A 57671-nucleotide genomic window follows, 5' to 3' on the forward strand; every position below is an offset into this window, starting at 1 on the left:
GGGCGCAGGCGCACCAGCACCCGGCGTTCGCGGCCCACCGGAGCGGACGGCTGCCGCTGGGGACGTCGGCCGCGCTGACCGACCTGGCGGACCTGCGCACACTGCGCGGTCTGCCGCTGTACACGGACTTCTACCGCCCGCGGGGCACCATCGACCAGCTGCTGTGCGTCGTCCAGGTCGACGACCGGCACGGACGCGTCCTCACGCTCAGCCGGTCCCGGCCCGGCTTCTCGCGACGGGACCGGGAGCTGGCCGACCTGCTGGCACCGCACCTGGCCCAGGCGTTCGCCAGGGAGGAGCGCCCACCGGTCCGGCCGGTCACCGCGACGACGTCGGTCCTGCTGACCGCCCGCGAACGGGAGGTGGCCGGCTCGGTGGCGCGGGCTTCGACGGACCGGGAGATCGCGCGCCATCTCGGCATCAGCCCGCGGACGGTGCAGAAGCACCTCCAGCAGATCTACCGGAAACTCGGGCTGACCAGCCGGGCGGAGCTGATCGTGCACCTCTCCGGCCGAGACGGGAGTGCGTAACCTGGCCGGTGCGGGAGCGACGGTTCGGGAGGACGCGATGGCTGCGAGCGAAGGGCCGGTCGTGCGGAACGCCGGGCCCGGCGACGTGGCGGCGATCCGCCGGTTCGGCGAGGCGCACATCCGGCCGCACTACACCCCGCTGATCGGTGCGGCGGCGGCGGACGAGCAGGTCCGCCGGTGGTGGACCGAGACGCACGTCGGCGCGGCCGTGGCCGGCGGCCTGGTGGTCGTCGCCGAGGCCGGCGGGGATCTCGTCGGCGTCGGACAGCGCGGCCGCAACGGCGCCGACCACGTGGTCTACAAGCTTTACGTCCACCCCCGGCACCGCGGCGGCGGGCTGGGCTCCCGGCTGCTCGGCGCCCTCGCCGCACAGTTGCCGGCCGACGCAGATCGGTTGTACATAGAGCACTTCGCGGCCAATGCGCGGGCGGGAGTGTTCTACGAGCGTGAAGGCTTCACCGTGGTGAAGACCGAGCCGAGCCCCACCGGTGACCCCGCGCTCGCGGTGGTGTGGCGCGTCCGGGCACGGCGCTAGGCGAACGCCTCCGGCGGCGGGCACGAGCACACGAGGTTGCGGTCGCCCGCCGCGCCGTCGATGCGGCGGACCGGGGGCCAGATCTTCGGCGCGCCCGTCCCGGCGGGGAACACCGCAGTTTCGCGGCTGTACGGCCGGTCCCATTCGCCCGTGACGCACCGCGCCGTGTGCGGCGCCTGCCGCAGCGGGGAGTTCTCGAGGGGCCACTCCCCCGCCGCCACGCGGTCGATCTCGCCGCGGATCGCGATCATCGCGGCGCAGAAGCGGTCGAGCTCGGCGAGGTCTTCGCTCTCGGTCGGCTCCACCATCAGCGTGCCCGCGACCGGGAACGACATCGTCGGCGCATGGAGCCCGTAGTCCGCCAGCCGCTTCGCGACGTCGTCTACCGTGACGCCCGTGGCCTTCGTCAGCGGCCGCAGGTCGAGGACGCATTCGTGCGCGACGAGCCCTTCGTGCCCGGCGTACAGCACCGGGTAGTGCTCGCCGAGGCGGCGGGCGACGTAGTTGGCGTTCGCCACCGCCACCAGCGTCGCGCGCCGCAGGCCGGAAGCGCCCATCATCCGGACGTAGGCCCACGAGATCGGCAGGATCGACGCGCTGCCCCAGGGCGCCGCGCTGACCGGGCCGACGCCGGTGGCCGGGCCGGCGGCCGGCTGCAGCGGGTGGTTCGGCAGGAACGGCGCCAGGTGCGCGCGGACCCCGATGGGGCCGACGCCCGGCCCGCCGCCGCCGTGCGGGATGCAGAAGGTCTTGTGCAGGTTCAGGTGTGAGACGTCGGCGCCGAACCGGCCGTACTGCGCGACGCCGATCAGCGCGTTCAGGTTGGCGCCGTCGACGTACACCTGCCCACCCGCGTCGTGCACCGCCGCGCACACCTCGCCGACGGTGTCCTCGTAGACCCCGTGCGTCGACGGGTAGGTGAGCATGATCGCGGCCAGGTCGTCGCGATGGGAGTCCACAGTGGACTTCAGGTGGGCCAGGTCGATGTTTCCCCGCTCGTCGCAGCGGACGACGACCACCCGCATGCCCGCCATCACGGCGCTTGCCGCGTTCGTGCCGTGCGCGCTGGCCGGGATGAGGCAGACGTCGCGCCCGGCCTCGCCGCGGGAGCGGTGGTAGGCGCGGATGGCCAGCAGCCCGGCGAACTCGCCCTGGCTGCCGGCGTTGGGCTGCAGGGAAACCGTGTCGTAGCCGGTGATCCGCGCCAGCCAGGCGCCGAGGTCGGCCACCACCGCCAGCAGGCCGGCGGCGTCTTCGGCCGGCGCGAACGGGTGCAGCCCGGCGAACTCCGGCCAGGTGACCGGCTCCATCTCGGCGGTGGCGTTGAGCTTCATGGTGCACGAGCCGAGCGGGATCATGCTGCGGTCGAGCGCGACGTCGGAGTCCGACAACGCGCGCAGGTACCGCAGCAGCGCGGTCTCCGACCGGTGCGCGTGGAACACCGGATGGGTGAGGAACGCGCTCGTCCGCCGCAGCGGGGCCGGGAGCGCGTCCGCGGTGTCCGCGTCGAGTCCGTCCACATCGGACACCGAGACGCCGAACGCCTTCCACACGCACGAAAGCCGTTCGCGCGTGGTGGTCTCGTCACAGGCGATGCCGACGTGGTCGTCGTCGATGCGGCGCAGGTTGACGCCGAGGTCGCGGGCCACTGTGACGATTGCGGCCGCCCGACCCGGCACCGCCGCGACGACCGTGTCGAAGAACTCGCCGTGCACGACGTCGACCCCACCCTCGGCGAGGCCGGCGGCCAGCACGGTGGCCATCCGGTGGGCGCGCAGCGCGATTCCGCGCAACCCGTCGGGCCCGTGGTACACGGCGTACATCGACGCCATCACCGCCAGCAGGACCTGGGCGGTGCAGATGTTCGACGTCGCCTTCTCGCGGCGGATGTGCTGTTCCCTCGTCTGCAGGGCGAGCCGGTAGGCGGGGGCGCCGTCGGCGTCCTTCGAGACGCCGACGAGCCGCCCCGGCAACTGCCGCTCCAGGCCCTCGCGCACCGCGAGGTAGGCGGCGTGCGGTCCGCCGAAGCCGAGGGGGACGCCGAACCGCTGGGTCGATCCGACGGCGACGTCGGCGCCGAGTTCGCCCGGCGACCGCAGCAGGGTCAGGGCCAGCGGGTCCGCGGCGACGATCACCGCCGCGCCGTGCTTCTTCGCCTCGGCGATGGTCAGGTCGAGTTCGCGCACCGCGCCCGACGCGCCCGGGTACGACAGCAGCACCCCGAAGAAGTCACCGCCGAGCCCGAGCCCGGTGAGTCCCTGGGACAGGTCTTCGACGACCAGTTCGATGCCGAGGGGTTCGGCCCGGGTCCGGAGCACGGCGAGGGTCTGCGGCAGGGTGTCCTCGTCGACGACGAAGCGGGGCGACGACGACTTGCCCGCCCGGCGGACCAGCGTCATCGCCTCGGCGGCCGCGGTGGCTTCGTCGAGCAGGGAGGCGTTCGCGACGGGCAGCCCGGTCAGGTCCGCGACCATCGTCTGGAAGTTGAGCAGCGCTTCGAGCCGCCCTTGGGAGATCTCCGGCTGGTAGGGCGTGTACGCGGTGTACCAGGCCGGGTTCTCGAGGACGTTCCGCCGGATCACGGGCGGGGTCACGGTGTCGTGGTACCCGAGGCCGATCATCTGCGCCATCGGCCGGTTCCGCGCGGCCAGTTCCCGCAGTTCGGCGAGTGCCTGGGCCTCGCTGGCCGCCGGAGGCAATTCGAGGGGCTCAGCCGACCGGCGAAGCGACTCAGGCACGGCCCGCTCGGCAAGTTCGTCGAGGGAGGCGACGCCAATGACGTCGAGGATGCGCCGAAGTTCCTCCGGACCAGGCCCGATGTGCCGATCGGCGAAGGGAATGCCCTGTTCCAGCGAGGCGAGTGACAGTTCCACGATGGCCTCCTGCGAACGGCGGTGTCTTGACCCACTTAACCGGACCCGACAACCAAAGGCGACCACGGCGGGGGTCCGGGGGCGGAGCCCCCGGGCGGGGTGTGGGGGTCGCACCCCCACAAGACACGCCGGAGCGAGCCTGGCGAGCGCGTAGCGCGAGCAGGGCTCGCCCACTCGCGAGGCGAGGATCCTCCCCACTCTGTCCGTACCCGGTGAAAGGCGCCTGAGAGTTTCGCCCGAGGTTGAGCCGGGCTTGCACCGTCGGCGGGGCCGTCAGGTGGTGTCCTGACGGCCCGCTTTCCAGAGGCGTCTCATCCGCGCGGTCCAGGGTGCCTGAGAGGTTCCGGGGAGGACTTGCTCCTTCGGCGCCGAGCTCAAGGTGTGGCTCGGACTCTCCCGCGCGGGTTCGTCGACCGCGAAGAAAACCTTACCCGGTCGGCCGCGGTGGTGATCACCCGGTCCGGCGGGCGTTGCGGCGCTGGGTCAGCTCGTCCGGCTGGTGGCTCTCGACGATGCCGCCGTCGGCCCGTTCGGCCGGGAACTCGTGGATGGTGCCACTGATTTCCTGCATCGCGCCGCTGACCGCGATGCCGAAGACACCTTGACCGCCCTGGAGCAGATCGACGATCTCCTCCGGCGAGGTGCACTCGTAGACCGTGGTGCCGTCGGAGAACAGCGTCACCCTGGCCAGGTCGCGGACCCCGCGGACCCGCAGGTGGTCGACGGCGACGCGGATGTTCTGCAGGGAGACCCCGGTGTCGAGCAGCCGTTTGACGACCTTGAGCACCAGGATGTCCTTGAACGAGTACAGCCGCTGCGAGCCGGAGCCGTGTGCGGTGCGGATGCTGGGCGCGACCAGCTTCGTCCGGGCCCAGTAGTCGAGCTGGCGGTAGGTGATCCCGGCGATCTGGCACGCGGCCGGCCCCCGGTAGCCCACCAGCTCGTCGGGCAGCGAGTTGTCGGGGAACAGCTCACCCTGCTCGCCGCCCGCGACCTCAACAGGCTGCTTCTCTGAACCAGCCTCGACCACGCAAGCCTCCCCTCGCCCGACCTGATGGCCGGCGAATGACAGCCGGACGGTCCCAGGAGCGGGACCCGCCGGAGATCAACCGCCACGGTCCGGCCCCAGACCGTGAATCACACCGTGACGATTTACCTCCTCCGACGGTAAGCGCCCGGACAGGACCGGTCAACGCGACGCGCGGCAACTGTCAACGGACGGATGAGCCTTCGAGCCGTTCGTCATACCCGGCACGGCCCGGATCCAAACCCGCTGGACGGATTTACTCAGCCGTGTTAATTTTTACTCATGCAGGTAAACACCGAACTCATGGCCGAAATGGGCCTCAGCGTCACCGAGGCCGCGCGGCGCGCGCAGATCATCGGCGCGACCATCGGCGTCATCGCCGACCTCGGGTACCGCAAGGCGACGTTCGCCAAGATCAAGGAGCGCGCCGGGCTCAGCAGCACCCGCCTCATCTCGTACCACTTCACGAACAAGGCCGGCTTGATGCAGGGCGTGCTGAGCACGGTCGTCGAGACGAAGCGGGAGTTCCTCGCCGAGCGGACCGGGGGCGAACTCGACCCCGCGGACCGCCCCGGCTACCTGCGGGCGCACATCGAGACGTCGATCGCGTTCCTGCGCGCGTACCCGGAATGCGTCCGGGTGCTGACGGAGCTGGCCGCGAACACCGACGACGCCGACAACTGGGTGATGACGAAGGTGCTTGTCGACGACCTGCGCGTGCACGGCCTGGCCCGCCAGCTCAAGCAGGGCCAGGCCGAGGGCGCGTTCGGCGCGTTCACGCCCGAGGTGATGGCGATGTCGATCGCCCAGGCCATCGACGGCGTCGCCGCGGCCTACGCGGCCGACCCGTCGCTGGACCTCGAGAAGTACGGGCGCGAGGTCGCCGACGCCTTCGTCAAAGCGACGGCACCTTGAGGGCCCGGTCGAGCCGCTCTTCGATGCGGGCCTTCGGGAACGCGCCGACGATCGTCTCGACCGGCTCGCCGCCGCGGAAGAGGATCATCGTCGGCAGTGACATGACCTGGTAGGCCCTCGTCGTCTCGGAGTTCTCGTCCGCGTTGATCTTCCGGACGGCGAGGGTCCCGGCGCGCTCGGCGGCCAGTCGCTCCAGCACCGGGCCGACCATCCGGCACGGGCCACACCAGGTGGCCCAGAACTCGACCAGCACGGGGACGTCACTGCCGAGCACCTCGGCGAAGGTCGCATCGGTGACTTCGGTGACCTTGGCGTTTTCGGGCATGGCGGGCTTCCTTCACGGGCGCGGGGATTCGGGCACGACACACGGATCGGGCGCCTGCCGGGCCAGCGCACCGGCGAGCTTCACGGCCAGTTCGGCGCGGATGCCGCCGAGCCGCGCGAGGAGGGCGTCCGCTTCTTCGAGCTTGCGGCGGTACACCTCGATCGAGCTCGCGCACGCGTCGCCGGTCTCGTGGCCGCTGCGCAGGCACTCGACGAACGGGCGGGTCTCCTCGAGGGTCAGGCCGACCGTCTGGAGGGTCTGGATCTCCTTGACCAGCTGGAGGTCGTCCTCGTCGTACTCGCGGTAGCCGTTCGCCGAGCGACGGGCCGCGAGGAGGCCCTGGTCCTCGTAAAACCGCAGCGCACGGGTGGTGACACCCGTGCGCTGCGCCAATTCTCCGATCCGCATACCCCGACGCTAGACGTTGACGTCCGCGTCAAGGCAAGTGAAACCACTTCGTGCGGTAGGGCTGCGGGGGTCCGGGGGCGGAGCCCCCGGGCGGGGTCTGGCGGTTGCACCCCCAGAAAACACGGCGAGGGGCTCCAGCGAGCGCTCTCCGCGAGCACGCTCCACCCAAGCCCCGAGCGCTCTCCGCGAGCACGCTCCACCCAAGCCCCAAGCCCCAAGCCCCAAGCGCCCCGAGCCCTCAGGTGTCGGCTCCGCGGAAGTCTTCGGGGGACACGGAGTCGAGGAACTCGCGGAACTTCTCGACCTCGTCCTCCTGCTCGTCCGGGATGATCAGGCCGGCCTCTTCCAGCACCGCGTCCACGGCGTGGATGGGGACGCCGATCCGCAGGGCCAGCGCGACCGAGTCGCTCGGCCGGGCGGACACCCGGATGTCACCGTCGAAGACGAGTTCCGCGAAGAACGTGCCCTCCTTCAGGTCGGTGATGACGACCTGCTCCAGCTCCCGGCCGAGCGCTCCGATGACCTCTTTCAGGAGGTCATGCGTGAGCGGACGGGCGGGGCGGACCCCCTGTTGCTCCAAGGCGATGGCGGTGGCTTCGACCGAGCCGATCCAGATCGGCAGATACCGTTCACCTTCGGTCTCCCGCAGCAACAAGATCGGCTGATTCGCGGGCAGCTCGACCCGCACACCGACGACGCGCATTTCGCTCATCGGGCTTCGCCTCCCTCTCGTGCACACGGGCGTCAGCGCTGAAACGGCTTCACGCCGCCACTGTCGACGCTACCCGTCATCCGTGCGCTGTGCTCGCTGTCCGGACTCTCTCGGTTCGCCTGCCGCAAACCCTGCCTTCACGGTACGGCATGCGGTGCCGAACATTCAGTCATTGACATGTGACCGCAAAGAGGATCTCACTGCTCCGTTGCGGTCAACATCGCGGTCAACACCCGGAGACGTTGCGGATTCCGGCCTTGACAAGGAGCGTATGCAGGGTCACGGACAGTGCCGCGAGCTCCCGGACCACCTCGTCGGCCCTCGCTTTGGCCTCCGGATCACGGTGCCGATACACCGGCGTCACGATCTGCTCCAGCAACCCGACCTCGCGGTCGGCCGCGGCGCGGAAGGCACGCAGATGTCTCGGCTCGATACCGAATTCGGTCATCGCCTTCACCGTCCGCGCGATCAGCACGGCGTCGGGGTCGAAGAATCCCGCCGGACCAGGCCGGACCAGGCCGTACTGCTGCAGCTCGGCCAGCACGGCCGCGTCGATGCCGGCCTGCTCCAGAAGCTCCTCCTGGGTCAGGCGCAGCTCCTTGCCCGCGGTGAAGTCGTCCGCCACGGGCAGGCCGACGTTCTCCGCCGGCGCGTCGATCGGCACCAGCCGGCGCGGCGGGCGGGGCCCGGCCTCGACGGGCCCGGCACCCGAGTCCGCCGCGTCCAGCTGTTCCTTGATGACCTTCAACGGGAGGTAGTGGTCCCGCTGGGCGGCCAGGACGAACCGGAGACGCTCCACGTCCGCCGCGGCGAACTGCCGGTATCCCGAAGGCGTCCGGCCCGGCTGGACCAGGCCTTCCGCTTCGAGAAACCGGATCTTGGAGATGGTGACATCGGGGAAGTCCGAGCGCAGCTGCGCCAGAACGGCCCCGATGCTCAGTCCGTGGTTCTGTGGCCGCCCGGCCGCCGTCACTGCGCCCCCTGGCCCCCGTGCCCCGGGCCGGTCAGGAAGACCAGGCGGAACTTCCCGATCTGGACCTCGTCGCCACCGGCGAGGACGGCCTGGTCGACCGGCTCGCGGTTGACGTAGGTGCCGTTGAGGCTGCCGACGTCGATGACGACGAACTCGCCGCCCTCACGCCGGAACTCGGCGTGCCGCCGGGAGACCGTGACGTCGTCCAGGAAGATGTCGCTGTCCGGGTGCCGTCCCGCGCTGGTCGTGTCGCGGTCGAGCAGGAACCGCGACCCCGCGTTCGGGCCGCGCTTCACGACCAGCAACGCCGAACCCGCGGGCAGCGCGTCCACACCCTGGACCGGGGCCTCGGCGGCCGGGGCGGGCTCGTGGCCTTCGACTTCGGCCAGGAAGTCGGCCCGGAAGACAGAGGTCCGCTCCGGAGACTGCTCCGGGGGAACGCCGCCGGGCCCGTCGTTCGTGCTCACCTGAGCTCTCCTCCACACATGCTGTGTTGCCAGTACTCAAGAACGTGTAGCTGCCAACGTACCGTGCCTGATCGATTCTCCGAGCCCCGGCTCCCCGAACAGGCGCAGTGCGTCTCCGGCGGGGTTCAGCCCTTGGTCAGCGCGTCGTACGCCTCGGCTTCGAGCAGGGCTTCGAGCTCCGCCGGGTCGTCGAGGCGGATCTCGATCAGCCAGCCCTCGCCGTAGGGGTCGCTGTTGATCAGCTCGGGCGCGTCGGCGACCGCGTCGTTGACCGCGACGACCTCGCCGTCGACCGGCGCGAACAGCTCGGAGACGCTCTTGGTCGACTCGACCTCGCCGAAGGCGTCGCCCGCGCTCACCTGGCGGCCGACCTCGGGCAAGTCGACGAACACGACGTCACCGAGCTGGTCCTGCGCATACTCGGTGATGCCCACCCGGACGAGGGTCTCCTCCCTGGTGGCGACCCACTCGTGTTCCTCGGTGTAGCGAAGCTCTTCAGGAGCGGACACCGCCGGTCCCCTTTCATGCCCTCACTGGCGAAACGTGCTGGGCGAAGTCTTACACCCACACGCCGCAGCCGCGCCCCACGACCCGGGGAAAGACGCCCTCAGTCGTCGGCGGCGCCGCGTAGTGCGTTGCGCGCCTGGACGACGTAGAGCACGCCGGACCAGAGGTAGAGGACGCCGCCCCAGATGGTGAAGGCGTAGCCGATCGGCCGGGCGACCGCCGCGACGTCCGAGCCGCCCTGGGTGAGCAGCAGGAGCGGGAACGCATACATCAGCACGAAGGTCGCGCCCTTGCCGATGTAGGTCACCTCCGGCGGGGCGAAGCCGCGGCGGCGCAACGTCAGGACGCACACGCCGAGCACGGCTTCGCGCACCAGCAGCGGGACCACGACCCACCACGGGATGATCTCGCGGAGCAGAAACGCGACCAGCGTCGCGAGGATGTACAGCCGGTCAGCCGCCGGGTCGAGCAGCTGACCGAGCCGGGACATCTGGTTGAGCCAGCGGGCCAGCTTGCCGTCGAGCCAGTCGGTCAGCGCGCTGAACACGAGCACCGCGAGCGCCCAGCCGTCCTCCTTCGGCCCGAGCAGCAACCACAGGAACACCGGCACCCCGGCCAGCCGCACCAGCGACAGCATGTTCGGGACGTTGAAGGCCTGCCGGAGCAGGGACGGCTCGACGGGCGCCGGAGCGGCGGGGTCGGGGGCGGCTGTGCTCACGACTCGAATCTAGACAGCGGAGCACGGCTCCACCATCGAGGGTGGCGGCGAGGGCGTGGACGGACCGGAGCCGGACTCAACACGCGCGGCGGTGGCTCCAGCCGCGTCGCTGCAGCTCGGCGCTGCTCAGCGCCACCGGGCGGCCGCGGTAGTCGGTGCCCATCCAGCGGGCGCGGCCCGGGAGCGCCTCGAGGACGTACGGGCGGCCGCCGCACCAGACGACGCTGCTCAGGACGGTCGGCGGGCTGGACGGGTCGTGGGTGCTGCTGGCTTCGGGGCTGGTCGCTGCTTCGGCGTTCATCGCTCTCACGTGCTCGGTACAGGGTGTGGGGACAGGGAAACCTTTCGGCCTCCACCAAGATCTTCGTCTCGCGGGGCCCGGATGTTAACCGTCGCGGCGGGAATTAGACCGATCGATTCTTGATGACAGCCTGAAGTTTCGGAACGTGAACGGAATGTTAATCGTCCATTATGGACGGTATTGCGGCGGCCACCGGACCCGGCCGCCGCCCGGCCGGAGTAATCTCCGGCACACCCGTGGGCGAGCCGGTCCCGGGGCTCCGGCCCGGATGGGCCAGAATGACCGGGCTCAGCCGAGGCGGCCAGGAAGGATCGCGGTGTCCCACCCGACCACCACGAGGACGTGGCGGCCGTTGCTCGCGGCCTGCATCGCCGTGCCCGCGCTCGCGGCCTGCGCCGGCAGCCCGGCCGCGCCGCCGCCGCCCGCGCCGCCGTCCACGACAACCCCGGCGGCCGCGACGACCTCGACGGGCACCGCCACGCCGCCACCCACCACCGACGGCCCGGCCGCGCCGGCCCCGGTGTCGAAGCCGTCCGGGCCGCCACCTTCGGTGCCCGGGTCGTGCGGCACGGTGACCGCCGCCAGCGGGCTGACGCTGTACGTGTTCGACAGCGGCGCCGCCGGCGTCAGCTGCGCCGCGGCGACGAAGCTGGTCGGCGACTTCCACCGCAAGATCGCCGGGCGCCAGGGCGCCGGCTCGAACGACGCGGTGAACGAGTCCGTCGACGGCTGGCTGTGCGCGTCCGGGCCGCCGGCCGCGCAGGGCGGCACCACCTGCACCAAGGGCGAGCAGACGGTCTTCGCGGCCGTCGTGCCGTCCGAGTGAGTTCGTTCCGATCCGCCGCGCTCCTGAAGGGCCCATGAAGACACTCGCGTATCCCCTGCTGCTCGTCGCCGCGACCGCCGCACTGGCCGGCTGCGGCGGCGACCCGGCGCCCGCCGCGCCTCCGTCCGCAGCTCCCGCGGTGGCCGCCGCGGAGTCGACGGCACCGGGTGTGCCCTGCGGCGACGTCACCGGAACGGGCGGCGCGAAGACGACGGTCGTGACCCACGGCGCGGTGGACTGCGCGGCCGCGACGAAGCTGCTGAAGGACTACTTCGCGAAGCTGACCCCGGCCGAGGCGAAGTCACCGGACGGCCCGGGCCCGGTCGCCCTCGACGAGTGGACGTGCGGCAGCGGCGCGAACGACCCGGTGACGGCGTGCTCCACCGAGGACGGCCGCCAGGTCGAGGCCACCCGCGCCTGACGGGTTCCCAGCGCCCCATGTGGCGTTGGTTGCGCTCAACGCACCCAATGTGGCGTTCGGTGCGTCAGATGCACCCAACGCCACATTGGGGCGTTTGGGGCGGCCGGTCAGGACTTGAGGTCCGGGAAGTCCTCCTCGCGGTACTCGGTGCCCTCGGCCCGCTTCGGGTCGTTCTCGCGGCCGCGCAGCTCGACCCGGCGGATCTTGCCCGAGATCGTCTTCGGCAGGTCCGCGAACTCGAGCCGCCGGATGCGCTTGTACGGCGCGAGGTGCTCGCGGCAGTGGGCGAGGATCGACCGCGCGGTCTCGGCATCCGGTGCGAAGCCCGCCGCCAGCACGACGTACGCCTTCGGCACCGCGAGCCGGATCGGATCGGGGGCCGGGACCACCGCCGCCTCCGCCACCGCCTCGTGCTCGATCAGGACGCTCTCCAGCTCGAACGGCGAGATCCGGTAGTCCGACGCCTTGAAGACGTCGTCCGTGCGCCCGACGTACGTGATGTAGCCGCGCTCGTCGATCGAACCGACGTCGCCGGTGTGGTAGAAACCGCCGGCGAACGCCGCCGAGGTGCGCTCGTCGTCGTCCGCGTAGCCCGTCATCAGGCCCACCGGGCGGTGCCGCAGGTCGAGGCAGATCTCGCCTTCCGGCGCCCGCTTGCCGCTGACCGGGTCGACCAGCGCCACGACGAAGCCGGGTAGCGGGCGGCCCATCGAGCCGGGCACGACGTCCTGGCCCGGCGTGTTCGCGATCTGGACGCTGCTTTCCGTCTGGCCGAAACCGTCCCGGATGGTGACGCCCCACGCCTTCTCGACCTGGTCGATCACCTCGGGGTTGAGCGGCTCCCCCGCCCCGACGACCTTGCGGGGCGGGTTGGCCAGCGCCGTCAGGTCGGCCTGGATGAGCATCCGCCACACCGTCGGCGGCGCGCAGAAGCTGGTGACCCCGCACCGGTCCATCTGAGCCATCAGCGCGCCCGCGTCGAACCGGCTGTAGTTGTGGAGGAACACCGTGGCCTCGGCGTTCCAGGGCGCGAAGACGTTGCTCCACGCGTGCTTCGCCCAGCCCGGCGAGGAGATGTTCAGGTGGACGTCGCCCGGCTCCAGCCCGATCCAGTACATCGTGGACAGATGCCCCACCGGGTACGACACGTGCGTGTGCTGCACCAGCTTCGGCTTCGCCGTCGTGCCGGAGGTGAAGTACAGCAGCAGCGGGTCGGCGGCCTTCGTCGGGCCGTCCGGGGCGAACTCCGGCGACTCGGCGAACGCGGCCGAGTACGGGTGCCAGCCCTCGACCGGCTCCCCCACCGCGATCCGCGTGTAGCCGCCGCCGACGCCGTCGAACTTCGGCGCGTCCACCGAGCGGACCACGACGTGCTTCGCCGCGCCGCGCTCCACGCGGTCGGTCAGGTCGGCCGGCCCGAGCAGGGTGGACGCCGGGATGATCACCGCGCCGAGCTTGATCGCGGCGAGGATGGTCTCCCACAGCTCGCCCTGGTTGCCCAGCATCAGGATCAACCGGTCGCCGCGGCGGACGCCGAGGCGGCGCAGCCAGTTCGCCACCTGGTTGGACCGGCCCGACATCTCCGGGTAGGTCCAGCGGTTCTCGGTGCCGTCCTCCTCGACGATCCACAGCGCGAGCCGCTCCGCGTTGTCGGGATCGTGCGCGACCACGTCGAACCAGTCGATCGCCCAGTTGAACTCGTCGAACTGCGGCCAGGCGAAGTCCCGGTACGCCGTTTCGTAGTCCTCGCGATGGGTCTGCAGGTAGTCCCGTGCCACGCGGAACGCGTGGTGGACTGCCGAAGCGCCGTTGCTCACCCTGCCTCCTCGATCGTGCTCTATTCGCCCGTGAACTCCGGCTTGCGGCGTTCCATGAACGCCTGGACCGCCTCGCCGAGGTCCTTGCTGGGCAGGAACGCCGAGTTCCACGCCGCGACGTACCGGAGGCCGTCGGCGACCTGGCGCTCGGTGTTCGTCGCCAGCACCTGCTTCGTACCCTGGACCACGAGCGGCGGGTTCGCGGCGATCTCGCCGGCGAGTTCCCGCGCGGCCGCCAGCAGCGTCTCCTGGTCCGCGTAGACGTCGTTGACCAGGCCGATCTTCTCGGCGCGGGCGGCGCCGATGTCCTTGCCGGTCAGCGCGAGCTCCCGCAGGTGCCCTTCGCCGACGATGGAGGCGAGCCGCTGGAGGCTGCCGAGGTCCGCGACGATGGCGACGCGCACCTCGCGGACGCTGAACTTGGCGTCGGCGCTGGCCAGGCGGACGTCCGCGGCGGCGATCACGTCCACCCCGCCGCCGATGCACCAGCCGGACACGGCCGCGACGACCGGTTTGCGGCATTCCGCGATCGAGCTGACCGCCGCCTGCAGCGACCGGACGTGGTCGAGGAACGCCGTCCGCGGCCCAGCCAGGTTGTCGGCGCCCAGCATCGGCGCCCAGTCGCCCATCATCGCCGGCAGGTCGAGGCCGTAGGAGAAGTTCGCCCCGCTGCCGGTCAGCACCACGGCCCTGACCTGCGGGTCGGCGTCCAGCGCGCGGAACACCAGCGGCAGCTCGCGCCAGAAGTCCGGGCCCATCGCGTTGCCCTTCGACGGGCCGAGAAGCGTCACTTCGGCCACGTGGCCGTCGACGTCGACCTTCAGGGAGACGAGGTCGGGCAGACTGTCAGCAGTAGCGGTCATGGGGTCATCTTGACCCATGCCGGCGGCGAGCCTCCATTGGCACGTTGTCAATTGATGCCATGGTCACTCTCGGGAGTCGCCGTGCCAACCTGGTCACGGGATGCTTTCCTGAAAGAAGACGCCACGACGCGGGGAAGGACGGTGGGACATGAGCCCGGCCAGCAGCGCGACCGTGATCGATCCGGAGCCCACGCCCGCGCCGGTCCCGCGCTCGTCCCGCCCGATCGAGCTGACCGGCTCGTTCGACCACGAAGGCCACCGGCTCTGGTACACCGAGTTCGGCAGCGGCGACCGGGTCGTCGTGCTCACCCACGGCATCATGCTGACCCGCCGGATGCACGCCCCGCTCGCGCGCCGGCTCGCCGGCGCCGGGTTCCGCGTGATCACCCTCGACCTGCTCGGCCACGGCGACTCGGACCGCCCGACCGAGTCCTGGCTGTACTCGATGCCGTCGTTCGCCGAGCAGACCCTCGCCCTGCTGGACCACCTCGAGGTGGACTCGGCGGTGATCGGCGGGACGTCGCTTGGCGCGAACGTCTCGCTCGAAGTCGCCGTGCTGGCACCCGAGCGGGCGCGCGGGCTGGTCGTCGAGATGCCGGTGCTGGACAACGCGATCGTCTCCGGGCTGGTCACGTTCGCCCCGCTGCTGATGGCGGCCCGGTTCCTGCCGTTCACGGTGCGGGCGGTGGCGCTCGTGGCGTCGCTGGTACCGCACGGCAGCCAGTGGGTCGACGTCGTCACGGACACGCTCTCGCAGCGCCCGGCCCCGATGGCGGCGCTGCTGCACGGCGTGCTGTTCGGCCGGATCGCGCCCCCGAAGTCGGTGCGGCGCAAGATCACGACGCGCACGCTGGTGATCGGCCACCAGGGCGACCCGATCCACCCCTTCGGCGACGCGGACAGCCTCGCCGTCGACATGCCGGACGCGGAGTTCGTCCAGGCCCGCAGCCCGGTCGAGCTCCGCCTGGACCCGACCCGGCTGTCGGACGCGATCCGCGACTTCGCGGCGAGCTGCTACGAGGACTGAACGGGCATCACCCGTGATGCCCGCCGGATCACGCGTGATGCCCGCCGGATCACGCGTGCGGCCCCTCGACCGGGACCAAGCCGGCCACCGGGCCGATCACGATCACCGCCGGCGGGCGGACTCCCGAGGCCGCCGCGTCGGCGACCACCGTGTCCAGTGTGGACCGCAGGGTGCGCTGGGTGCGCATCGTGCCGTCCTCGACGATCGCCACCGGGGTGGTGGGCGGGCGGCCGCCGTCCAGCAGGGCCTTCGCGAACTGCGGGAGCCGCTCCACGCCCATCATCAGCACGATCGTGCCGCGCAGCCGGGCCAGCGCCGCCCAGTCGACCAGCGACCGGTCGTCGCCGGGGGCGACGTGGCCGGAGACCACCACCACCTCGTGGGCCACGCCGCGGTGGGTCACCGGGACGTCGGCGACGGCGGGCACCGCGAAGGCGCTGGTGATGCCCGGGACCATGGTCACCGGGACGCCCGCCTCGGCGCAGGCCAGAACCTCCTCGAAGCCGCGGCCGAACACGTACGGGTCGCCGCCCTTGAGCCGGACGACGAACTTGCCCTCCTTGGCCCGCTCGATCAGCGTGCTGTTGATGACGTCCTGGCTGGCCGCGCGCCCGTACGGGATCTTCGCCGCGTCGACGATCTCCACCTCGGGCGCGAGTTCGTCGAGCAGTTCGCGGGGCGCCAGCCGGTCGACGACCACGACGTCCGCGCGCGAGAGCAGCCGTCGGCCGCGGACCGTGATCAGCTCCGGGTCGCCGGGGCCGCCGCCGACCAGCGCCACCCCGGGCAGGCTGCCCTCCGGGTGCGGCTGACGGCCCTCTTCGATCACCCCGGCGTGCAGGCCGTCGAGGATCGAATCGCGCACCGCCGCCGAGCGCAGCGGCTCGCCGCCGGAGAGCACGCCGAACAGCAGGCCGCCGTGCCGCCCGGACGCCGGGGTCACCGCGCTGCCCGACTCGCCTTCGTCGGCGCGGACGCAGAACACCCGCTCGCGCTCGGCCTCGGCGCAGACGGCGGCGTTGACCGACGGATCGTTCGTGCAGGCCAGGGCGTACCAAGCGTCCTTCAGGTCGCCTTCGGTGTACCGGCGTTCGTGCCAGACCAGCTCGCCCGCGTCCACCATCCCCTGCACCGACGGCGTCGTGTGCGGCGAAACCAGTTCGACGCGGGCACCGGCGCTGATGAGCCGGGGCAGCCTGCGTTGGGCGACCGTGCCGCCGCCGATCATCACGACGCGGCGGCCGGAGAGCTGGAGGCCGGAGAGGTAGTGCGGGTCGTCCATGGCCGGGAGTTTATTGGTGACCGAAGCCCGCGACAGCCCAGCGTGGGTCACGCCACCCGGAACACCGGCCCGCGGGCCACGAAGGGCAGCCGCGCACCCTGCGGCACCAGGTACGCGTGCTCGCGCCGCGGCCGGACGTGGTCGCATTGCGCGTCGGTGATGATCAGGATCGGCCCGTCGTCCGGGAAGTCGGAAGCGCGCTGCAGCAGGTCGACGCCGGGCTGGAGCACCGTGCCGCCCCGGCCGCGCACCTTGACGCGGCCCGCGATGTCCTCCACCGCGAGGTACCCGGCGTCGTAGGCGACGGCGTCGCAGAACACCACACGCGCCGCCGGGACGTCCCTGGCCAGCGCGTACGACGCGATCGCGCCCAGTGCCTTGCCGAGCAGCTCGGCGTTCATCGACCCCGAGGTGTCGAGCACGACGCCGAAGGTGACGCGCCGGTCGAGCCGCTCCGGGCGGACGCGGCCCGGGCGCGGGATGTCCGGGGTCGCCGACTGGCGACGCGACGCCCGCGCGTAGCTGCGCACCGGCAGCTCGACGCGGACGTGCTCGTCGAACCAGCGCGCGAGCTGGGCGTCCCACGGCAGCGGCGGGTGGTCCAGGGCCCGGATCTCCTGCTCCAGCCCGGCAGGCAGCAGCCCGCGGCCCTGGGCGTGGTGGTACTCGAGCCCCTGGGTGAGCGACCGGCGGTAGAACTCGTCGAGGTCGACGGCGCCGATCCGGTCGCCGTCGCGCCACGGCAGCGGCTTCGCGGCCGCCCGCCGCGACGACCGGCGCTGCACCGCGTCCGGTTCGGACAGCCAGTCGCCCAGCACGTCCCCGGCCTCGCGCGAGCCCAGGGTCAGCAGTTTGCGCGCCCGGCGGAGGTCCGTGGTCAGCGTGTCGTACACCGACTCCGCGGACATCCCGGTGAGCTGCTGGTCGTGCAGGCCGCCCTCGGGCAGTTCGCCGACCCCCATGGCCACCAGCCAGCCGTTGATCACGTAGTCGCAGGCGACGTTCCACAGGTAGGGGTCGCGGCCGAGGGCACGGCGGTCGTGGCGCAGCGCGGCGTGCAGCATTTCGTGGGCCAGCACGAACCGCCACTCCTCGGCGGTCAGGGCCGCGCTCGGGTTGACGTAGATCTCGCCGTGCTCGGCGTCGACCGCGGCCAGGGCGATGTCCCAGGTGCGGACGACCTCGGCGTCGACGACCAGGGTGAACCCGGCGGCGACCGCGCCGAGCAGCGGGAACGACGAGACGAACCAGGACAGCGCGTGGTCCCACTCCCCCATCGCCCGCCGGTGGCGGGTCTGGCCGCGCGCGTCGGCGGCGCGTTCCATCGCCTCGGTGGCCGAAGCGATCAGCCCGCGGGCGAACCGTTCGGTCCACGGCTTCGGCTTCCCGTGGTACTGCAGCTGCCAGTGGGACATCGGCTCCGCGAGCGCCAGGCACGGCCGCGGGCCGCCGGTCCCGAGCCCCCGGAACGGCTCGGGCACGCCGGTTTCGCGCCACATGCGGGTGAGCGTGGATTCGTCGGTGCCCGGCAGTTCCGGCAGGCTCACGACCGGCGACCCGGCGTGGACCGCCTCGGCGAACCGGTGGACGGCCACGCAGCACGCGGCGCCGTAGACCGCGTCGACCTCCCGGCCGGGCGTGACGGCGGCCGCGTCGGCCAGCGCCTCTTCGTCGAGGTGCCCGAGGCCGAGGTGCAGCAGCAGGTGCGCGAAGACCCACGCCCATTCGGCCGGTTCGGCGTCACGGACCCGGTTCGGCGTGATGAGGCCGCGGTCGGTGACGACGGCCCAGCTGTCCACCCCGGTCAGGCTCTCCGGGCTCAGGCTCGCGCCGCGCGTGAGGTGGTCCAGGACGGTGTTCGACCGCACCTGGACCCAGCCGTTTTCGATCGCCTTGTTCCGGCGCTCGCGGCGCTGCGCTTCGGTGCGGGCGTTGCTCATGCGCGCGCGGCCACCAGCCGCGGCAGGTCGCGGGCGGCTTCGACGAGGAACCACGACGGCAGCCGGGGGTTGCCCGCTTCGTCGTCGGCAATGACCAGCTGCGCCATCTCCAGGGAGATTTCGGCCAGCTCCACGAGCAGGCTCTTCGCCCGGAAGGCGAACTGGCGCACGGCCGCCGACGCGTGCCGCTTGTCGGCGGGCAGATCCTTGACCAGCCGCGCGCGGAACGTCTCGGCGAGGAAGTAGAGCAGGTCGCGATCGGCCGGCTCGGCGGGCCAGCGCGCGTCGCCCTTGAGGATCGCCTCCAGGTCGAAGGCGTGCCGGGCGACCTTGAGGTACGCACGGAAGGCGCCGGCGTGCGCCGGCGTCAGCGTGGCGTAGGCCAGCAGCGCGACCGTCTCGTCCTCGGCCGGGTCGCCGGCGGAGTGCAGGAGGTCCGAGAGCATGTGCCAGGATCGCGGCGTCGAGAACGGCTCCTCGGTCTTCGGCGGCGGGCTCCACAGGTGGTCCGGGCGCTGGGTGAGGTACTCGATCACCCACGGGTGGATGTCGTTCCCGGCCGCCCAGGCGAGCCAGTCGCCCGGCGCGGCACGCAGGTGGACGTGCACCAGGCGGTTCACCAGGGCCGAGGCCATCGGCCGGGCCAGCGCCTGGTCGGTGGCGCGGTTGCCGGCGCCGATCACGACCGAGCCCGCCGGCAGCTCGTACGAGCCGATGCGGCGGTCGAGGATGAGGGAGTAGAACGCCTTCTGGACGTCGGGCGCCGCGGCGTTCAGCTCGTCGAGGAACAGGCAGTACGGCTCGTCGCGGGCGATCTGCTCCGGCGGGCAGAACCGGCTGCGGCCGTCGACGATCTGCGGCACGCCGATCAGGTCTTCGGGCGCGAGCTGGGTGCCCAGCAGCGAAACGCAGTCGAGCCCGAGCGATGCCGCGAAGTCGCGCACCAGCGAGGACTTCCCGATCCCGGGCGCGCCCCAGAGGAACACCGGCCGCACGACGGCGGTGGTGAGCAGGAGCTCGGGCAGCCGGGCGGGCGTGACCGTGAGCTGGGCGTGCAAGCGCGGACCTCCTGGTTGTCAGGACATCTTCTTGCGACGCCCCCTTTCGGACGCCCATGGTCGCGCACCGCCCGGTGTGCGCGCACCCGAATTTCAGCTCGCGCGGCCGGCCGACGGGTACGGCAGGAGGGCCATCTCGCGCGCGTTCTTGATCGCCGTGGCAACCTGTTTCTGTTGCTGCGGCGTCAGTCCGGTGACGCGGCGGGCGCGGATCTTGCCGCGGTCGGAGACGAACTTCCGCAGCAGATCGACGTCCTTCCAGTCGACTTCGGTGATCTTGTTGGCGCGCAACAGGTTCACCTTGCGCTTGACGGGACGGTCCCGCTTCGGCTTCGGCATCCGGCTCACCAGCTCGACTTCGTGACGCCGGGCAGTTCGCCGTTGTGCGCGGCCTGGCGCGTCTTCACCCGCGACAGCCCGAACTTCCGCAGGTACCCGCGGGGCCGCCCGTCGGCCGAGTCACGGTTGCGAATCCGGGTCGGGCTCGCGTCCCGCGGCAGCTTCTGCAGCGCGACGACGGCCGTCGCCTTCTCTTCGGGCGACGAGCCCGGCGAGGCGACGACGGCCTTGAGCGCGCGGCGGCGTTCGACGTACCGGGCGGCGATCACCTTCCGCTGCTCGTTCTTCGCGATCTTCGACTTCTTGGCCATCAACGCTCTTCCTTGAACTCGACGTGCTTGCGCGCCACGGGGTCGTACTTGCGCAGGACCATCCGGTCCGGGTCGTTCCGGCGGTTCTTCTTCGTCACGTACGTGTAGCCGGTGCCCGCGGTGGACCGCAGCTTGATGATCGGCCGGACGTCGGTGCTCTTCGCCATCAGAGTTTCACCCCCTTCGCCTTCAGTTCGGCGACGACGGCCTCGATGCCGCGCTTGTCGATCGTCTTCATCCCCTTGACGGAGACGCGCAGCCGCACCCAGCGGCCCTCGCTCGGCACGAAGTACCGGTGGCTCTGCAGGTTCGGCTCCCACCGCCGCGACGTGCGGCGGTGCGAGTGCGAGACCTGCTTGCCGTAGCCCGGCTGGCGACCGGTGACCTGGCACACGGCGGACAGGACCCTCCCAAGTTGGTAGTGATTGTCATTGTCATCTACTCTACGCACAGTACCCTGCCCGCTGAACGGCGACCACGTGCCGGAGACCGAGGAGTACGGCATCTCCAGCGTGGTGTTCCGCGCGGCGCGGGCGTTCGACCCGGCGGCGCTGTGGGACTTCGTCACGCGGCGGCTGGACTCCGGCGAGTTCGGCACCGTGCTGCGGTCGAAGGGTTCTTCGTGCTCGCGTCGCGGCTCATGGGGGTTCCGGGTGGCGCAGCCCCCGGCCCGGGGCGAAGTCCCGGATGTCACAGCCCGGGGTGACCGGGCCGTGGTCCCAAGCGCTGGTGTTCATCGGCGTCGACCTCGCCGGGGAGGCGCTGCTCGACGCGTTGCGAGAGTGCCTCGCCGAGGTGACGAGCGGCCCGGACCCCTTCCCCGCGTGGGACGAGGTCCACGTCCACTGACCGTCGGTGAGTCAACGCCGTGAGGGGCAAGGCCGAGTAGTTGAGGATTCCTCTGCCGCGCAAGCGGTCAACGGAAGGCCGTGAATGGCTCATCGAGGGACTCTATGTCCCTCAATGTGCCATTCACGGCCGTGGGCGAGCACCTGAAACCGGGTCAATCGGCCAGCTTGACAGCTCGCTGCCGCAGCTAACTGTCCGGCCTTGGTCATTCAGGACACCGCAGCACCCGCCGGCGCCGTCCGGGCGACGGCTCCCGGCTCACCCGTCAGTGGGCCAATGCCGTGAGGGGCACCCTCACGGCGTGTAGAGGGCTCCCAGGAACTCCAGCAGGAGACGCTCCCGCAGCGGCGCGGGCGCGGTGGCCAGCAACGCGTTGATCGGGGCCATCCGGTCCGGCAGCCCGGCGCCCGAGCCGAGGCCCGCCGCCGCCAGGAGGCCCGCGAACTGCTCCGGCGTCAGCGTCGCCGGGTCCAGCGCCGCCACGAACTCCGCCACCGCCGGGTCGATCAGCACCGGGCCCGCCGCCCGGGCCGCGGCCAGGGACGCCGAGAGGTCCGTCAGGAACTCCTTCTCGCTGCCGTGGTTGGCCGCCGTCACCGTCAGGTGCAGGTTCACCGGGGACGCTTCGAACGCGAACTGCGGCTGGACGTACCAGCCGCGGGCCTTCATCTCGTCCGCCACCGTGAACAGGTCGAAGCCGTCGTCGCCGGTGAACGCGATCAGCGTCGACACCGGGTCGCCAAGCACCCGCAGGCCCGCCAGTTCGCCGATGCCGTCCCGGATCCGCGAAGTCGCTTCGCGCGCCTCGGAAGCCAGCCGCAGGTAGCCGTCCTCGCCGAGGTGGCGGACCACCGCCCACGCCGCGGCCAGCGGGCCGCCCGAGCGGGTGCTCTGGATCGTCGTGTTCAGCATCGTGTAGCCCGGCCAGCCCGCGCTCGCGAAGTAGTGCGGCCGCCGCAGCTCCGCCGACGCGTGCAGCAGCACCGACGTGCCCTTCGGGCAGTACGCGTACTTGTGCAGGTCCACCGAAACGCTCGTGACGCCGGGGACGCGGAAGTCGAACGGCGGCACGTCTGCGCCCAGGCGGGCGAAGTACGGCAGCACCCAGCCGCCGATGCAGGCGTCGACGTGCATCCGGACGCCCCGCTCCGCGGCCGCCGCCGCGATGAGCGGGATGGGGTCCATGACGCCGTGCGCGTACGACGGCGCGCTCGCCACCACGAGCACCGTCGAGTCGTCGATCGCCGCGGCCATCGCCGCCGGGTCCGCGCGGAACGTCACCGGGTCGACGGGGACGTCGACGCGGCGCAGGCCGAACAGGTGGGCGGCCTTGTGGAACGCCGCGTGCGCGGTGGTCGGCAGCACGATCGACGGCGCGGCCACGTCCGGCCGCGCGTCGCGAGCCGCGAGAACCGCCAGCAGGCACGACTCCGTGCCGCCGGACGTCACCGAGCCGGCCACGCCCGGGACGTCGCCGAGCAAGGTCGCCGCGGCGCCGACGAGGTCGTTCTCCATCCGGAGCAGGCTCGGGAACGCCGTCGGGTCGAGGGCGTTGGCCGACGACGCCAGCGCGTGCGCCGCCGCACCGAGCGAGTCCACTTCGGACAGCCCGCTGTCGTAGACGTACGCGAGCGTGCGGCCGCCGTGCGTGGGCAGGTCACCCGCGCGGAGCGCCCGCAGCGACGCGAGGACGTCCTCAGGCGGAATCACGGGCGCGGTTCCAGCACCGAGCGCCGCAGCAGCGGCAGCGCGAGCGCGATGAGGACGCCGGGGACGATCGACGAGCCGATCAGGATCGCCACGATCGCGCTGTGCGGCTGGTCGGCCGTCGCGTCGGTGCTGGACACGTAACCGCCGAACGCCAGGATCAGCGCCCACAGCCCGCCGCCGAAGGCCAGCCCCAGTGTCTCCCCCGCGGTCCACACGCCGGCCGCGACACCGGCGCGGGTGGCGCCGGTGCGCTCCTCCTCGGCGGTGATCAGGTCCGGCAGGATGGCCAGCGGGAACACCGAGATGCCCGCGTAGCCGACACCGCAGAGCGCCACGAACACGAACGAGAGCACCAGCGGCAGCACCTGCGCGAGCACCAGCCCGAGCAGCCCGACGGCGAACGCCCCGGTCGCCAGCCGGAAGCCGTTGAGCTTGCCGACGCGGTCGCCGAGCCGCGGCCACAACGGCATCGTGACCAGCGCCGGGCCGACGAAGATGACGAACAGGATCGTGCCGTAGCCCTCGCTGCCGAGGATCCGCTGCGCGAAGAACGGGATCGCCGCCAGCACGGTGCCGATCCCCAGCGCCTGGATGAAGTAGGTGCCGAGCAGCCAGCGGAACGGCCGCCAGGTCGCCAGCGTGCGCGCCAGCTCCGACAGGCTCGGGGTGTTCGGCCGCAGCGAGCCCACCGGCGCGCCGCGCAGGCCGGTGTAGACCAGCAGCGTCGCGGTCAGCACGATCAGCCCGATCACCACCGCCATCACCCGGTAGCCGGCGACACCCCCGACGCCGGCGCTGATCGCGGGCGCGCCACCGCCGCAGATGAGGATGGTCACCGCGAGCACGCCGATCCGGACGCTGGTGAGCTTCGTGCGTTCCGCCGCCGAGTCGGTCAGCTCCGCCGGGAGCGCGTTGAACGGCACCTGGAACAGCGCGTACGCCGTCGCGCACGCGGCGAACATGACCGCCACGTACAGCGCGTCCGGCAGCGGGTCGCCGAACCCGGGGTGCGCGAACATCGCGGCGAACAGGATCGCGACGCCGATGCCGCCGATCAGCAGGAAGCGGCGGCGGCTGCCGGTCTTGATCAGGTCCGCGTCGGACAGCCGGCCGGCGATCGGGTTGAAGAAGAAGTCCCAGGCCTTCGGCACGAACACGATCGCCGCGGCCCAGCCGGCGGGCACGGCCATCGTGTCGGTGAGGTACTTGACCAGGACGAGGCCGGGAACCGTCCCGAAGGAACCGGTGACGAAGGAGCCGAGCGAATACCGGAACCTCGTCTGCCGGGGCAGCGTCGCCAACAGTCCTCCTCGGAATGCGTACCGGGTGCGCGCCGGGTATTCGGTCTCGGCGCGCACCCGGTGGTGGTCGAGGGGAATCGTGCCATCGTCGTGATCTGGCGCACGGAGCGACCCGCGCTAGCCGGTCACGAAAGGGCGTCGGCGATCTTCGCCAGTGTCGCGGCGTCACCGCGCAGGAGCAGTTGCGTGACGACGGTGTCTTCCCAGGCCTTCAGCTCTTCGCGGATTTTCGCCGGCGGCCCGATCAGCGACGTGTCCTCCACCAGCGACGTCGGGATCGCGGCCGTCGCCTCGTCCTTGCGGCCGGCCAGGAACAGCTCCTGGACCTTGTCGGCGACGTCCTCGTAGCCGAGCCGCGCGAAGACGTCGTGGTGGAAGTTGACGCTCTTCGCGCCCATCCCGCCGATGTACAGCGCGAGCGACGGCTTGATCCAGCTCGCCGCCTCCTCGACGTCGTCGTGCACGATCACCGGCAGCGAGCACGGCACCTCGAACGTCTCCAGCGTGTGCCGGGCGCCCGGCCGGGCGAAGCCTTCCTCGAGTGCGGCCTTGTAGAAATCGTTGCTCTTCGGCGAAAAGAACAGCGGCAGCCAGCCGTCCCCGATCTCCGCCGCCAGCGCGACGTTCTTCGGGCCCTCCGCGGCGAGGTGGATCGGGATCTCCTTGCGCAGCGGGTGCACCGTCGGCTTCAGCGCCTTGCCGAGCCCGCTCCCGCCCTTCAACGGCAGCTGGAAGAACTGCCCGTCGAGCGTCACCGGCGCCTCGCGGGCGATCACCTGCCGGACGATGTCGACGTACTCCCGTGTCCTCGCGAGGGGCTTCGGGTACGGCTGGCCGTACCAGCCCTCCACCACCTGCGGGCCGGACGCGCCGAGCCCGAGCACCATCCGGCCGCCGGAGAGGTGGTCGAGCGTCAGCGCGCTCATCGCCGTCGCCGTCGGGGTCCGCGCCGCCATCTGCACGATGTTCGTGCCGAGCCGGATCCGGCTGGTGGACGAGCCGTACCAGGCCAGCGGGGTGAACGCGTCCGAGCCGTAGGCCTCCGCCGTCCACACCGAGTCGAAGCCGAGCTCCTCGGCCTTGAGGACCGCTTCCAGCGCGCCCGGGGTCGGGCCGCTTCCCCAGTACCCGACGTGGAATCCCAGCTTCACGAATGCCTCCTAGACGTTCGGCGCGTAGTGCTCGGGCTTGCCCCGCTCGGAAAGCGGCGGCAGGTTCCTTCGTGGAGTCTCGACCAAGGGCGCATCCGCGGCCACCTCGCCGCGCACGCGACGCCAGCCGGCGCGGGCCCGCGGGTGGTAGCGGCGATCGTGCGGGACGAGCTTGAACACGGCGTTGATCAGCTTCCCCACCCGCCGATGACGCCGCGCGTCGCGCTCGGACCAGCTGAAGCCGAGCAGGTCGCGGATCTCGCGGTCGTACAGCCCGATCGTCAGCCAGACGAAGGCGCGGGCGACCACCCGCCGGACCGGCCGCCACAGCACGTCCGGCAGCCACGGCAGGAACGGCGGCTTGCCGAGGCCGCGGATGTCGAGCACGTCCCGCGTGGCCTTGTTGTCCTCCAAGACCTCGGCGCACATGTGCTTCCAGTACCGCCGGAAGTCCTCCCAGCTCGCCGGCACCGGGCGCGGGCTCATGTCGTACATCCGCCACCACTGGACGTGTTCGTCGAACAGCCGCCGCTTCTCCGCCTCGCCGATGCCGCCCATGAAGTGGTCGGCGATGAGGATCGTGCTGACGAAGAAGGTCGCGTGCGCCCAGTAGTAGGTGTCGGGGTCGAGGGCGTGGTAGCGGCGGCCCTTCGCGTCGATGCCCTTGACGCGATCGTGGTAACCGCGGACTTCGAGAGCCGTCTCGTGGGCGCGCGGGCCGTCGTAGACCACCCCGCCGATCGGGTAGAGCGAGCGGAACAGCCGCTGCCAGCGTTCCTCGAAGAACCGCGAGTGCTGTTCGACGCCGGCCCCGAGGCCCGGGTGCATGTTCTGCATCGACCCGGCCCACAACCCGATGAGCAGCCCGCGCCAGTCGCCGAAGTACTTCCACGTCAGCGAGCCGGGGCCCAAGGGCTCGGGTGCTTCCCTGCTCATCGGCGGCTCCTCGTCGAGTCCGAACTGACTACGGCTGTTGTCAGGCTAGGATCTGACAACAGTTGTAGTCAACCGAGGAGCCGCCATGCCGGGCCGCACGTGGGCGGGCACGACCCTGGACGACCGGAAGGCGCTGCGGCGCGAGCAGCTCCTGGCCGCCGGGCTCGAACTGCTGGGCACCGAGGGCTCGGCCGGGACGAGCGTCCGCGCGGTCTGCCGGCGGGCGAAGCTCACCGAGCGCTACTTCTACGAGAGCTTCACCGACCGCGAGGAGCTCGTCGCGGCGGTGTACGAGCACGTCGGCGAGCAGGCGCGGCAGGCGCTCGTCGACGCCGTCCGGGACGCCCCGAGTCCCGCCCTGCGAGCCGAGAACGCCGTGCGCGCGTTCGTGGAACTGATCGTCGACGACCCGCGCAAGGGCCGGATCCTGCTGCTCGCCCCGCTCACCGACCCCGCGCTGACCCGCCGGGGCCTGCACCTGCTGCCGGTGTTCGCCGCGCTCGTCGGCGAGCAGCTGTCCCACGGCGACGAGACCGAACGGCGGCTGGTCGCCGTCGGGCTGGTCGGCGCGCTGAGCAACGTCTTCATCGCCTATCTCGACGGCTCGCTGAAGGTTTCGCGCGAGCGGCTCGTCGCGCACTGCGTGAAACTCGTGCTCGGCGCCGACGCCCACTGACCTCACCTCCGCTGACCTTGCTGACAGTCCCGTGCCGGATCCGGCACACTCAACCCATGCGTACCGCTGGGCGGAACGACGGCGCGGGCGGCGACGGTCTCGTCGCCGCCCGGCTCGCCGCGCTCCTCGAAGCCTTCCGGCCGGGTGACGAGACGCTCGGCGTCTCCGAGCTGGCCCGCCGCACCGGGCTCGCGAAGACGACGGCGCACCGGCTCATCGGGCACCTCGTCGAAACCGGCTTGCTGGAGCGCGAAGACAGCGCGGTGCGACTCGGGCTGCGGCTGTTCGAAATCGGCCAGCTGGCCTCACCCCGGCGCGGTCTGGTCGAAGCGGCGCGGCCGTACCTCGCCGACCTTCGCGAGGCGACACGCAACACCGTCCACCTCGCGATCCTGGAAGGCACCGAAGTGGTCTACCTCGACGTGCTGCGCGGGCCGGACGCGCCGACCCTGCCGTCGCGCATCGGCGGCCGGTTCCCCGCGCACGCCACCGGCGTCGGCAAGGCGATCCTGGCGTTTTCCCCGGAATCCGTGGTGAACCAGGTCATCGACGCCGGATTGCCGCGGATGAGCGCGCGGACGATCACCGCGCCCGGCCTGCTCCGCCGTCAGCTCACCCGGATCCGCGAGGACGGGATCGCCTTGGAACGCGAGGAATCCGGCGTCGGCGTCGTGTGCGCGGCCAGCCCGCTGCTCGACTCGCGCGGGGTGGCGGTGGCGGCGGTGTCGATCTCCGGCTGGGCCAACCGGATGCGGACCGAACGGGTCGCGCCCGCCGTCCGGACGGTCGCGCTCGCGTTGACCCGCACACTCTCCGGATCCACTCCGCGCGGTCGGAAATGATCCTGCGGGACAACGACTTCCGGCGCTCTAGGCCGTCCGGCTGACGTAATCCTCCCGAGCTGGACCGGTGATCGGGACCCGCTACGATCCGTCCAATGGCCCAGCACAGCCAGGAGAAAACGGTAACGGGCCACTCCCCCACGCCGCTCGCCGCGCAGGCGGGTGCCGCGCACCGGTTGCTCTCGCTCGACATCGTGCTCGCGCTGCTGGCGTTGACCGGCGGCCTGCGCGTGCTCTACCTCGCCGCGCCCACGCCGGCCCTGCCCACGGAAGCCGCGAACGTCGCCCACGCCTACGCGCTCGGCCACCTCACGTCGTTCACCGACGCGGGCGGCGCCGGGGCCAGTCCGCTCGGCTGGCTGCAGCTCTCGGCCTACACGATGGTCTCGGACGCGTTCGGCCGCTCCGCCACGGCACTCGCCGCGGTGCGCGAGACGATGCTCGTCGCCGCGGTGATCGGTGCCGTGCTGCTCTGGTTCCTGGCTCGCCGCCTGGGCCTGGCCCGGTGGGCGTCGGCGGCCGCTGTCGTGCTCCTCGCCGCGTCACCACTCGCGCTCGGCCTGCAGCGGCTGGTCGTCGTGGAACACCTGGCGGTGGTGTGGGCGCTGGGGGCGCTGGTGCTGATCACCAAGCCCGGCGCCCGGATCCGGCACGACGTCGTGGCCGCGATCTGCCTGCTGGCGGCGGTGCTCACCTCGCCGCTGGCGCTGTTCTTCCTGCCCGCGGCCGGCTGGCTGCTGGTGCGGCGCGCGCCGGAGCGGGCGGCGCTGGTGGCGGTCCTGCTGAACCTCGGGCTGGGCATCGCGTTCGGCCCGGCGGCCGGCACGCTCCGGCCGCACCTCGCGCCGGCGGGCCGCCCGGCCGTCGCCGACTGGGTGGCGCTCGACCCGGCGTGGGCGGTGCTGTCGGCCGTCGCACTGGTGGCCGCGCTGGCCGTCACCGCCCTGCGGCCGTTCGCGGTGTCCGGCCTGCTGCTCGCGGCGACCCTGCTCGTTCCCGGCGTGCCGGACACCGCCGTGCTCGCCCTGCTGCTGCCGGTGACGACGGTGCTGGTGGCGGGCGTGGCCCAGGCCGTCACCCGGCGGCGCACCCCGGCGCACCGGTGGCACGCGCGCCGCCGGCCTCGGCGCGGGCTCGCGCCGGCCGGCGCCGTCCTCGTCGCGACAGTCGCCGCCGGCTGGGCGTACGGCTACCCGGCGCTGCGGCCGTCGGCCGACCGGGCCGGGCCGCTCGCCGAAGCGCGGGACTGGGTGCGGGCCAACGCCTCCGGCGCCCAGCTGCTCGTCGACGACGCGGCCTGGGCCGAACTCGCGAAGGCCGGCTGGCCGACCGGCCTGCTGGCCGCGCCCGCCGCGTGCGCGGTCGCCTGCCCGCCCGCCGAGTGGGCCGTCTTCGGCACCGGCGGGACCGATCTCCGCAAGCGCTATCCGGCCCTCGACGGCGCCTTCGCCAACGCCGGGACGACCGCGGTGTTCGGCGCCGGCGACCGCCGCGTCACCGTCTCGCGCCTCGGCCTGCCGCCCGCGGACCCGGCCGCGCCGTCGGAGGCGTCGGAGGCGTCGGCGCGCGCCCACGCCGGCGAGGCACTCACGGCTTCGGCTCGGATCACCCTCGCCCCGGACGCCGCCGCCGTGCTGCGCGCGGGCCGCGCCGACCCGCGGCTCATCGCGACGATCGCCGCGCTCGCGGCGCTCCAGCCGGTCCGGGTGGTGGCCTTCCCCGAGGTCCCTGGCGAGGACCCCGCCGGGCAGCCCCGCCGCCGGGTGCTGCTGACCGGCGGCGAAGACGACGCGGCCGCGTTCTACACCGGCCAGCGCGACCTGTTCCGCCCGTCCTCGGTCACCCGGACCGCCGACGGCGTGCTCGTCACCTATCCGCTGTTCGCGCCCTCGGGACTGCTCGTCCCGTCCTCCTCTCCGTGATGACGCCGGGGTCAGAGCGCGGCGACGTTGCGCTCGGGGTGGGACGGCCGGTGCAGCGCCGGGACGTCCGCGAGCAGGCCGCGTCGCGCCAGCTCGGGCCGGACGCCGTCGCCGAACCAGTACGCCTCTTCCAGGTGCGGGTAGCCCGACAGCACGAACTCCGTGACGCCGACGCCGTGGTACTCCTCGATCAGGTCGGCGACCTCTTCGTGGCTGCCGACCAGCGCGGTGCCCGCGCCGCCGCGGACCAGGCCGACGCCGGCCCACAGGTTCGGGTGGATCTCCAGCCCGCGCACCCCGCCGTCGGACTTCCCGCCGTGCAGCGCGACCATCCGCTGCTGCCCCACCGACTCGCTGGCCGCCAGCTGCGCCTGCGCCTTGGCGACCTGCTCCGGGCTGAGCGCGTCCAGGAGCTTCCGCGCCTCCGCCCAGGCTTCGGCGGAGGTGTCGCGCGAGATCGTGTGCAGCCGGACGCCGAACCGGATCGGCCGGTCCCCGGCGAGCTCCCGCACCTTGCCGATCTTCTCCGCCACCTGCGCGGGCGGCTCGCCCCAGGTCAGGTAGACGTCGGCGTGCCGCGCCGCGACCGGCAGCGCGGCAGGCGACGAGCCGCCGAAGTAGATCGGGGGCACGGGATCCGGCGCGGCCAGCGTCGTCGCGCCCTCGACCCGCAGGTGCTCGCCTTCGAAGCTGAACGGCCGGCCGGACCAGACGCCGCGGACGATGGTCAGGAACTCGTCGGTGCGCGCGTACCGGGCGTCGTGGTCGTGCCAGTCACCGAACCGCCGCTGTTCCACCGCGTCGCCGCCGGTGACGATGTTGAGCAGCACCCGGCCGCCGGACAGCCGCTGGAAGGTGCCCGCCATCTGCGCGGCGAGCGTCGGCGAGATGACCCCGGGCCGGAACGCGACCAGGAACTTCAGCCGGGTCGTCTCGCGGATCAGCGCGGCCGTGGTGAGCCAGGCGTCCTCGCACCACGTGCCGGTCGGGGTCAGGACGCCTTCGAAGCCCTGCCGCTCGGCGGCGCGGGCGACCTGGGCCAGGTAGTCCAGGTCCGGGTCGCGCTGGGCCGCCGGGCCCGCGGACCGGTTGGCGTGGAAGCGCTCCACGATCGTGCGGCCGTCGCCGCTGGTGGGCAGGAACCAGTGCAGCCTGATGCTCATCCGTTGCTCCTCGCCTGGTCCAGGTCGGGACCGAACCGCCGGTCGACGAAGGCGGCGAAGTCCACCTTGCCCGGCAAAGTCTTCTCGTCGCTGAAGGCGTCCGCGAGCTGCTGCTCCGACCGCACCACCGCGTCGTCCAGCACGACCGGCCGGTCACGGCCCGCGTCCACCGCCCGCTGCGCCACTTCGATCTTCAGCCCGGTCTCGGCCGCCCAGGTTTTCGCCCACTCGCCGCGGTGCGTGTCGGCCCACTTCTGCGCCTTGACGACGCGGACCGCGAAGTCGCGCAGGGCGGCGTTCTTGCCGGGATCGCCCAGCGCGGCCACGCTCGCCGCCAGGAAGCCCAGCCCGTTCGACGCGCCCCGGCCGTCGGCCAGCACCCGGGCGTGGGCTTCGATTTGGGCCTGTGCGGTGTACGGGTCCCAGATCGCCCAGGCGTCGATCGTGTGCTGGGTGAAGGCGGCGTAGGCCTCGGACGGCTGCAGGAAGCTCAGCTTCACGTCCTTGGTGGACAACCCGTTGTTGTGCAGGGTGTTGAGCAACTGCCCGTGGGCCGAGCTGCCCTTCGCCACGCCGATCGTCTTCCCCTTCAGCGAGGCCACGTCCGTCAGCGGCGAGTCCGGCGGGACGAGGACGGCTTCCCGCTCGACGTTGCTGCGCGAGACGCTGACCACCTTGATCTTCGCCTTCGCCGCGGCCGCGAAGATCGGCGGCGTGTTGCCGACCCGGCCGGCGTCGATCGCCCCGGCGGACGCGGCCTCGAGCAGCGGCGGGCCCGACGTGAAGGTCGCCCACTCGATCCGGTACGGCGTCCCGGCCACCAGGTTCGCCGCCGTGAGCAGGGACTTCACCCCGCCCTTCTGGTCGCCCACCTTGAGGGTCACCTTCGCCAGGTCCGCCGCGCTCACCGGGCCCGGCACGGCCGACGGCCCTTCGCCGGTCGCCGTTCCGCAGCCGGTCACCACGAGTGCCGCCGCGACGGCGGCCAATCCCTTACGCAAGCGCATCTTCGGTCACTCCCAAGTCCGCCAGCACGCGGTGGCGGAGGTCGTCGTGGTCGGCGGTTTCCCGCGGCCGGTGCCCGGCCACGATCCGGCCGCCGTCGAGCACCAGGACCCGGTCGGCCAGCAGCAGGGCCTCGTCGACGTCGTGGGTCACCAGCAGCACGCCCGGCCGGTGGCGCCGCCAGAGATCGGCCACCAGGCCGTGCATCGCGATGCGCGTGAGCGCGTCGAGGGCGCCGAACGGCTCGTCGAGCAGGAGCAGGTCGGGTTCGCGCACCAGGGCCCTGGCCAACGACACGCGCTGGGCCTCGCCACCGGACAGCGTGAGCGGCCAGTCGTCGGCGTGCGCGGCCAGGCGGACCTCGCCCAGTGCCTTGTCGGCCAGCGCCCGGTTGCGGGACTTCGCGACGCCGTCCTGGCGCAGGCCGAGGACGACGTTGCGCCAGACCTTCCGCCACGGCAGCAGCCGCGGCTGCTGGAAGGCGACCGAGACGGTCCCGGTCACTTCCACGTGTCCCTCGACGTCGCCGTCGAGACCGGCCAGCACCCGCAGCAGCGTCGACTTTCCGGAGCCGCTGCGGCCGAGCAGGGCGACGAACTCGCCGCGCCCGACGGTCAGGTCGAGTCCATTGAGGACGGTCCGGTCCCCGAAGCGCTTCGTCAGGTTCCGGACCTCGGCTACCGGGCTCGCCACCGCAGCACCTTCCGTTCGAGCAGCCGGACCAGCGCGTCGGTGACCAGGCCGAGCAGGGCGTACAGGACCAGGCCGACGACTACGACGTCGGTGCGCAGGAACTCCCGTGCGTTGTTGATGAGGTACCCGACGCCGGCGTCGGCGTTCACCGTCTCCCCGACGATCAGCGCGAGCCAGGCGAGGCCGAGCGACTGCCGGAGGCCGACGAGCGCCTGGGGCAGCGCACCGGGGAGGACGACGTGCCAGATCCGTTCCGCGCGGCTGAACCCGAGGGCCCGCGAGGCTTCGACGAGGTCCGGGTCGGCACTCCGGATTCCCGAGTGGACGTTGAGGTAGAGCGGGAAGGCCACCCCCAGCGCGACCAGCACGATCTTCGTCTCCTCGCCGATCCCGAACCACAGGATGAACAGCGGGATCAGGCCGAGGAAGGGCAGCGTGCGCAGCATCTGCACCGGCGGGTCGACCAGCGCCTCGCCCCAGCGGGACAGCCCGGAGACGATGCCGAGCAGGACTCCGGCGACCGCGCCGAGCGCGAACCCGGCGCCGACGCGGCCGAGCGACACGGCGAAGGCGTCACCGAGTTCGCCGGAGCGCGCGACTTCGGCCCCGGCCCGCACGACTGTCCACGGTGAACTGAGTTTGTCCGGTGGCAGGACACCGGCGGCACTGGCGATCTGCCAGGCGGCGACGAGCGCCACCGGGCTGATCCAGCGCCGGAGATCGAGCCGTCGCGACGCCTTGCGTGGCGGCGGCCCTTCGGCGGTTTTGCGGACGCGCGTCAGCACACCCGCGGTGGAAATCGACACGGATTTCTCCCGGGAGACGGGGATGTTCGGGATTACTGGTCCCGACCTTGCGGCCCCCGGGAGGCGAAGTCAATCCGTGGACACCTGGTCCCAATCCGTGAACTCGCCGTGTTTCAGCCCGTGGAACGGCTTGGCTCAGCCGCCGAACATGATCTTCCATTCGTCGAGCGAGCGTGGCCGGTAGACGAAGTTGCCGCGCTTCACCGCCGACAGCGCGGCCGACGGCTCGGCCGAGTATTGGTGTCCGGGGTAGACGACCGGATCGCCGGGCAGGCCGGCGAGCGCCTGCAGGCTGCGGTAGATCTCTTCGGCGTCCCCGCCGGGGAAGTCGGTGCGGCCGCAGCCTTCGAGGAACAGCGTGTCGCCCGAGACGAGCTTGTCCTCGACGAGGAAGCACTGACTGCCCGGCGTGTGCCCGGGCGTGTGCAGCAGCCGGATGGGGATGGCGCCGACCTCGAGGACGTCGTCGTGGTCGTGCGCGCGCAGGTCGGTGTCCTCGACCCCGGTCACACGGCGGACCCACTCGGTCTCGGCGCCGTTGACGTGGATCGGCACCGGCTCGATGGCGAGCAGCTCGGCGATGCCGGGCAGCGAGAAGCCGAGCATGTCGCCGCCGACGTGGTCGGGGTGGTGGTGCGTCGCGAGCACCCCGGTGAGCCGCATCCCGTCGCCGGCCAGGACGTCCAGCAGATCGCGCACCGCGTACGCGGGGTCGACGATCACCGCGTCCCCGGTCTCGCGATCGCCGATCAGGTAGGCGAAGTTCCGCATCTGCGTCGCGACGGAGTCCCCGACGGCGAAGTCACGGCCGGCGAGCAGCTGCCGGAAGTAGAGCCGATCAGACATGGCCACACCCTACGGGGTCGGCGATATCCGGTCGCGGCACGCGCGCCGTGCGCGGCACCATGCCACCCATGGACCGCACGTTCATCCCGGGACTGGACCTGTCGCGCCGCTTCTACCACGAGGCGGTACGACCGCTGATCCGCGCGCGGTTCGGGGAGCTGCCCCACACCGCCGCCCGCCTCGGCACCGGCTCGGAGGTCCTCGGCTTCGACACCGCCCGCTCCGCCGATCACGAATGGGGTCCGCGCCTGCAGCTGTTCCTGCGCCGCGACGACGCCGCCCGCCACGCCCAGGATGTCGTCGCGACGTTGGGCCACGAGCTGCCCAAGACGTTCCGCGGCTACCCCACGAATTTCGCCCCCACCGAGAACGAGCACGCGCGCCACATGGCGCTCACCGACGGACCGGTCTTCCACCGGGTCGACGTCACCACCCTCAGCGCATGGTTCACCCGCCATCTGGGATTCGATCCACGCCACGGCATCACCACGTTCGACTGGCTCGCCACCCCCACCCAGACCCTGGCCGAGATCACCGCCGGCGCGGTCTTCCACGACGGTCTGGCCGAACTCGTTCCGGCTCGTTCGCGCCTCACCTGGTATCCCGAGCAGATCTGGCGCTACCTCCTGGCCTGCCAATGGCAGCGGATCTCCCAAGAAGAGGCGTTCGTCGGACGGTGCGGAGAAGTCGGCGACGAACTCGGCTCCGCCGTCGTCGCCGCCCGCCTGGTCCGCGACCTCATGCGGCTGAGCCTGCTCATGCACCGCCGCTACCCGCCCTACGGCAAATGGCTCGGCAGCGCCTTCACCCGGCTCCCCTGGGCAGCCACCATCACGCCGGTACTGACCGCGGCGCTCGCCGCCACCACGTGGCACGAACGGGAAGACCACCTCGCCACGGCCTACTCGGCCGTCGCCGAGCTGCACAACCAGCTCGGGCTGACCGAGCCGCTCGACCCCGGCACCCGCCCCTACCACGACCGGCCGTTCCAGGTCCTGCACGCCGAACGATTCAGCCAGGCGCTCCTCGGCACCATCGCCGACCCCGAACTTCGCGCTTTGCCACTCACCGGGGCCGTCGACCAGGTCACCGACAACACCGATCTGTTGGGCGACCGCGCGACGACGCGCGCCGTGGCCACGGCGCTGATTCCGCCGAGTTCACCAAGCACCTGAGCTGGCCGAACACCTCGCCGTCGTCCACCGCCCAGCTCGCGCAGGCGATCGGCGCGCTCGGCTCACCGGCAGCCCCTGTCGCGGCTTCCCGCCGCTTCGCCGCGCTCGCGATCCGGGGACTCCGGGCCTGAGACGGTCCACTGGTGGGCGCTGCCCTGGTGGAGCGCGGCGTACACGCGGTCGCGCAGGATGTTGGCCTCGTGGTCGGACAGTGTCGCGCCCATCGGCCGGAGCACCAGCCTGACCAGGAGGTTCTTCTGGTCGCGGTGGGCGCCGAGCCGGGCCAGCGCCTGCGCGGGCAGTTCCGCGCACGGCGTCTCCTGACGAATCTCGACGGACTCGACGACATCCGCGTCGTCGCCCAGTGCGTCGCGGACGCGGTCGCCGAGGTCCTCGGCCCGGTCGTCCGCGGCGACGGCGATCGACAGGTCGCGGCGCACCGGCGGCAGCGCCGACACCGGCCGGTACGGCGCGAGGTCGGTGAGCTGCGCGGCGACCGCCGGTTCGGCCGAGCGCAGCAGCCGGATGTCCGGGATGCCCTTGCGCAGCATCAGCATCCGGTCGAGCCCCATGCCGAGGGCGAGCCCGGACCAGCCGGCCCCGAGCCCGGCGCGCGCGAGCACGGCCGGGTGGGCGAGGCCGCACTCGGCGATCTCGACCCATTCGCCGTCGTGCTCGACGTCGACCTGCGCACCGTCCACTGTGTACGGATGACGGCGTGGTTCGAGCCGCCACTTCCGTCCCGGCAGGAGGGTGCCCGCCATCTCCCCGAGGTCCGCGCGACTGGTGTCGCCACGGGTGATCCGCCACAGGTCGAGCTGGTGCGGCGTGCCGCTGTGCAGCCGGTCGATGCTGTCGCGGCGGTAGACGATGCCGGGGCACACGAGCAGGACGTCGTCGACGGGGCTCGCGGCCAGGGCCCGCAACGCGCCCGGGATCATCGCGCTGGAATGGCTGCGCAGCACGTGGCCGTCGTCGACGTACCGGGTGTAGCGCGCGTCGCGGGTGACGTCGGCCGGGTCGTAGCCGAGGTTGTCGTAGTTGTCGGCGACCGTGACGATCCGGTCGCCGGGCCACCACCGGACGGCGCACGCCCACCGCGCGACGAGAGCGGCGACGGCCTCCTCGACGACGAGCTGGATGGCGTGCGGCCCGGCCGCGGGGTCGGTGAGATCGCGGATGGCGAGATCGCGGACGAGCTGGGCGGGAGTGAGTGCCGCGGGCATGACGGAACCTCCAGGGTGAACGGGACGGATGGGGAACTGCTCCCCCTGGCCCGGACACCCGGCGAGGTTCAGCGCGAAGCGGACGGCGGCGACCCCCGGCCGGCCACCGTGACGGCGGACGACGGCGGTGCCGAACCGGCAAGCCTGTTCAGGCGGCGCCGGCCGCGGACGTGACACCGGAACCCCGCTGGCACCCGGAAAGGGCCAGGGGGCCGGTAAATCGGCGGTACCCCGCGACGACGGCCACGCATCCAGAATAGCGAGCGAGTCACCCGGATTTCGCCATCCCTGTCATCCCTTGTTCATTCGCCCACCTCGCCGTCCGCCAGCTCGCGCAGGACGTCCAGATGCCCGACGTGGCGCGCGGTCTCCTGCACCACGTGCGCCAGCACCCACCGGACCGTGAACTCCGCCCGGCGCCGCGACCGGTCGTCCGGGCCCAGGCCGCGCAGCGCCTTCTCCGCCCGGGCCCACTCCGCCTTGTAGGCGGCCACCACCGAGGCCGGTGTGTCGTCCGGGGTCAGGTTCCAGCTCGGGTCCGGCGTGCCCGCCCACAGCGACGGCAGGTCCGCCCCGCCCGCCTCGATGGACAGCCACCAGCGCTCGACCGCCGTGAGGTGCTTCAGCACGCCCAGCGCGCTCATCCGCGGCGACACCGGCAACGGCGTCGCCGCCGCCTGGTCGCGGCTCAGCCCCACCACCTTGTTCACCGCCGTGGCCCGGAGGAACTGCAGGAAATCCAGCTGCAGGCGCAGCTCGTCACCGGCCAGGGGGGCCGGCCAGCTGCGATACGTTTTCGAACTCGTGTTCGACATGACCGCAACCTACCGCGCTGGTCCGACAAAATCCGCCATAGAGTGATCGGCATGTGGTGGGGTCTGCTCTGCGCCTTGGGCGCGGCTTGTGCGTACGGCGTGGCTTCGGTGATGCAGTCGGTCGCCGCGCGGGCGACCGACACCGGCGCCGACGGCGTCGATCCGAAGCTGCTCGTGCGCGTGCTCGGCCAGTGGAAGTTCGTCCTGGGACTGGCGCTGGACGTCCTCGGATTCGTCGCGCAGATCTTCGCCCTGCACGTCCTGCCGCTGTTCGTCGTGCAGGCCGCGCTCGCCGCGAGCCTCGCCGTGACCGCCGTCGCCGCGCGGTTCCTCGGCGTCCGGCTGGGCAAACGGGAATGGGCGGCCGTGGCCGTCGTGTGCGCCGGGCTCGCGCTGCTCGGCGCGGCGGCGGAGAGCGAAGGCTCCGACCCGGTCGGGCTCGGCTTCCGCATCGCGCTCATCGGCGCGGTCGTCCTGCTGGCCGCCGCCGGGATCGTCGCGGGCAAGGCGAGCCGCCGCGTGCGGACGCCGGCGCTCGGGCTCGTCGCGGGGCTGAGCTTCGGCGTCGTCGCGATCTCGGGCCGGATCATCCCCAGCCTGGCCCCGCTGGACCTGCTCACCGACCCGGCGACCTACACCGTCGCGGTCGCGGGCGGGATGGCGATGCTGTTCTACGCGACGGCATTGCAACGCGGGAGCGTCACCACCTCGACCGCGATGATGGTGCTCGGCGAGACGATCTTCCCGTCACTGGTCGGCGTCCTCGTGCTCGGCGACCGCACCCGGCCCGGGTTCGTCGCCGTCGCCGTCGCCGGCTTCGTCCTCGCCGTGGCCGCCGCGCTCGCGCTGGCCCGCTTCGGGGAACCCGCCACCGACCCCGTGGCCGCGAACTGAGACGAAGCCGACCGTGTTCCCGTAATTTCTTTACTTAGACTAGCCTTACCTATCCCACGACAGGACAGGGAGGCGCGGGTGAGCACGACCGGACGGGAAGTCCTCCGCCGTTCGATCGCCGGGCAACGACGGCCGGTGACGCTCGCGGCGCTGCTGACCGCGTGCCACCAAGGCGGCGAAGCGCTGGTGCCGGTGGTCATCGGCGTGGTGATCGACCAGGCCGTCGCGGACGGCTCGGTGGGCACGCTGCTGGTCTGGCTGGCGGTGCTGGGCGTGCTCTTCGCCGTGCTGTCGACCAGCTACCGCCTGGGCGCCCGCTTCGGCGAGCGAGCCGCCGAACGCGCCGCGCACGACCTGCGCCTCGACGTCGGACGCCGGGTGCTGCACCCGGGCGGCGGCGCGGAGTCCGGCAACCTCGCCGGTGAACTGGTGAGCATCGGGACGGCGGACGCGAAGCGGGTCGGCACGGTCAACGGCGTCCTGCCGTTCGGCGTCGCCGGCCTGGCCGGGCTGCTGGTCAGCGCGGTCGCGCTGCTCACGATGTCGCTGCCGCTGGGCCTGCTGGTGCTGCTCGGCACGCCGCCGATGCTGTACCTGGCGCACCTGGTCGGCAAACCCCTCGAACGCCGCAGCGAAGCGGAGCAGGAGCGGTCCGCGTTCGCCTCCGGCATCGCCACCGACCTCGTCGCCGGGCTGCGCGTGCTCAAGGGCGTCGGCGCCGAACGCGCCGCCGTCGAGCGCTACCGCCGGACCAGCCAGGACTCGCTGCGGGCGACCCTGCGCGCGGCCCGCGCCCAGGCGTGGCACAACGGCGCGCTGCTCGCGCTGACCGGGATCTTCATCGCCGTGGTCGCGCTCGTCGGCGGCACCCTCGCGGCGGCGGGTGACATCAGCGTCGGCGACCTGGTCGCGGCGGTCGGGCTCGCGCAGTACCTGATCACGCCGTTCTCGATCTTCTCGTGGGTCAACGGCGAGCTCGCGCAGGGCCGCGCGTCGGCCGCGCGCATCGCCGACGTGCTGAACGCGCCGCCCGCCGTCGGCGCCGGGGACGCCACCCTGCCGGCCCCGCCGGCCGGGCACGTGAAGCTGTCCGCGGTGCGCCGCGGCTCCCTGCGCGACGTCGGCTTCGAAGCCCGGCCGGGCGAGCTGCTCGGCGTCGTCGCCACCGACCCGGCCGCGGCGACCGACCTGCTCGACTGCCTCGGCCGCGCCGCCGACCCGGGGGCCGGCACGGTGTCGGTCGACTCGGTCGACCTGTCCACTGTGGATCCGAGCCGGGTCCGCGAGGTGGTGCTGGTCGCCGCGCACGACGCGGACCTGTTCGCCGGGACCGTCGCCGAGAACGTGGCGGCCGGGCCCCGCGCCGCTGAGGCGATGGCCGCGGCCGCCGTCGACGAGGTGGCGAGCGCGCTGCCCGACGGCGTCGCGACCGCCGTCACCGAACGCGGCCGGTCGCTGTCCGGCGGCCAGCGTCAGCGGGTCGCCCTGGCGCGGGCCCTGTCCGCCGACGCGCCGGTGCTGGTGCTGCACGACCCGACGACCGCCGTCGACACGGTCACCGAGGCCCGGATCGCCGCCGGCCTGGCCGAACTCCGGCGCGGCCGCACCACGATCCTCGTGACCACCAGCCCGGCCCTGCTGGCCGCGACCGACCGCGTCGTCCTGCTCGACGACGGGCGGATAGCCGGCGAAGGCAGTCACGCCGAACTGGCCGGCCGGGCCGACTACCGGGCGGCGGTGCTGTCATGACCCGCGAACTCCTCCCCGTCGCCGACGGCCGCCGGATCCGCGCCGTGCTCGGCGACCTGATCGGCCGGTCCAAGGGCCAGGCCGTGGCCGCGTTCACGACGCTCGTCGCGGCCACCGCGATCGGCCTGCTCACCGCTCTCCTGCTCGGCCGGGTGGTCGACCTGGTCGCGACGCGCCGTCCGGCGACCGAGCTGATCACGCCCGTCGTGGGCCTCGCGCTCGTCGCGCTCGCCCAGGCGGTCACCACCGCGATCGGCGTCTCGCTGGTGGCCCGGCTCGGCGAGACGATCCTGGCCGAGCTGCGCGAACGCTTCGTCGAACGCGCCCTCGGGCTGCCGCTGGAACAGCTCGAACGCGCCGGGTCCGGCGACCTCACCAGCCGCGTCACGAACGACGTCTCCGTTGTCGCCGAGGGGGTCCGGAGCGCGCTGCCGGAGCTGGGCCGGTCGGTGCTGACGGTCGTCCTGACGCTCGGCGCGCTGGCCGTGCTCGACTGGCGGTTCCTGCTGGCCGCGCTGGTGGCCGTGCCGATCCAGCTGCACACCGTGCGCTGGTACGTGCCGCGCGCGAAGCCGTTGTACGCCAGCCAGCGCGAGGCCGTGGGAGCGCAACAGCAGCAGCTGCTCGACACCATCGGCGGGGCGAAGACGGTCCGCGCGTTCCGGCTGGCCGGCCCCCACCTGGAGCGGGTGCGGCAGCGATCCGACACGGCCGTCGACCTGGCACTGCGCGGGATCCGGCTGGTGACAAGGTTCTACTCGCGGCTCAACCTGGCGGAGTTCGTCGGGCTGTCCGCGGTGCTGGCATTGGGGTTCCTGCTGGTCGGCGCGGACGCGGTCACCGTCGGGGTGGCGACGGCCGCGGCGCTGTACTTCCACAGCCTGTTCGGACCGATCATGACCGCGCTGGCGCTGGTCGACGACGCGCAGGCGGCCGCGGCCAGCCTGGCGCGTCTCATCGGCGTCGCCGACCTGCCCGCGGAGGCGTCGCCCACACGACCGGCGCGGCCCGTCGACGCGTCGGTGAAGACCGCGGCGGTCGGGTACTCCTATGTGGACGGTCACCCGGTGCTGCGGGAGGTTGACCTCGGCGTCGCGCCCGGCGAGCGGGTGGCGCTGGTCGGGGCGAGCGGGGCCGGGAAGACGTCGCTGGCCAAGCTGATCGCGGGGATCCACCGCCCGGACACGGGATCGGTCACGCTCGGCGGCGTCCCCCTGGACGAGCTGGGCCCCGAGGCCACGCGCCGGACGGTCGCGCTGATCAGCCAGGAGGTCCACGTCTTCGCGGGGGCGCTGGCCGACGATCTGCGGCTCGCGCGCCCGTCGGCGTCCGACGCCGAACTGCGGGCCGCGCTGGCGAAGGTGGGCGCACTGTCCTGGGTGGACAGTCTGCCGTCCGGGCTGGCCACCGTCGTCGGCGAAGGCGGCCACCAGCTGACGGTGACGCAGGCGCAGCAGCTGGCCCTGGTCCGGCTGGTGCTGGCCGACCCGCCGATCGCGATCCTCGACGAGGCCACGGCGGAGGCGGGCAGCGCGGGGTCGCGGGTGCTGGAGTCGGCGGCCGCGGCGGCGCTGGAGGGACGCACGGCGTTGGTGGTCGCCCACCGCCTGACCCAGGCGGCGGCGTCCGACCGGATCGTGGTCCTCGACGCGGGTGCCGTGGTGGAGTCCGGCACCCACGACGAGCTGGTCGCCGCGGGTGGCCAGTACGCGAAGCTCTGGGCGGCCTGGTCGGGCCAGCGCGCCTGACGCCGTGCCGTCGCGAGCCGACCCTCCAGGTACGCGAGTCGTCCGTCTGGGTACGCGAGTTCGCCGTTCCGGTACACGGGATTCGCGTGTGCGGAGACGGATCTCGCGTGATCAGGGACGGGACTCGCGTGATTGAAGGCGGATCTCGCGTGATGACACGGCGGGTGGGGCTCAGGCGTCCATGGCGTCGGCCAGGGACTTGGGGCGCATGTCCGTCCAGTTCGTTTCCACGTGGTCCAGGCAGGCCTGGCGGGTTTCCGGGCCGAACGCGACCGTCCAGCCGGCCGGGACGTCGACGGACTCCGGCCACAGGCTGTGCTGGTTCTCGGCGTTGACCAGCACCAGGTACGTGCCGGAAGGGTCTTCGAACGGGTTGGTCATGCCAGGCCTCCTCAGGCGGTGATGTCCGTGCGGGCGCCGGTGACGACCTCGGTCAGCTTGCGCAGGACCGGGGCCGCGAGCACCGGGTTGAACCGGGGTTCGGTCGACCAGTCGGCGAGCTGGTTCGCCTTCACCGCGGGCAGCTGCGCCCAGGTCGGGATCTGCGCCAGCTGCGGCCGCGACAGCGCGTACGTGCGGCTGTCGGTGAGGATCAGGTCGGCCGGGTACTTGCCGGCCTGCTCCCAGCTGAGCGTCTCGAAGTAGTCGTCGGAGCCGCCGCCGTCGACGATGTCCAGGCCCAGCTCGCGGTAGTACGCGAGGTCGGCGAAGAACTCCGGCTTGCAGATGTAGAGGTTGTCCTTGTCGCTGGACACCACGAGCACCTTGAGGCCGGGCTTGGCCTTGATCGCCGCCTTGAGGTCGTCGGAAGCCTTCTGGAAGTCCTCCTTGCCCTGCTTGATGGCGGCGGAGTTCGCGTCACCGCCCAGCGCCACCGCGAGCTGCTCGTACCGCTCGATCACCTTCGGCAGCGTGACCTTGTACTCCGACATCGCGACGATCGGCGCGATCTGCTGGACCTTGGGGCCGAGGTCGTCCTTCAGCACCCACAGGTCGGTCGGCTTGGCGCCGGTGAGCCCGGTGATCACCAGGTCCGGCTTCGTGGCCGCGAACTTCTCCATGCTGAAGTCGTCCCACGCGTTGCCGATCGACGTGACGGCGTTCAGGTCGATGTTGCCCGCCTGGATCTCCTTGCCGCCGTCAGCCGTCTTCTGCGGCCCGAAGACGCCGACCGGGCGGACGCCGTAGTCCCACAACGCGGCGGCCGAGCTGACGTAGGCCACGACGCGGGCCGGGCGCTGGTCGCGCGACGCCTTCTGGCCGCGGTCGTCGGTGAACTCCCACGGCCCGGAGGCCGCCGCCGCCGGCTTGTCGCCGCCGTTGCCGCAGGCGGTGAGCGCCGCGGCGGCGGCGACCCCGCCGGCCCCGATCAGGAATCCACGCCGGGTGAGACCGCCAGCGCCTTGAAACACGGACATGAGAACCTTTCGAGAGCTTTCGGGGTCCGGGTGGCAGAGCCCCGGCCCGGGCCGAAGGCCCGGCTGTCACGGCAGTTTTTAGGATAGGCACACCTTATTTAGGGCAGCCTGTCAAAGCAACCGCCGTGACTCCTGTGTGTCAGCGCCCACCACGGCCCGAGAGCTGCGCTTCGGCGCCGGGCACCGGCTCGGCCGGGTCGTGGCCCAGGTGGACCTGGCGGTTGTCCGCGTCCACGTGCACCACGCGCGGCCGGTGCCCGGCGCGCTCGGCCTCGGCCACCTGGGCGTAGGTGATGATGATGACCAGGTCCCCGGGGTGGACGAGATGCGCGGCGGCGCCGTTGACGCCGATCACGCCGGTGCCCGGCTCGCCGGTGATGGCGTAGGTCTCCAGCCGGGCGCCGTTGGTGATGTCGACGACGTGGACCTGTTCGCCTTCGACGATGTCCGCGGCGGCCATCAGGTCCGCGTCGATGGTGAGCGAGCCGACGTAGTGCAGGTCGGCCTGGGTCACCGTGGCGCGGTGGATCTTGGCGTTCATCAGGGTGCGGTGCATCGGCTTCCTCGTGTCTCGGTCAACAGGGCGGCGAGCCCGGCCGCGGTGGGGGTACGGAAGAACTCGGCGATCGGGAGCTCGGTTCCGGTCCGCTCGGTGATCCGGTTGCGCAGGACCACCAGCAGCATGGAATGCCCGCCGAGGATGAACAGGTCGTCGTCGGCGCCGACAGCGTCGACGTCGAGCACCTCCGCGAAGACTTCGCAGAGGGTCTTCTCCAGCGGCGTCTCGGGCGCCCGGCCGCGGGTCTCGAACTCGGGCACCGGCAGCGCCGCCTTGTCCAGCTTCCCGTTGGGCGTCACGGGGAACGTCTCCAGGGGGACGATCGCCGCGGGCACCATGTACTCCGGCAGCGACCGGGCGACGAACTCCCGCAGCCGCACGGGATCCGCGGTCGCCGGAGTCGTGTACGCGACCAGGCGCTTGTCCCGGTCCTCGCGGACGACGACGAGCGCCTGGTCCACCCCGGAATGCCGGGTCAGCGCGCTCTCGATCTCGCCCGGCTCGATCCGGAAGCCGCGGATCTTGACCTGGTCGTCGGTGCGGCCGAGGTACTCGAGCTGCCCGTCGGGCCGCCACCGCACGAGGTCGCCGGTGCGGTACATCCGCTCCCCCGGCGGCCCGAACGGGTCGGCGACGAACCGGGTGGCGGTCAGCGCCGCGCGGCCGTGGTAGCCCCGGGCCAGCCCGGCGCCGGCCAGGTACAGCTCGCCGGGCACGCCGGCCGGGACCGGGCTCAGGCCGTCGTCGAGGACGTACGCGCGGGCGTTGTGCACCGGACGGCCGACGACCGGGCGGTCCGCGTCGCCGACCCTGGCGACCAGGGCGTCCACAGTGGCTTCAGTGGGGCCGTAAAGGTTGTACGCCTCGGTGCCCGGCAGCGAACCCAGGGTTTCCCACAGCGGCTGGGACACCGCCTCCCCGCCGACGCCGACGACCCCCAGGGCGCACTCGCCGTCTTCGATCACCCCGGCCGCGGCCAGCTGCGCGAAGTGCGACGGCGTGAGCTCGAGGAAGTCGAGCCCGCGTTCGCGCACCACCGCGGCCAGCCGGGCGGGGTCGCGGCGGGTGTCGTCGTCGACGACGTGCACCTCGTGCCCGTCGAGCAGCCAAAGCTGCGGCTGCCACGACGCGTCGAAGAAGAACGCCCACGCGTGCCCGACTCGCAGCCGCCGCCCGCCCGCCGCGGCGACCGCCGGGCGGTAGAGCGTCTCGCGGTGGCTGTGGAACAGGTTCACCAGCCCCGAATGCGGGATCACGACGCCCTTGGGCTTCCCGGTCGACCCGGACGTGTAGAGCACGTACGCCGGATTCGCGGGTGACGGCGGCGTCAGCGCGGCCTCGACATCCACGATGTCCTCGACGAACAGTGCGCCCGGGACGAGGGAAGCGAGCGAACGGCTGGTGAGCACCAATGCGGCACCGGCGTCGGCGAGGATCGCCGAAATCCGGTCCACCGGCTGGTCCGGGTCGACCGGCAGGTACGCCGCGCCCGTCCTGAACACGCCGAAGATCGCCTCGACGACCGCCGCCGACCGCGGCAGCACCAGCGCCACGACCTTCTCGGGCCCCGCACCCTGGGAAGCCAGCCACCGGGCGAGGCGATCGGTGCGCGCGGCGAACTCGGCGAAGGTGACGCGCGACCGAGCGTCGCTCAGCGCGGTCGCGTCCGGAGTCGCCGCCACCTGGGCCGCCAGCTGGTCGACGACCGTCGGCGCCGACAGCGTCAGCGGTGCCCCGGCACCCCAGTCGCCCAGAATCCGGTCCCGCTCCGGCGAGTCGAGGACGTCGAGCCGGCTCAACGGCCGGTCCGGGTCCGCGACGACCGCCGCCATCACCCGGACCAGGCGCTCGGTGAGCGTCCGGGCCGTCGGCTCGTCGAACAGGTCGAGGCTGAACTCGAGATCGCCCTCGATGCCGCCGGCCGTCTCGACCAGGTCGAACGACAGGTCGAACTTCGCCTGCCGCAGCCCGGTGTCCCGGTAGGCCGCGTCCACCCCGAGCAGCCGTTCCGGCTCCGCACCCGAGTGGTAGACCGCGAGCATGACCTGGAAGAGCGGGTGCCGGGCCAGCGACCGGGGCGGGTTGAGCAGCTCGACGAGGTGCTCGAACGGCAGGTCCTGGTGGGCGTACGCAGCCAGGTCGGCCTCGCGGACGCGGTCCAGGAGCTGCCGGAACGTCGGGTCGCCGCCGGTGTCGGTGCGCAGGACCAGGGTGTTGACGAAGAACCCGGCGAGCTCTTCCAGCGCGTGGTCGGAGCGGCCGGCCACCGGTGTCCCCAACGGGATGTCGGTGCCCGCGCCGAGCCGGGTCAGCAGCGCGGCCAGCGCCGCCTGCAGGACCATGAACGTGCTGGTGTCGCTGCGGTGGGCCAGTTCACGCAGGCCGTGGTGCACTGACGCGGGCACGGTGAACGGCACGGCGGCGCCGCGGTTGGTCGAGCGCGCCGGCCGTGGCCGGTCGGCCGGGAGCGCCAGTTCGTCGGGGATCCCGGCCAATGCGTCCCGCCAGAACGCCGCCTGACGGCCGAGCAGGCTGTCCGGGTCGTCGGTGCGGCCGAACATCTCCCGCTGCCACACCGTGTAGTCCGCGTACTGCACCGGCAGCGGCGTCCACTGTGGACGCTCGCCGCGCAGCCGTGCGGCGTACGCGGTGTCGAGGTCCCGCTTCAGGGGCGGCAACGACCAGCCGTCACCCGCGATGTGGTGCACGAGCAGCACGAGCACGTGCCGTTCGGGCCCGGCGGACACGAGGGTGGCCCGGATCGGGATCTCGGCGTCGAGGGTGAAGCAGTACGACGCCGCGGCCGCGACGCGTTCGTCGAGGTCCGCCGCCGGCACGGACTCGGTGACCAGCACCGGGTGTGCCCGGTCGAGCACGACCTGCCGTGGGGTGCCCTGCTCTTCGACCAGGAGCGTCCGGAGGATCTCGTGGCGGGCCACGACGTCACCCAGCGCGGCCCGCAGCGCCCCGGTGTCGACCGGGCCGGTCAGCTCCCACGCCCACGGGATGTTGTAAGTCGCGCTCAACCCGTCGAGACGGTCGAGGAACCACAGCCGCTGCTGGGCGAACGACAGCGGCAGGACCTCCGGTCGTTCGACCGGGACCAGCGTGGGACGGCTCCGGCGGCTCGGATCCAGGAGTTCCGCGAGCCGGGCCGGAGTGGGCGCGTCGAACACCGCCCGGATCGGCACCTCGACGCCGAGCAGCGCGCGGATCCGGCTGACCAGCCGCGTCGCGAGCAGCGAGTGCCCGCCGAGGGCGAAGAACCCGTCGTCCGGGCCGACCGCCGGAACGCCGAGGACGGCGGCGAACAGCTCGCAGAGCGCCTGTTCGGCCGGGGTTCGCGCGACCCGGCCCGAGGTGCGGACCTCCGGGTCGGGCAGCGCGGCGCGGTCGAGCTTGCCGTTGGCGTTGACCGGCAGTTCCGGCAGCACTACGACGGCCGCGGGTACCAGGTACTCCGGCAGCCGCGCGGCGAGCAGCGCCCGCAGTGCCTCCGGGTCGCCCGACGGCGCCACGTAAGCGATCAGCCGGTCGTCCCGGGCGATCACGGCCGCGCGCGCCACCGACGCGTCGGCCGTCAGCGCGGCTTCGACTTCGCCGGGCTCGACCCGGAAACCGCGGATCTTGATCTGCTGGTCGGCTCGGCCGAGGAACTCCAAGGCCCCGTCGGCGCGGCGGCGGACCAGGTCTCCGGTGCGGTACATCCGCTCCCCCGGCGCTCCGAACGGGTCCGCCACGAACCGTTCCGCGCTCAGCGCCGGGCGGCCGAGGTAGCCCCGGGCGAGCCCGGCGCCGGCCAGGTACAGCTCGCCCCGCACGCCCGGCGGCACCGGCCGCAGCGCGGCGTCGAGGACGTACGCGCGGGTGTTCGCGACCGGCCGCCCGATGGCCACGGACCCGTCGCAGCGGTGGGCCAGGCTGTCGCCCGCGACCTCCGAACAGCCGAAGAGGTTCACCAGCTTCGCCGACGGCCATCGCCGCGCCACCTTCTCGGCCAGGGCGCCGGAAAGCGGCTCGCCACTGGTGATCCACGTGGTCACGGACTCGAACGCGCCGTCCGGGCCGTCCTCGGCGAAGCTGTCCAGGAGGCTCGGCACCACGGTCAGCACCTGCGCGCCGGACTCCCGCACCAGTGCGGCCAGCGCGTGCGGATCGGTGGCCGTCGCGTCGTCGGCCAGGACCACCGGATCGCCCGCGACGAGCCCGCCGAGCAGCTCGGTCGAGCCGTCGATGAACGTCAACGCGCTCTTCGCCACGCGCACGCCGGGCCCGAGCGCCGAGCGGCCCCAGTGCAGCCGGTTGGCCAGGGCACGCTGGGTCCCGGCGACCGCCTTCGGCCGTCCGGTCGAGCCGGACGTGAAGATCACGTACGCCGGGTTGTCCGGGCTGATCGACGGCCAGGCCACCGGTTCTTCTCCGGTCGTGTCCGGGCGGACCAGCCGGTCTCCGAAGCCGTCCTCGGCGATGACCAGGTGCGGCGCGGCGTCGGTGAGCATCAGCTCGACGCGCTCGGCCGGGTGGTTCAGGTCGAGTGGCAGGTAGGCGGCGCCGGTCTTGAGCACCGCCAGGAGCGCGGTGACCAGCTCGGCCGACCGCGGCAACGCGACCGCCACGACCCGTTCCGGTCCCGCGCCCCGGGCGAGCAGGGCCCGGGCGAGCGTCGTGGCCCGGGTGTCCAGCTCGGCGTAGGTGAGCCGCTCGGAGCCGAACGTCAAGGCGAGCGCGTCCGGCGTCCGCGCGACCTGGGCCGAGAACAGCTCGGTGGCCGTCTCCGCGGGCAGGGGCGTCGCGGGGTCGGCGGCGAGCCGCTCGTGCTCGGCGCCGGTGAGCAGGTCGATCGCGCCGATCCGGGTGCCCGGGTCGGCGACGGCGGCCCGCAGCAGCACCCGCAGCCGCTCGAGGATCGCTTCGACGCTCGCGCGGTCGAAGACGTCGCTGTTGTACTCCGCGGTGCCGCGGATCCCGGCCTGGGTACCGGGCCGCTCGCCGACGAAGAACACCAGGTCGGCCCGCGCGGTGCCGGTCCGGACCGGTTCCTCCGCGACGGTCAGGCCCGGCAGCGCGAGATCCGCGACGGCGTTGTTCTGCCAGGCGAGCATCGTCTGGAACAGCGGGTGGTACGCCAGCGACCGGGCGGGGTTGAGCGCCTCGACAAGCCGTTCGAACGGGACGTCCTGGTGCGCGTAGGCGTCGAGGCTGCGGTCCCGCACCCGGGCGACGAGGTCACGGAACGACGGATCGCCGCCGGTGTCCACGCGCAGGACCAGGGTGTTGACGAAGAAGCCGACGAGATCGTCCAAAGCCTGGTCGGTCCGGCCGGCGATGGACGTGCCGATCGGGATGTCGGTGCCCGCGCCGAGCCGGGTGAGCACGGCGGTGAGCCCGGCGTGCACGACCATGAACACGCTGGCGCCGCACGCACGGGCCAGCTCGACCAGCCCGCGGTGGAGTTCGGCGTCCCAGCCGAACGCGAACTGCTCGCCGCGGTAGGACGCCTCCGCCGGGTGCGGCCGGTCGGCCGGCAGCTCGATCCGCTCCGGCAGGTCGGCGAGGGCGTCGCGCCAGTAGGCCAGCTGCGGTTCGATCACCGGCTCGCCGAGGACGTCACGCTGCCACAGCGTGTAGTCCGCGTACTGCACCGGCAACGGCGTCCACTGTGGAGCTTCACCGGACCGACGGGCGGTGTAGGCCGTCGCCAGGTCCCGCCAGAGCGGCGCGGTCGACCAGCCGTCCGAGGCGATGTGGTGGAACACGAGCACCAGCACGTGTTCCCGGGCGCCGAGCCGCAGCAGCTCCGCCCGCAGCGGGAGCTCCGACTCCAGTGCGAACACCGTGCCGGCCGCTTCGGACACCGCGTCGGCGAGCGTGGCCTCCGTGACCGTGCGGGCAGGCAGCGGGATCGTGACGTCGCCGAGCACCCGCTGCCGGGCCTCGCCGTCGATCTCGGGGAAGACCGTGCGCAGCGCTTCGTGGCGTTCGACCACATCGGACAACGCGGCGCGCAACGCTTCGGCGTCGAGATCGCCGGTCAGGCGGACCGCGGTCGGCATGTTGTAGGTCGCCGACGGGCCTTCGAGCCGGTGCAGGAACCACAGCCGCTGCTGGGCGAACGACAGCGGCAGCACGTCCGGCCGCGGCTCGGCGCGGACCAGCGGCGGCCGCGCGGCCGCCGAGCCCCAGATGGACAGAAGGCCGGCCAACCCGGCCACGGTCGGCGTTTCGAACACCGAGCGCACCTGCAGCTCGACGCCGAAGACCGCGCGCAGCCGCGCGACGAGCCGCGTCGCCATCAGCGAATGCCCGCCGAGCGCGAAGAAGTCGTCGTCGACGCCGATCGAGGGGGCGTCCAGGACTTCGGCGAACAGGCCGCAGAGGACCTCCTCGACCGGGGTGCGCGGCGTCCGGCCGGCGGCGACGGCCTGCTTGTCCGGGCTGGGCAGCGCGCGGCGGTCGAGCTTGCCGGAGGCGAGCAGCGGCAGCCGGTCGAGGATCACGAACGCCGAGGGCACCATGTACTGCGGCAGCCGGTCGCGGACGTGGGCCCGCAGGGCCGACACCAGCGCGCTCGTGTCACGCTGCCCGGCCGGATGGTTGCCCAGCGCGTCCAGGGCGGCCCGGGCCGGACGGGGGCGGTGGATCCGGGTCGGCTCGCCGGTGGTGAACACGGCTTCGAAAGAGCCCGCGTCCCCAGGTGCCGAGTAGACGCGGTAACCCAGGCGCTCGCCGAGTTCCCGCAGCGCCTCCGGGTCCACTCCGGACGGGCGAGCGTCCAATGCGGACAGTGCCGCGTCCGCGTCACCTTCGGCCAGCGCCGCGACAGCCGTCAGCTCACCGGACAGCCGGGCGTCCGGCACACCGGTCACCCGCAGCCGGCCAGGGCGAGCCGCCAGCAGCCGCTCCAGCTCCTCCGAAGACTCGAACACGACGACGTCTTCGTCGACCCAAGCCGGCTTGGGTGCCTTCCGCAGCACGACGTCGTAGCGGTGCCGGGTCAGCTCGTTGTGCGCGGTGCCGCGCTTCACCCACAGGTCGACGTCGCCGAAGCCGTCCAGCTCGCGGGCCAGCGCGGGGAAGAAGTCCGGGTCGAGCACCAGCTCACCCTCCCGCGCGATCGCCTGGTCGACCGCGGCCGCGTCACGACGGCCGTGCCGCAGCTCCGTCGCCGTCCGGAACGCCCGCAGCGAACGCAGGTTCCGGATGTCGCCCAGGAAAATGACGCCGCCCGGGCGGACCCGCGCCGCGGCCGTGCGGACGACCTCGGCGAGGTAGCCGACGCTCGGGAAGTACTGGGCGACGGAGTTGACGATCACCGTGTCGAACGGCTCGTCCGGCAGCTCGCCCAGGTCGTGCGCCGGGCGCGCGGCGAGGTGGACCTTGCCCGCGAACGGCGTCGCGGCCAGTTCGCGCCGCAGGTTGGCGATCGCCCGCTCGGACAGGTCGACACCCCAGTACTCGTCGGCGTCCGGCGCGATCCGGGAAAGAATGAGCCCGCTCCCGACGCCGATCTCCAGCACCCGCTTCGGACGGAGAGAACGGACCCGCTCGATCGTCGCCGCGTGCCACTCCCGCATCTCGGCCAGGGGGATCTCCGAACCGTCGTAGCTGGAGTTCCAGCCGGTGAAGTTCTCCTCCAGTCCCCCGGCCGCCGCGTCGGTGAACACGTTCTCGTGCAGCTCGCGCCACTCGCCGACGTGGTCCAGCTCCGCCGCTTCGTCACGACCGGCCGCCGGGACGGCGTAGGCGACGAGCCGGCCGTCCTGGGCGAGCACGACCGACTGGCCGACCGCCGGGTGCTCGGCGAGCACGGCTTCGATCTCGCCCGGCTCGATCCGGTAGCCGCGGATCTTGACCTGGTCGTCGGCCCGGCCGAGGAACACCAGCCGCCCGTCCGGCAGCCACTTCACGAGGTCGCCGGTGCGGTAGAGCCGTCCGCCCGAACCGAACGGGTCCGAGACGAACCGCTCGGCCGTCAGCCCCGGCCGCCCGAGATAGCCGCGCGCCAGCCCGGATCCGCCGAGGTACAGCTCCCCCACCACGCCGGGCGGGACCGGACGCAGCCCGGCGTCGAGGACGTAGGCCCTGGTCCCCGGGTCGGGGACGCCGATCGGGACGACCGTCGCGTCCGCGAGCTCGGCCGGGTCGCTCTCGCCGAGCGTCGAGTTGGTGGTCGCCTCGGTCGGGCCGTAGGCGTTGAACATCCGCCGTCCGGGCGCCCAGCGGCGCACCAGGTCGGGTGACACCCGCTCGGTCCCGGCCAGCAGCACGCTGTCGCGCGGGAGGTCGCAGTCCGCCGGCATGGCGTCGAGCAGCGCCGGCGGCAGGATCATGAAGTCCACGCCGTGGGCGAAGGCGTACTCGCTGAGCGCGGGCCCCGCGACCCGGCGCTCGGCCGGGACGACGACCAGGCGTCCGCCCGAGAGCAGGCCGAGGCAGAGGTCCCAGAACGCGACGTCGAAGCTCGGCGACGCGAACTGCAGCACGCGGCTGTGCGGGCCGACGCCGAAGCGATCGACCTGCGTGGCGACCAGTTTCGCGACGCCCGAGTGCTGGAGGACGACGCCCTTCGGCCGTCCTGACGAGCCGGACGTGTAGATCACGTACGCCGCGTTCTCCGGCTTGACGACCACGGACGGGTCCTCTGTGGACATTCCGTCGACGGCCGCGTCGTCGAGGTGCACCCGCGGCACGTCGGCGGGCAGCTTGGCGTCGATCTCGCGGGTCGTGACGACGCAGACGGGGCGAGCGTCCCCGACCATGTAGGCGATGCGGTCGCCGGGGTAGTCGACGTCGACCGGCAGGTAGGCGGCACCCGCCTTGAGCACGGCCAGCTCCGCGACGATCATGTCCACCGACCGCGGCACGGCCAGCGCGACCACACGCTCCGGCCCGGCGCCGCGCTCGGCCAGCAGGTGCGCGAGCCGGTTGGCACGGGCGTTCAGCTCGGCGTAGGTCAGCTCGACGTCCTCGAAGACGAGCGCCACCGCGTCCGGCGCCTCGGCCACACGGCGGGCGAACAACCCGGGGAACGTCTCCGTGCCCGCCGGTTCGAGCGAACCGGCCCACTCGGTCAGCACCCGGTCGCGCTCGTCGCCGTCAAGGAGGTCCAGGGCGCCGACCGGGCGGTCCGGTTCGGCCAACGCCGCGCGGAGCAGCACTTCGAGGCGGCGCAGGATGGCGTCCGCTCCCGGGTGGTCGAACACGTCGGCGTTGAACTCCAGCACGCCCGCGATCCCGCTGTCGCGCTCGGTCAGCGAGATCGACAGGTCGAACTTCGACGTCCCGGTGGTCACCGGGATTTCGGTGACGGTCAGGCCGGGCAGGATCACCTCGGCGCGGGCGTTGTTCTGGCCGGCGATCATCACCTGGAACAGCGGGTGGTACGACAGCGAGCGCGCCGGGTTGAGCAGCTCGACGAGCCGCTCGAACGGGACGTCCTGGTGGGCGTACGCGTCGAGGTTGCGCTCGCGGACGCGCGCCACGAGATCGCGGAACGAGGGCTCGCCCCCGGTGTCGACGCGCAGCACCAGCGTGTTGACGAAGAAGCCGACGAGGTCGTCGAGGGCCTGGTCCGTGCGGCCGGCGATGGGTGAGCCGATCGGCACGTCGGTACCGGCGCCCAGCCGGGTGAGCAGGGCGGCGAGGGCCGCGTGCACGACCATGAACACGCTCGCGCCGCACTCGCGGGCCAGTTCGGCCAGCCGGGCGTGGAGCTCGGCGTCCCAGGTGAAGGTGTGCAGCTCGCCGCGGAACGTCGCGGTCGCCGGGTGCGGCCGGTCGAGCGGCAGCTCGATCCGGTCCGGGAGGCCGTCGAGGGCGGCTCGCCAGTAGTCGAGCTGCGCGGTGAGCACGCTGTCCGGGTCGTCCTCGCGGCCGAGCAGTTCCCGTTGCCACAGCGTGTAGTCCGCGTACTGCACCGGCAGCGGAGTCCACTGTGGAGCATCACCGGCGGACCGCGCGGTGTAGGCGGTGGCGATGTCGCGCCACAGCGGGGCCATCGACCAGCCGTCGGAGGCGATGTGGTGGAACACCAGCGCGAGGACGTGCTCGCGCGCGCCCAGCCGCAGCAGCTCCACGCGCATCGGCACGTGGTGCTCGAGGTCGAAGGCGCCCCGGACGAGCCCGGTCAGCGCCTCGTCGAGACCGGTGACCTCCCGCACCGGCAGGTCCACGTCTCCGGGCGGGAGGATCTCCTGGTAGGGCACGCCGTCCCGCTGGGGGAACCGGGTGCGCAGCGCCTCGTGCCTGGCGACCACATCGGACAGTGCCGCCCGCAGCGCTTCGACGTCGATCTCGCCTTCGAGCCGCATGATCAGCGGCACGTTGTAGGTGGCCGACGGGCCTTCGAGGTGGTGGAGGAACCACAGCCGCTGCTGCGCGCCGGACAGCGGCACCAGCTCCGGGCGGCGCGCCCGGACCAGGGGCGGCCGCGCGGTCCCGCCGGCCGTGGCGAGCACGCCCGCCAGGCCCGCGGGGGTCGGGGTCTCGAACACCGACCGGATCTCGAGTTCGGCGCCCAGTGCCGCGCGGACCCGGGCGATCAGCCGGGTGGCGAGCAGCGAATGGCCGCCGAGGGCGAAGAAGCTGTCGTCGGGGCCGGCCTTCGACAGGCCCAAAACATCCGCGAACAGCTCGCACAGCTGCCGCTCGACGGGCGTGCGCGGCGCCCGGTCCGACGTCGGCGTCACCGGCGCCGGCGACGGCAGGGAGCGGCGGTCGAGCTTGCCGTTGGCCGTCACCGGGAGCGCGTCGAGCACCACGATCGCCGAGGGCACCATGTGCTCCGGCAGCCGGCCGGCGGCCAGGGCCCGCAGGTCCGCCGGCAGGTCTCCGGCCCCGGCACCGGCGGGCACGACGTACCCGACCAGGCGGACGTCACCCGGCCGGTCTTCGCGGGCCACGACGACGGCGTGGGCGACGTCGTCGTGCGCGGCCAGGGTCGCGGCGATCTCGCCGGGCTCGACGCGGAAGCCGCGGATCTTGACCTGTTCATCGCCACGGCCGAGGAACTCGAGGACGCCGTCGGCGCGGAAGCGGGCGAGGTCGCCGGTGCGGTACATCCGGGAGCCGGGCGCGCCGAACGGGTCGGCGACGAACCGCTCCGCGGTGAGGCCGGCGCGGCCGAGGTAGCCGCGGGCGAGCTGGACGCCGGCGAGGTACAGCTCACCGGGCGTGCCCGGCGGCACCGGGCGCAGGGCGGCGTCGAGCACGTACGTCCGGGTGTTCCACACCGGACGTCCGATCGGGACCGTGGTGTCCTCAGTGGACGTTCGCCACGACGTCACGTCCACCGACGCCTCGGTGGGGCCGTAGAGGTTGTGCAGCCCGGCGTCCAGGACCCGGCCGAACTGCGCGACCGCGTCCGGGGGCAGGGCTTCGCCACTGCACAGGACCCGGCGCAGGCTCGTGCACTCCCCCGCCGCCGGTTCCTGCAGGAAGACCTGGAGCATCGACGGCACGAAGTGGACGGTGGTGACGCCGCGCTCGCGGATCAGCCGCGCGAGGTAGGCCGGGTCCTTGTGGCCGTCGGGCCGGGCGAGCACCTCGGTGGCGCCGGCGATCAGCGGCCAGAGGAACTCCCACACCGAGACGTCGAAACTGGACGGCGTCTTCTGCAGCACACGGTCGTCGCCGGTCAGGCCGTATTCGTCCTGCATCCACAGCAGCCGGTTGACGATGCCCGCGTGCGGGACGACGACGCCCTTGGGCCGGCCCGTCGATCCGGACGTGTAGATGACGTACGCCGGGTGCTCCGGCCGGAGCGCGACCTCGGCCGGCGGCGCGGCCGGGACCCCGGCCAGGGTGTCCGGGTCGTCGAGGAGCAGGGCACCCGGAACAGCCGTCTCCGCGGTGGCCAGCACGAGCGCCGGAGCGGCGTCTTCGAGCATGAACGCGATGCGCTCGGCCGGGTAGCCCGGGTCGAGGGGCAGGTAGGCCGCGCCGGTCTTGAGCACGGCGAGAATGGCCGTCACCAGGTGCACCGAGCGCGGGAGCGCCAGGGCGACCACGCGCTCGGGCCCGGCGCCCCGCGCGGCCAGCACCCGGGCGAGGCGGTTCGAGACGGCGTCCAGCTCGGCGTAGCTGAGCTGCTCGTCCTCGAAGACGAGGGCGGGGTGGTCCGGGGTCCGCGCGACCTGGGCGGCGAACAGGTCGGGCACGGTGACCGCGGGGACCTCGGCGACCGCACCCGGCCAGGCCTCGGCCAGGCGGTCGCGGTCCGCCGGGGTGAGCACGTCGAGGGTGCCGAGCCGGCGGTCCGGGGCCGCCACGACCTGGCGCAGCAGGACTTCGAGCCGGTCGAGGATCCCGGTCACGGTGGCCCGGTCGAACACCTCGGCGTTGAACTCGGCCTGGCCGTCGAGCCCGTCGGCCCGCTCGGTGAAGGAGAACCAGAGGTCGAACTTGGCCGTGCCGGTGCCCACGGGCTGCTCGGCGACGGTCAGCCCGGGCAGTTCGACGCCGGTTCCGGGCGTGTTCTGCCAGGCGAGCATGGTCTGGAACAGCGGGTGGTGCGCCAGCGAGCGGGCCGGGTTCAGCGCTTCCACCAGCCGCTCGAACGGCACGTCCTGGTGGGCGTAGGCGTCGAGGCCGCGGTCGCGGACCCGCGCCACCAGGTCGCGGAACGACGGGTCGCCGCCGGCGTCGACCCGCAGCACCAGCGTGTTGACGAAGAACCCGACGAGGTCGTCCAGCGCTGGGTCGGCGCGGCCGGCGATCGGGGTGCCGATCGGGATGTCGGTCCCGGCGCCGAGGCGCGACAGCAGGGCGGTCAGGCCGGCGTGCACGACCATGAACGGGCTGGCGCCGCAGGCCCGCGCGAGGTCGGTGAGCCCGGCCCGCAGCCCGGCATCCCAGGTGAAGGTGAAGAACTCGCCGCGGTGGGCGGAGATCGCCGGGTGCGGCCGGTCGAGCGGGAGGGTGATCCGCTCGGGCAGGCCGTCGAGCGTTTCGCGCCAGTAGCCGAGCTGGGCGGTCTCGTCCGCGGCCAGGAGATCGCGCTGCCAGAGCGTGTAGTCCGCGTACTGCACCGGCAACGGCGTCCACTGTGGAGCTTCACCACGGAGGCGGGCGCGGTAGGCCGTGGCGATGTCCCGCCACAGCGGCGACAACGACCAGCCGTCGGCGGCGATGTGGTGCACGACGAGGACCAGCACGTGCCGGCGCGAGTCGACGGCCAGCAGCTCGGCCCGCACCGGCACTCCGGCGCCGAGGTCGAACACGCCGCGGACCAGAGCGTCCACTCGCGCGTCCACTTCGGACTCTTCGACGGCGCGGACGGCCAGCTCCACGGTCGCTTCGTCCAGGACGCGCTGGTACGGGACACCGTCGGCGACGGGGAACACCGTCCGCAGCGTCTCGTGCCGGGTGAGGACGTCGTTCAGCGCCGAGCGCAGCGCCTCGACGTCCAGCTCACCGGCCAGCCGCATGACGAGGGGGACGTTGTAGGTCGCGGACCCGCCTTCCAGCCCGTGCAGGAACCACAGCCGCTGCTGCGCGAACGACAACGGCAGCCGGCCGGGCCGCTCGGTGACGCGGGCGAGCGGACGGCGCCCGGTACCGGTGACGGCCCCGGCCAGGAGGTCCGCGAGCCCGGCCGGGGTCGGGGCGTCGAACACCGCACGCAGCGGCACCTCGGCGCCGACGGCCGCGCGGATCCGCTGGATCAGCCGGGTCGCCAGCAGGGAGTGCCCGCCGAGAGCGAAGAAGTCGTCGTCGGGACCCGCCTGCGGTACGCCGAGGACGTCGGCGAACATCTCACACAGCAGCTGTTCGACGGGATTGCGGGGCGCGCGGCCCGGCCCGGCGGTGAACCGCTCCGGGCTGGGCAGGGCCTTGCGGTCCAGCTTGCCCGAGGCGAGCACCGGCAGCTTGTCGAGCACGACGAACGCCGACGGCACCATGTACAGCGGCAGCCGGTCCCGCACGTGCGCGCGCAGCGACGCCACCAGCGCGCCGGTTTCCCGCCGGGCCGCCGGGTTGTTGGCGAACGACGCGGGCGAGCCCGCCTGGCG

General features: G+C 72.7%; 48 protein-coding genes, 1 pseudogene and 1 riboswitch (2 of these 50 only partly in view). Of the genes and pseudogenes, 14 read left to right on the top strand and 35 right to left on the bottom strand.

The genetic code is table 11. The features are described 5' to 3' along the window. Together AB0M82_RS22190 and AB0M82_RS22195 are read left to right on the top strand one after the other, a co-directional pair. Positions 1 to 530: the 3' portion of a helix-turn-helix transcriptional regulator gene (locus AB0M82_RS22190; RefSeq protein ID WP_364724742.1), read on the top strand. It extends 214 nt beyond the left edge of the window; the window shows 530 of its 744 coding nt (coding positions 215-744); the start codon falls outside the window, past its left edge; it ends in the stop codon at positions 528 to 530. Positions 531 to 567: 37 nt separating this feature from the next. After that, complete coding sequence (locus AB0M82_RS22195; protein ID WP_364724745.1) at positions 568 to 1065, top strand: GNAT family N-acetyltransferase; 498 nt, start codon at positions 568 to 570, stop codon at positions 1063 to 1065. Here the strand turns inward: AB0M82_RS22195 and gcvP are convergent. Both gcvP and AB0M82_RS22205 read right to left on the bottom strand, forming a co-directional pair. Beyond that, complete coding sequence (gcvP, locus tag AB0M82_RS22200) at positions 1062 to 3941, bottom strand: aminomethyl-transferring glycine dehydrogenase (RefSeq protein ID WP_364724917.1); 2880 nt, start codon at positions 3939 to 3941, stop codon at positions 1062 to 1064. The two genes, AB0M82_RS22195 and gcvP, sit on opposite strands and share 4 nt — an antisense overlap. A 307-nt stretch (positions 3942 to 4248) precedes the next feature. Further along, a riboswitch (glycine riboswitch) is annotated at positions 4249 to 4347 on the bottom strand. A gap of 42 nt (positions 4348 to 4389) precedes the next feature. Then, on the bottom strand, positions 4390 to 4968 hold the full coding sequence (locus AB0M82_RS22205; protein WP_364724747.1) for a MerR family transcriptional regulator: 579 nt from the start codon (positions 4966 to 4968) through the stop codon (positions 4390 to 4392). Positions 4969 to 5247: 279 nt separating this feature from the next. Between AB0M82_RS22205 and AB0M82_RS22210 the strand changes: the two genes are divergently transcribed. After that, positions 5248 to 5880, top strand: coding sequence for a TetR/AcrR family transcriptional regulator (locus tag AB0M82_RS22210; protein WP_364724749.1), 633 nt, complete (start codon positions 5248 to 5250; stop codon positions 5878 to 5880). Here AB0M82_RS22210 and trxA read toward each other — a convergent pair. The 9 genes from trxA to AB0M82_RS22255 form a co-directional block, all read right to left on the bottom strand. Further along, entirely contained in the window at positions 5861 to 6205 is a 345-nt protein-coding gene (trxA, locus tag AB0M82_RS22215; protein ID WP_364724752.1) for a thioredoxin, read from the bottom strand. The two genes, AB0M82_RS22210 and trxA, sit on opposite strands and share 20 nt — an antisense overlap. A 12-nt stretch (positions 6206 to 6217) precedes the next feature. After that, positions 6218 to 6613 (bottom strand): MerR family transcriptional regulator, encoded by a 396-nt coding sequence (locus AB0M82_RS22220; protein WP_364724754.1) that lies wholly within the window; start codon positions 6611 to 6613, stop codon positions 6218 to 6220. Positions 6614 to 6851: 238 nt separating this feature from the next. Then, positions 6852 to 7325 (bottom strand): bifunctional nuclease family protein, encoded by a 474-nt coding sequence (locus tag AB0M82_RS22225; protein ID WP_009078856.1) that lies wholly within the window; start codon positions 7323 to 7325, stop codon positions 6852 to 6854. A gap of 226 nt (positions 7326 to 7551) precedes the next feature. Further along, the gene (locus AB0M82_RS22230; protein ID WP_364724757.1) at positions 7552 to 8298 is read right to left on the bottom strand and encodes a MerR family transcriptional regulator; all 747 of its coding nucleotides are present in this window, start codon (positions 8296 to 8298) and stop codon (positions 7552 to 7554) included. After that, positions 8295 to 8765 carry a glycogen accumulation regulator GarA gene (garA, locus tag AB0M82_RS22235; RefSeq protein ID WP_086864865.1) on the bottom strand — a complete coding sequence of 157 codons (471 nt, stop codon included), beginning with the start codon at positions 8763 to 8765 and terminating at the stop codon, positions 8295 to 8297. Before garA ends, AB0M82_RS22230 begins: the two co-directional genes overlap by 4 nt. A gap of 125 nt (positions 8766 to 8890) precedes the next feature. Continuing rightward, a complete protein-coding gene (gene gcvH / locus AB0M82_RS22240; protein ID WP_364724760.1) occupies positions 8891 to 9274 on the bottom strand; it encodes a glycine cleavage system protein GcvH in 384 nt (127 codons plus the stop codon). A 98-nt stretch (positions 9275 to 9372) separates the two neighbouring features. Next, complete coding sequence (locus AB0M82_RS22245; RefSeq protein ID WP_364724763.1) at positions 9373 to 9990, bottom strand: CDP-alcohol phosphatidyltransferase family protein; 618 nt, start codon at positions 9988 to 9990, stop codon at positions 9373 to 9375. Between the two features lie 76 nt (positions 9991 to 10066). After that, positions 10067 to 10291 carry a hypothetical protein gene (locus tag AB0M82_RS22250; protein ID WP_364724765.1) on the bottom strand — a complete coding sequence of 75 codons (225 nt, stop codon included), beginning with the start codon at positions 10289 to 10291 and terminating at the stop codon, positions 10067 to 10069. Positions 10292 to 10579: 288 nt separating this feature from the next. Then, on the bottom strand, positions 10580 to 10861 hold the full coding sequence (locus AB0M82_RS22255) for a hypothetical protein (protein WP_364724767.1): 282 nt from the start codon (positions 10859 to 10861) through the stop codon (positions 10580 to 10582). A 1-nt stretch (position 10862) separates the two neighbouring features. Here AB0M82_RS22255 and AB0M82_RS22260 point away from each other — a divergent pair, with 1 nt between their 5' ends. Then, positions 10863 to 11117 (top strand): hypothetical protein, encoded by a 255-nt coding sequence (locus tag AB0M82_RS22260; protein ID WP_364724770.1) that lies wholly within the window; start codon positions 10863 to 10865, stop codon positions 11115 to 11117. Positions 11118 to 11151: 34 nt separating this feature from the next. Then, entirely contained in the window at positions 11152 to 11538 is a 387-nt protein-coding gene (locus AB0M82_RS22265) for a hypothetical protein (RefSeq protein ID WP_364724772.1), read from the top strand. Positions 11539 to 11645: 107 nt separating this feature from the next. Here the strand turns inward: AB0M82_RS22265 and AB0M82_RS22270 are convergent, their stop codons facing one another. Both AB0M82_RS22270 and AB0M82_RS22275 read right to left on the bottom strand, forming a co-directional pair. Next, positions 11646 to 13355 (bottom strand): AMP-binding protein, encoded by a 1710-nt coding sequence (locus AB0M82_RS22270; RefSeq protein WP_364724775.1) that lies wholly within the window; start codon positions 13353 to 13355, stop codon positions 11646 to 11648. A 20-nt stretch (positions 13356 to 13375) separates the two neighbouring features. Then, the gene (locus AB0M82_RS22275) at positions 13376 to 14218 is read right to left on the bottom strand and encodes a crotonase/enoyl-CoA hydratase family protein (protein ID WP_364724777.1); all 843 of its coding nucleotides are present in this window, start codon (positions 14216 to 14218) and stop codon (positions 13376 to 13378) included. Between the two features lie 148 nt (positions 14219 to 14366). Here AB0M82_RS22275 and AB0M82_RS22280 point away from each other — a divergent pair, with 148 nt between their 5' ends. Further along, positions 14367 to 15245: an alpha/beta hydrolase gene (locus tag AB0M82_RS22280; protein WP_364724779.1), complete on the top strand. Its 879-nt coding sequence runs from the start codon at positions 14367 to 14369 to the stop codon at positions 15243 to 15245. 49 nt (positions 15246 to 15294) lie between these two features. On the opposite strand, the gene cobA is transcribed toward AB0M82_RS22280, so the two are convergent. The 7 genes from cobA to rpmB all read right to left on the bottom strand — a co-directional run bounded on the left by cobA (position 15295) and on the right by rpmB (position 20578). After that, complete coding sequence (cobA, locus tag AB0M82_RS22285; protein ID WP_364724782.1) at positions 15295 to 16527, bottom strand: uroporphyrinogen-III C-methyltransferase; 1233 nt, start codon at positions 16525 to 16527, stop codon at positions 15295 to 15297. Positions 16528 to 16574: 47 nt separating this feature from the next. Next, entirely contained in the window at positions 16575 to 18467 is a 1893-nt protein-coding gene (locus AB0M82_RS22290) for a hypothetical protein (protein WP_364724785.1), read from the bottom strand. Next, a complete protein-coding gene (locus AB0M82_RS22295) occupies positions 18464 to 19525 on the bottom strand; it encodes a MoxR family ATPase (RefSeq protein WP_364724788.1) in 1062 nt (353 codons plus the stop codon). The genes AB0M82_RS22290 and AB0M82_RS22295 overlap by 4 nt, the downstream gene beginning before the upstream one ends. Before the next feature lie 93 nt (positions 19526 to 19618). Next, entirely contained in the window at positions 19619 to 19873 is a 255-nt protein-coding gene (rpsR, locus tag AB0M82_RS22300) for a 30S ribosomal protein S18 (protein WP_364724791.1), read from the bottom strand. Next, positions 19870 to 20175: a 30S ribosomal protein S14 gene (gene rpsN / locus AB0M82_RS22305; RefSeq protein WP_364724793.1), complete on the bottom strand. Its 306-nt coding sequence runs from the start codon at positions 20173 to 20175 to the stop codon at positions 19870 to 19872. The genes rpsR and rpsN overlap by 4 nt, the downstream gene beginning before the upstream one ends. Then, positions 20175 to 20342, bottom strand: a complete 168-nt coding sequence (gene rpmG / locus AB0M82_RS22310; RefSeq protein ID WP_003091682.1) for a 50S ribosomal protein L33 — start codon at positions 20340 to 20342, stop codon at positions 20175 to 20177. The genes rpsN and rpmG overlap by 1 nt, the downstream gene beginning before the upstream one ends. Further along, complete coding sequence (gene rpmB / locus AB0M82_RS22315; protein WP_364724920.1) at positions 20342 to 20578, bottom strand: 50S ribosomal protein L28; 237 nt, start codon at positions 20576 to 20578, stop codon at positions 20342 to 20344. The genes rpmG and rpmB overlap by 1 nt, the downstream gene beginning before the upstream one ends. Before the next feature lie 61 nt (positions 20579 to 20639). Between rpmB and AB0M82_RS22320 the strand changes: the two are divergent. Further along, positions 20640 to 21024, top strand: a pseudogene (locus AB0M82_RS22320) (GTP-binding protein); the annotation flags it as partial. A 294-nt stretch (positions 21025 to 21318) separates the two neighbouring features. Here AB0M82_RS22320 and AB0M82_RS22325 read toward each other — a convergent pair. The 4 genes from AB0M82_RS22325 to AB0M82_RS22340 all read right to left on the bottom strand — a co-directional run bounded on the left by AB0M82_RS22325 (position 21319) and on the right by AB0M82_RS22340 (position 26122). Further along, positions 21319 to 22731, bottom strand: coding sequence for an aminotransferase class V-fold PLP-dependent enzyme (locus tag AB0M82_RS22325; RefSeq protein WP_364724923.1), 1413 nt, complete (start codon positions 22729 to 22731; stop codon positions 21319 to 21321). After that, a complete protein-coding gene (locus AB0M82_RS22330) occupies positions 22731 to 24035 on the bottom strand; it encodes an MFS transporter (RefSeq protein ID WP_364724796.1) in 1305 nt (434 codons plus the stop codon). Before AB0M82_RS22330 ends, AB0M82_RS22325 begins: the two co-directional genes overlap by 1 nt. Before the next feature lie 125 nt (positions 24036 to 24160). Further along, positions 24161 to 25186, bottom strand: a complete 1026-nt coding sequence (locus AB0M82_RS22335; protein WP_364724799.1) for an LLM class F420-dependent oxidoreductase — start codon at positions 25184 to 25186, stop codon at positions 24161 to 24163. A gap of 9 nt (positions 25187 to 25195) precedes the next feature. Then, on the bottom strand, positions 25196 to 26122 hold the full coding sequence (locus AB0M82_RS22340; protein WP_364724802.1) for an oxygenase MpaB family protein: 927 nt from the start codon (positions 26120 to 26122) through the stop codon (positions 25196 to 25198). A gap of 85 nt (positions 26123 to 26207) precedes the next feature. Between AB0M82_RS22340 and AB0M82_RS22345 the strand changes: the two genes are divergently transcribed. The 3 genes from AB0M82_RS22345 (at position 26208) to AB0M82_RS22355 (ending at position 29562) form a co-directional block, all read left to right on the top strand. Further along, complete coding sequence (locus tag AB0M82_RS22345) at positions 26208 to 26798, top strand: TetR/AcrR family transcriptional regulator (RefSeq protein ID WP_364724805.1); 591 nt, start codon at positions 26208 to 26210, stop codon at positions 26796 to 26798. Positions 26799 to 26854: 56 nt separating this feature from the next. Further along, the gene (locus AB0M82_RS22350) at positions 26855 to 27640 is read left to right on the top strand and encodes an IclR family transcriptional regulator (protein WP_364724808.1); all 786 of its coding nucleotides are present in this window, start codon (positions 26855 to 26857) and stop codon (positions 27638 to 27640) included. Between the two features lie 95 nt (positions 27641 to 27735). Beyond that, positions 27736 to 29562 (top strand): glycosyl transferase, encoded by a 1827-nt coding sequence (locus AB0M82_RS22355; protein ID WP_364724811.1) that lies wholly within the window; start codon positions 27736 to 27738, stop codon positions 29560 to 29562. A gap of 11 nt (positions 29563 to 29573) precedes the next feature. Here the strand turns inward: AB0M82_RS22355 and AB0M82_RS22360 are convergent, their stop codons facing one another. From AB0M82_RS22360 to AB0M82_RS22380, 5 genes are all read right to left on the bottom strand, one after another. Beyond that, the gene (locus AB0M82_RS22360) at positions 29574 to 30725 is read right to left on the bottom strand and encodes an LLM class flavin-dependent oxidoreductase (RefSeq protein WP_364724814.1); all 1152 of its coding nucleotides are present in this window, start codon (positions 30723 to 30725) and stop codon (positions 29574 to 29576) included. Further along, positions 30722 to 31732: an ABC transporter substrate-binding protein gene (locus AB0M82_RS22365; protein ID WP_364724817.1), complete on the bottom strand. Its 1011-nt coding sequence runs from the start codon at positions 31730 to 31732 to the stop codon at positions 30722 to 30724. Before AB0M82_RS22365 ends, AB0M82_RS22360 begins: the two co-directional genes overlap by 4 nt. Further along, a complete protein-coding gene (locus AB0M82_RS22370; protein ID WP_364724819.1) occupies positions 31719 to 32423 on the bottom strand; it encodes an ABC transporter ATP-binding protein in 705 nt (234 codons plus the stop codon). The genes AB0M82_RS22365 and AB0M82_RS22370 overlap by 14 nt, the downstream gene beginning before the upstream one ends. Beyond that, on the bottom strand, positions 32408 to 33229 hold the full coding sequence (locus AB0M82_RS22375; RefSeq protein ID WP_364724822.1) for an ABC transporter permease: 822 nt from the start codon (positions 33227 to 33229) through the stop codon (positions 32408 to 32410). The genes AB0M82_RS22370 and AB0M82_RS22375 overlap by 16 nt, the downstream gene beginning before the upstream one ends. 135 nt (positions 33230 to 33364) lie before the next feature. Next, positions 33365 to 34075: an MBL fold metallo-hydrolase gene (locus tag AB0M82_RS22380; RefSeq protein ID WP_364724825.1), complete on the bottom strand. Its 711-nt coding sequence runs from the start codon at positions 34073 to 34075 to the stop codon at positions 33365 to 33367. 68 nt (positions 34076 to 34143) lie between these two features. Between AB0M82_RS22380 and AB0M82_RS22385 the strand changes: the two genes are divergently transcribed. After that, entirely contained in the window at positions 34144 to 35250 is a 1107-nt protein-coding gene (locus AB0M82_RS22385; protein WP_364724826.1) for a DUF4037 domain-containing protein, read from the top strand. A 62-nt stretch (positions 35251 to 35312) separates the two neighbouring features. Here the strand turns inward: AB0M82_RS22385 and AB0M82_RS22390 are convergent, their stop codons facing one another. Both AB0M82_RS22390 and AB0M82_RS22395 read right to left on the bottom strand, forming a co-directional pair. Beyond that, on the bottom strand, positions 35313 to 36476 hold the full coding sequence (locus tag AB0M82_RS22390; RefSeq protein ID WP_364724829.1) for a hypothetical protein: 1164 nt from the start codon (positions 36474 to 36476) through the stop codon (positions 35313 to 35315). A gap of 302 nt (positions 36477 to 36778) precedes the next feature. Then, positions 36779 to 37291: a DinB family protein gene (locus AB0M82_RS22395; protein ID WP_364724831.1), complete on the bottom strand. Its 513-nt coding sequence runs from the start codon at positions 37289 to 37291 to the stop codon at positions 36779 to 36781. 51 nt (positions 37292 to 37342) lie between these two features. On the opposite strand from AB0M82_RS22395, the gene AB0M82_RS22400 reads away from it, so the two are divergent. From AB0M82_RS22400 to AB0M82_RS22410, 3 genes are all read left to right on the top strand, one after another. Then, entirely contained in the window at positions 37343 to 38185 is an 843-nt protein-coding gene (locus AB0M82_RS22400; protein ID WP_364724833.1) for a hypothetical protein, read from the top strand. A gap of 78 nt (positions 38186 to 38263) precedes the next feature. Then, entirely contained in the window at positions 38264 to 39934 is a 1671-nt protein-coding gene (locus AB0M82_RS22405; protein ID WP_364724836.1) for an ABC transporter ATP-binding protein, read from the top strand. Further along, positions 39931 to 41682 (top strand): ABC transporter ATP-binding protein, encoded by a 1752-nt coding sequence (locus AB0M82_RS22410; RefSeq protein WP_364724839.1) that lies wholly within the window; start codon positions 39931 to 39933, stop codon positions 41680 to 41682. Before AB0M82_RS22405 ends, AB0M82_RS22410 begins: the two co-directional genes overlap by 4 nt. A gap of 171 nt (positions 41683 to 41853) precedes the next feature. On the opposite strand, the gene AB0M82_RS22415 is transcribed toward AB0M82_RS22410, so the two are convergent. From AB0M82_RS22415 to AB0M82_RS22430, 4 genes are all read right to left on the bottom strand, one after another. After that, positions 41854 to 42063, bottom strand: a complete 210-nt coding sequence (locus AB0M82_RS22415; protein WP_364724841.1) for an MbtH family protein — start codon at positions 42061 to 42063, stop codon at positions 41854 to 41856. Positions 42064 to 42074: 11 nt separating this feature from the next. Then, a complete protein-coding gene (locus AB0M82_RS22420) occupies positions 42075 to 43100 on the bottom strand; it encodes an ABC transporter substrate-binding protein (protein WP_364724843.1) in 1026 nt (341 codons plus the stop codon). 139 nt (positions 43101 to 43239) lie between these two features. Further along, entirely contained in the window at positions 43240 to 43656 is a 417-nt protein-coding gene (panD, locus tag AB0M82_RS22425; protein ID WP_364724846.1) for an aspartate 1-decarboxylase, read from the bottom strand. Continuing rightward, positions 43641 to 57671, bottom strand: the 3' portion of a protein-coding gene (locus tag AB0M82_RS22430; protein ID WP_364724849.1) for an amino acid adenylation domain-containing protein. 3162 nt of this gene lie beyond the right edge of the window; the window shows 14031 of its 17193 coding nt (coding positions 3163-17193); the start codon falls outside the window, past its right edge; it ends in the stop codon at positions 43641 to 43643. Before AB0M82_RS22430 ends, panD begins: the two co-directional genes overlap by 16 nt.

This window comes from Amycolatopsis sp. NPDC051128, assembly GCF_040682715.1.
GTDB lineage: Bacteria > Actinomycetota > Actinomycetes > Mycobacteriales > Pseudonocardiaceae > Amycolatopsis.

Coding starts and splice junctions, on each gene's coding strand:
- AB0M82_RS22195 (WP_364724745.1), top strand. CDS start 568: ATGGCTGCGAGCGAAGGGCCGGTCGTGCGGAACGCCGGGCCCGGCGAC.
- AB0M82_RS22210 (WP_364724749.1), top strand. CDS start 5,248: ATGCAGGTAAACACCGAACTCATGGCCGAAATGGGCCTCAGCGTCACC.
- trxA (WP_364724752.1), bottom strand. CDS start 6,205: ATGCCCGAAAACGCCAAGGTCACCGAAGTCACCGATGCGACCTTCGCC.
- AB0M82_RS22220 (WP_364724754.1), bottom strand. CDS start 6,613: ATGCGGATCGGAGAATTGGCGCAGCGCACGGGTGTCACCACCCGTGCG.
- AB0M82_RS22225 (WP_009078856.1), bottom strand. CDS start 7,325: ATGAGCGAAATGCGCGTCGTCGGTGTGCGGGTCGAGCTGCCCGCGAAT.
- AB0M82_RS22250 (WP_364724765.1), bottom strand. CDS start 10,291: ATGAACGCCGAAGCAGCGACCAGCCCCGAAGCCAGCAGCACCCACGAC.
- AB0M82_RS22265 (WP_364724772.1), top strand. CDS start 11,152: ATGAAGACACTCGCGTATCCCCTGCTGCTCGTCGCCGCGACCGCCGCA.
- AB0M82_RS22275 (WP_364724777.1), bottom strand. CDS start 14,218: ATGACCGCTACTGCTGACAGTCTGCCCGACCTCGTCTCCCTGAAGGTC.
- AB0M82_RS22280 (WP_364724779.1), top strand. CDS start 14,367: ATGAGCCCGGCCAGCAGCGCGACCGTGATCGATCCGGAGCCCACGCCC.
- cobA (WP_364724782.1), bottom strand. CDS start 16,527: ATGGACGACCCGCACTACCTCTCCGGCCTCCAGCTCTCCGGCCGCCGC.
- AB0M82_RS22290 (WP_364724785.1), bottom strand. CDS start 18,467: ATGAGCAACGCCCGCACCGAAGCGCAGCGCCGCGAGCGCCGGAACAAG.
- rpsN (WP_364724793.1), bottom strand. CDS start 20,175: ATGGCCAAGAAGTCGAAGATCGCGAAGAACGAGCAGCGGAAGGTGATC.
- rpmG (WP_003091682.1), bottom strand. CDS start 20,342: ATGGCGAAGAGCACCGACGTCCGGCCGATCATCAAGCTGCGGTCCACC.
- AB0M82_RS22340 (WP_364724802.1), bottom strand. CDS start 26,122: ATGAGCAGGGAAGCACCCGAGCCCTTGGGCCCCGGCTCGCTGACGTGG.
- AB0M82_RS22345 (WP_364724805.1), top strand. CDS start 26,208: ATGCCGGGCCGCACGTGGGCGGGCACGACCCTGGACGACCGGAAGGCG.
- AB0M82_RS22350 (WP_364724808.1), top strand. CDS start 26,855: ATGCGTACCGCTGGGCGGAACGACGGCGCGGGCGGCGACGGTCTCGTC.
- AB0M82_RS22355 (WP_364724811.1), top strand. CDS start 27,736: ATGGCCCAGCACAGCCAGGAGAAAACGGTAACGGGCCACTCCCCCACG.
- AB0M82_RS22360 (WP_364724814.1), bottom strand. CDS start 30,725: ATGAGCATCAGGCTGCACTGGTTCCTGCCCACCAGCGGCGACGGCCGC.
- AB0M82_RS22365 (WP_364724817.1), bottom strand. CDS start 31,732: ATGCGCTTGCGTAAGGGATTGGCCGCCGTCGCGGCGGCACTCGTGGTG.
- AB0M82_RS22380 (WP_364724825.1), bottom strand. CDS start 34,075: ATGTCTGATCGGCTCTACTTCCGGCAGCTGCTCGCCGGCCGTGACTTC.
- AB0M82_RS22385 (WP_364724826.1), top strand. CDS start 34,144: ATGGACCGCACGTTCATCCCGGGACTGGACCTGTCGCGCCGCTTCTAC.
- AB0M82_RS22390 (WP_364724829.1), bottom strand. CDS start 36,476: ATGCCCGCGGCACTCACTCCCGCCCAGCTCGTCCGCGATCTCGCCATC.
- AB0M82_RS22395 (WP_364724831.1), bottom strand. CDS start 37,291: ATGTCGAACACGAGTTCGAAAACGTATCGCAGCTGGCCGGCCCCCCTG.
- AB0M82_RS22400 (WP_364724833.1), top strand. CDS start 37,343: ATGTGGTGGGGTCTGCTCTGCGCCTTGGGCGCGGCTTGTGCGTACGGC.
- AB0M82_RS22410 (WP_364724839.1), top strand. CDS start 39,931: ATGACCCGCGAACTCCTCCCCGTCGCCGACGGCCGCCGGATCCGCGCC.
- AB0M82_RS22415 (WP_364724841.1), bottom strand. CDS start 42,063: ATGACCAACCCGTTCGAAGACCCTTCCGGCACGTACCTGGTGCTGGTC.
- AB0M82_RS22420 (WP_364724843.1), bottom strand. CDS start 43,100: ATGTCCGTGTTTCAAGGCGCTGGCGGTCTCACCCGGCGTGGATTCCTG.
- panD (WP_364724846.1), bottom strand. CDS start 43,656: ATGCACCGCACCCTGATGAACGCCAAGATCCACCGCGCCACGGTGACC.